General features: G+C 74.0%; 49 protein-coding genes and 1 riboswitch. Of the genes, 25 read left to right on the top strand and 24 right to left on the bottom strand.

Annotated features, from left to right (window positions below; genetic code table 11):
• Window positions 1-130: 130 nt before the first annotated feature.
• Entirely contained in the window at window positions 131-1,078 is a 948-nt protein-coding gene (locus tag ACIOJE_RS36060; RefSeq protein ID WP_280678826.1) for an ROK family protein, read from the bottom strand.
• A gap of 291 nt (window positions 1,079-1,369) precedes the next feature.
• Here ACIOJE_RS36060 and ACIOJE_RS36055 point away from each other — a divergent pair, with 291 nt between their 5' ends.
• Window positions 1,370-2,650 carry an extracellular solute-binding protein gene (locus ACIOJE_RS36055; RefSeq protein WP_400782285.1) on the top strand — a complete coding sequence of 427 codons (1,281 nt, stop codon included), beginning with the start codon at window positions 1,370-1,372 and terminating at the stop codon, window positions 2,648-2,650.
• Between the two features lie 52 nt (window positions 2,651-2,702).
• On the opposite strand, the gene ACIOJE_RS36050 is transcribed toward ACIOJE_RS36055, so the two are convergent.
• On the bottom strand, window positions 2,703-3,053 hold the full coding sequence (locus ACIOJE_RS36050) for a cupin domain-containing protein (protein WP_280678822.1): 351 nt from the start codon (window positions 3,051-3,053) through the stop codon (window positions 2,703-2,705).
• Window positions 3,054-3,120: 67 nt separating this feature from the next.
• Between ACIOJE_RS36050 and ACIOJE_RS36045 the strand changes: the two genes are divergently transcribed.
• Together ACIOJE_RS36045 and otsB are read left to right on the top strand one after the other, a co-directional pair.
• Entirely contained in the window at window positions 3,121-3,381 is a 261-nt protein-coding gene (locus tag ACIOJE_RS36045; protein ID WP_400674084.1) for a DUF3263 domain-containing protein, read from the top strand.
• A gap of 31 nt (window positions 3,382-3,412) precedes the next feature.
• The gene (gene otsB / locus ACIOJE_RS36040) at window positions 3,413-4,252 is read left to right on the top strand and encodes a trehalose-phosphatase (protein WP_348534103.1); all 840 of its coding nucleotides are present in this window, start codon (window positions 3,413-3,415) and stop codon (window positions 4,250-4,252) included.
• Between the two features lie 86 nt (window positions 4,253-4,338).
• Here otsB and ACIOJE_RS36035 read toward each other — a convergent pair whose 3' ends face one another.
• Window positions 4,339-5,805, bottom strand: a complete 1,467-nt coding sequence (locus ACIOJE_RS36035) for a trehalose-6-phosphate synthase (protein ID WP_400782281.1) — start codon at window positions 5,803-5,805, stop codon at window positions 4,339-4,341.
• 50 nt (window positions 5,806-5,855) lie between these two features.
• On the bottom strand, window positions 5,856-6,857 hold the full coding sequence (locus ACIOJE_RS36030) for a glucosyl-3-phosphoglycerate synthase (RefSeq protein ID WP_400782293.1): 1,002 nt from the start codon (window positions 6,855-6,857) through the stop codon (window positions 5,856-5,858).
• Window positions 6,858-7,029: 172 nt separating this feature from the next.
• Window positions 7,030-7,167: riboswitch (SAM riboswitch) on the top strand.
• 17 nt (window positions 7,168-7,184) lie between these two features.
• Between ACIOJE_RS36030 and thrC the strand changes: the two genes are divergently transcribed.
• The 5 genes from thrC (at window position 7,185) to ACIOJE_RS36005 (ending at window position 12,069) form a co-directional block, all read left to right on the top strand.
• Entirely contained in the window at window positions 7,185-8,465 is a 1,281-nt protein-coding gene (gene thrC, locus ACIOJE_RS36025; protein WP_280678813.1) for a threonine synthase, read from the top strand.
• 38 nt (window positions 8,466-8,503) lie between these two features.
• Window positions 8,504-8,782, top strand: a complete 279-nt coding sequence (locus tag ACIOJE_RS36020) for a MoaD/ThiS family protein (protein ID WP_280678811.1) — start codon at window positions 8,504-8,506, stop codon at window positions 8,780-8,782.
• A 614-nt stretch (window positions 8,783-9,396) separates the two neighbouring features.
• The gene (locus ACIOJE_RS36015) at window positions 9,397-9,600 is read left to right on the top strand and encodes a cold-shock protein (protein ID WP_030289665.1); all 204 of its coding nucleotides are present in this window, start codon (window positions 9,397-9,399) and stop codon (window positions 9,598-9,600) included.
• Between the two features lie 346 nt (window positions 9,601-9,946).
• On the top strand, window positions 9,947-11,569 hold the full coding sequence (gene groL / locus ACIOJE_RS36010) for a chaperonin GroEL (protein ID WP_280678804.1): 1,623 nt from the start codon (window positions 9,947-9,949) through the stop codon (window positions 11,567-11,569).
• A 143-nt stretch (window positions 11,570-11,712) separates the two neighbouring features.
• Window positions 11,713-12,069 carry a hypothetical protein gene (locus tag ACIOJE_RS36005; RefSeq protein WP_400782278.1) on the top strand — a complete coding sequence of 119 codons (357 nt, stop codon included), beginning with the start codon at window positions 11,713-11,715 and terminating at the stop codon, window positions 12,067-12,069.
• Here ACIOJE_RS36005 and ACIOJE_RS36000 read toward each other — a convergent pair.
• A complete protein-coding gene (locus ACIOJE_RS36000; RefSeq protein ID WP_400782276.1) occupies window positions 12,066-12,740 on the bottom strand; it encodes a hypothetical protein in 675 nt (224 codons plus the stop codon). The two genes, ACIOJE_RS36005 and ACIOJE_RS36000, sit on opposite strands and share 4 nt — an antisense overlap.
• A gap of 57 nt (window positions 12,741-12,797) precedes the next feature.
• Between ACIOJE_RS36000 and ACIOJE_RS35995 the strand changes: the two genes are divergently transcribed.
• From ACIOJE_RS35995 to ACIOJE_RS35985, 3 genes are read left to right on the top strand one after another with little or no spacing between them, the layout of a single operon-like run.
• Window positions 12,798-13,181: a PadR family transcriptional regulator gene (locus ACIOJE_RS35995; RefSeq protein WP_280678798.1), complete on the top strand. Its 384-nt coding sequence runs from the start codon at window positions 12,798-12,800 to the stop codon at window positions 13,179-13,181.
• Window positions 13,178-14,182: a hypothetical protein gene (locus ACIOJE_RS35990; protein ID WP_400782273.1), complete on the top strand. Its 1,005-nt coding sequence runs from the start codon at window positions 13,178-13,180 to the stop codon at window positions 14,180-14,182. Before ACIOJE_RS35995 ends, ACIOJE_RS35990 begins: the two co-directional genes overlap by 4 nt.
• Before the next feature lie 56 nt (window positions 14,183-14,238).
• Window positions 14,239-14,925, top strand: a complete 687-nt coding sequence (locus tag ACIOJE_RS35985) for a copper homeostasis protein CutC (protein WP_280678794.1) — start codon at window positions 14,239-14,241, stop codon at window positions 14,923-14,925.
• A 48-nt stretch (window positions 14,926-14,973) separates the two neighbouring features.
• Here the strand turns inward: ACIOJE_RS35985 and ACIOJE_RS35980 are convergent, their stop codons facing one another.
• Window positions 14,974-17,001, bottom strand: a complete 2,028-nt coding sequence (locus ACIOJE_RS35980) for a HelD family protein (RefSeq protein ID WP_400782291.1) — start codon at window positions 16,999-17,001, stop codon at window positions 14,974-14,976.
• A gap of 368 nt (window positions 17,002-17,369) precedes the next feature.
• Between ACIOJE_RS35980 and ACIOJE_RS35975 the strand changes: the two genes are divergently transcribed.
• A complete protein-coding gene (locus tag ACIOJE_RS35975; protein ID WP_400782271.1) occupies window positions 17,370-17,582 on the top strand; it encodes a hypothetical protein in 213 nt (70 codons plus the stop codon).
• A gap of 37 nt (window positions 17,583-17,619) precedes the next feature.
• On the opposite strand, the gene ACIOJE_RS35970 is transcribed toward ACIOJE_RS35975, so the two are convergent.
• The gene (locus ACIOJE_RS35970) at window positions 17,620-19,257 is read right to left on the bottom strand and encodes a DNA repair helicase XPB (RefSeq protein ID WP_400782269.1); all 1,638 of its coding nucleotides are present in this window, start codon (window positions 19,255-19,257) and stop codon (window positions 17,620-17,622) included.
• 158 nt (window positions 19,258-19,415) lie between these two features.
• Here ACIOJE_RS35970 and ACIOJE_RS35965 point away from each other — a divergent pair, with 158 nt between their 5' ends.
• Window positions 19,416-19,667 carry a hypothetical protein gene (locus tag ACIOJE_RS35965; protein WP_280678786.1) on the top strand — a complete coding sequence of 84 codons (252 nt, stop codon included), beginning with the start codon at window positions 19,416-19,418 and terminating at the stop codon, window positions 19,665-19,667.
• A gap of 20 nt (window positions 19,668-19,687) precedes the next feature.
• On the opposite strand, the gene ACIOJE_RS35960 is transcribed toward ACIOJE_RS35965, so the two are convergent.
• Window positions 19,688-22,189, bottom strand: a complete 2,502-nt coding sequence (locus ACIOJE_RS35960; RefSeq protein ID WP_400782266.1) for a helicase-associated domain-containing protein — start codon at window positions 22,187-22,189, stop codon at window positions 19,688-19,690.
• A 636-nt stretch (window positions 22,190-22,825) separates the two neighbouring features.
• On the opposite strand from ACIOJE_RS35960, the gene ACIOJE_RS35955 reads away from it, so the two are divergent.
• The gene (locus tag ACIOJE_RS35955) at window positions 22,826-23,461 is read left to right on the top strand and encodes a hypothetical protein (protein ID WP_400782264.1); all 636 of its coding nucleotides are present in this window, start codon (window positions 22,826-22,828) and stop codon (window positions 23,459-23,461) included.
• Between the two features lie 47 nt (window positions 23,462-23,508).
• Here the strand turns inward: ACIOJE_RS35955 and ACIOJE_RS35950 are convergent, their stop codons facing one another.
• Complete coding sequence (locus tag ACIOJE_RS35950; protein WP_400782262.1) at window positions 23,509-24,159, bottom strand: TetR/AcrR family transcriptional regulator; 651 nt, start codon at window positions 24,157-24,159, stop codon at window positions 23,509-23,511.
• Window positions 24,160-24,263: 104 nt separating this feature from the next.
• On the opposite strand from ACIOJE_RS35950, the gene ACIOJE_RS35945 reads away from it, so the two are divergent.
• Window positions 24,264-24,932, top strand: coding sequence for a hypothetical protein (locus ACIOJE_RS35945; RefSeq protein ID WP_400782259.1), 669 nt, complete (start codon window positions 24,264-24,266; stop codon window positions 24,930-24,932).
• Window positions 24,933-25,175: 243 nt separating this feature from the next.
• On the top strand, window positions 25,176-25,667 hold the full coding sequence (locus ACIOJE_RS35940) for a hypothetical protein (protein ID WP_400782257.1): 492 nt from the start codon (window positions 25,176-25,178) through the stop codon (window positions 25,665-25,667).
• Between the two features lie 88 nt (window positions 25,668-25,755).
• Here ACIOJE_RS35940 and ACIOJE_RS35935 read toward each other — a convergent pair whose 3' ends face one another.
• Window positions 25,756-26,115, bottom strand: a complete 360-nt coding sequence (locus tag ACIOJE_RS35935; protein ID WP_280678774.1) for a nuclear transport factor 2 family protein — start codon at window positions 26,113-26,115, stop codon at window positions 25,756-25,758.
• A gap of 71 nt (window positions 26,116-26,186) precedes the next feature.
• Here ACIOJE_RS35935 and ACIOJE_RS35930 point away from each other — a divergent pair, with 71 nt between their 5' ends.
• A complete protein-coding gene (locus ACIOJE_RS35930) occupies window positions 26,187-27,065 on the top strand; it encodes a LysR family transcriptional regulator (RefSeq protein ID WP_400782255.1) in 879 nt (292 codons plus the stop codon).
• Between the two features lie 4 nt (window positions 27,066-27,069).
• Here ACIOJE_RS35930 and ACIOJE_RS35925 read toward each other — a convergent pair whose 3' ends face one another.
• Window positions 27,070-27,657 (bottom strand): TIGR03086 family metal-binding protein, encoded by a 588-nt coding sequence (locus ACIOJE_RS35925; protein ID WP_280678770.1) that lies wholly within the window; start codon window positions 27,655-27,657, stop codon window positions 27,070-27,072.
• A 72-nt stretch (window positions 27,658-27,729) separates the two neighbouring features.
• Between ACIOJE_RS35925 and ACIOJE_RS35920 the strand changes: the two genes are divergently transcribed.
• On the top strand, window positions 27,730-28,590 hold the full coding sequence (locus ACIOJE_RS35920; protein ID WP_400782250.1) for a DUF6597 domain-containing transcriptional factor: 861 nt from the start codon (window positions 27,730-27,732) through the stop codon (window positions 28,588-28,590).
• On the opposite strand, the gene ACIOJE_RS35915 is transcribed toward ACIOJE_RS35920, so the two are convergent.
• From ACIOJE_RS35915 to ACIOJE_RS35900, 4 genes are all read right to left on the bottom strand, one after another.
• Complete coding sequence (locus ACIOJE_RS35915; RefSeq protein WP_280678766.1) at window positions 28,553-29,524, bottom strand: iron-siderophore ABC transporter substrate-binding protein; 972 nt, start codon at window positions 29,522-29,524, stop codon at window positions 28,553-28,555. The genes ACIOJE_RS35920 and ACIOJE_RS35915 overlap by 38 nt on opposite strands.
• A 68-nt stretch (window positions 29,525-29,592) precedes the next feature.
• Window positions 29,593-30,414 (bottom strand): ABC transporter ATP-binding protein, encoded by an 822-nt coding sequence (locus ACIOJE_RS35910; protein WP_400782246.1) that lies wholly within the window; start codon window positions 30,412-30,414, stop codon window positions 29,593-29,595.
• The gene (locus ACIOJE_RS35905) at window positions 30,414-31,481 is read right to left on the bottom strand and encodes a FecCD family ABC transporter permease (RefSeq protein ID WP_400782244.1); all 1,068 of its coding nucleotides are present in this window, start codon (window positions 31,479-31,481) and stop codon (window positions 30,414-30,416) included. Before ACIOJE_RS35905 ends, ACIOJE_RS35910 begins: the two co-directional genes overlap by 1 nt.
• Window positions 31,478-32,509, bottom strand: coding sequence for a FecCD family ABC transporter permease (locus ACIOJE_RS35900; RefSeq protein WP_400782241.1), 1,032 nt, complete (start codon window positions 32,507-32,509; stop codon window positions 31,478-31,480). Before ACIOJE_RS35900 ends, ACIOJE_RS35905 begins: the two co-directional genes overlap by 4 nt.
• A gap of 99 nt (window positions 32,510-32,608) precedes the next feature.
• Between ACIOJE_RS35900 and ACIOJE_RS35895 the strand changes: the two genes are divergently transcribed.
• Window positions 32,609-33,235: an HAD family hydrolase gene (locus ACIOJE_RS35895; protein ID WP_280678758.1), complete on the top strand. Its 627-nt coding sequence runs from the start codon at window positions 32,609-32,611 to the stop codon at window positions 33,233-33,235.
• A 9-nt stretch (window positions 33,236-33,244) separates the two neighbouring features.
• On the opposite strand, the gene ACIOJE_RS35890 is transcribed toward ACIOJE_RS35895, so the two are convergent.
• Window positions 33,245-33,481, bottom strand: a complete 237-nt coding sequence (locus ACIOJE_RS35890; protein WP_400782237.1) for a hypothetical protein — start codon at window positions 33,479-33,481, stop codon at window positions 33,245-33,247.
• Window positions 33,482-33,953: 472 nt separating this feature from the next.
• Between ACIOJE_RS35890 and ACIOJE_RS35885 the strand changes: the two genes are divergently transcribed.
• Window positions 33,954-34,337 (top strand): cold-shock protein, encoded by a 384-nt coding sequence (locus ACIOJE_RS35885; RefSeq protein WP_400782235.1) that lies wholly within the window; start codon window positions 33,954-33,956, stop codon window positions 34,335-34,337.
• A 23-nt stretch (window positions 34,338-34,360) separates the two neighbouring features.
• Here the strand turns inward: ACIOJE_RS35885 and ACIOJE_RS35880 are convergent, their stop codons facing one another.
• The 4 genes from ACIOJE_RS35880 to ACIOJE_RS35865 form a co-directional block, all read right to left on the bottom strand.
• The gene (locus ACIOJE_RS35880) at window positions 34,361-35,212 is read right to left on the bottom strand and encodes a 1,4-dihydroxy-6-naphthoate synthase (protein WP_280678752.1); all 852 of its coding nucleotides are present in this window, start codon (window positions 35,210-35,212) and stop codon (window positions 34,361-34,363) included.
• Complete coding sequence (locus ACIOJE_RS35875) at window positions 35,205-35,969, bottom strand: futalosine hydrolase (protein ID WP_400782232.1); 765 nt, start codon at window positions 35,967-35,969, stop codon at window positions 35,205-35,207. The genes ACIOJE_RS35880 and ACIOJE_RS35875 overlap by 8 nt, the downstream gene beginning before the upstream one ends.
• Before the next feature lie 10 nt (window positions 35,970-35,979).
• On the bottom strand, window positions 35,980-36,510 hold the full coding sequence (locus ACIOJE_RS35870; RefSeq protein WP_280678748.1) for a hypothetical protein: 531 nt from the start codon (window positions 36,508-36,510) through the stop codon (window positions 35,980-35,982).
• A gap of 72 nt (window positions 36,511-36,582) precedes the next feature.
• A complete protein-coding gene (locus tag ACIOJE_RS35865) occupies window positions 36,583-38,010 on the bottom strand; it encodes an MFS transporter (RefSeq protein WP_400782289.1) in 1,428 nt (475 codons plus the stop codon).
• Window positions 38,011-38,467: 457 nt separating this feature from the next.
• Between ACIOJE_RS35865 and ACIOJE_RS35860 the strand changes: the two genes are divergently transcribed.
• Complete coding sequence (locus ACIOJE_RS35860; RefSeq protein WP_280678860.1) at window positions 38,468-39,349, top strand: DUF3027 domain-containing protein; 882 nt, start codon at window positions 38,468-38,470, stop codon at window positions 39,347-39,349.
• 157 nt (window positions 39,350-39,506) lie between these two features.
• Window positions 39,507-42,803: a sacsin N-terminal ATP-binding-like domain-containing protein gene (locus ACIOJE_RS35855; protein ID WP_400782229.1), complete on the top strand. Its 3,297-nt coding sequence runs from the start codon at window positions 39,507-39,509 to the stop codon at window positions 42,801-42,803.
• 4 nt (window positions 42,804-42,807) lie between these two features.
• Here the strand turns inward: ACIOJE_RS35855 and ACIOJE_RS35850 are convergent, their stop codons facing one another.
• The 3 genes from ACIOJE_RS35850 to ACIOJE_RS35840 are packed head-to-tail and all read right to left on the bottom strand — an operon-like array spanning window position 42,808 to window position 45,991.
• Entirely contained in the window at window positions 42,808-43,065 is a 258-nt protein-coding gene (locus ACIOJE_RS35850; protein WP_400782227.1) for a hypothetical protein, read from the bottom strand.
• A gap of 57 nt (window positions 43,066-43,122) precedes the next feature.
• Window positions 43,123-45,615: an HAD-IC family P-type ATPase gene (locus ACIOJE_RS35845; RefSeq protein ID WP_400782224.1), complete on the bottom strand. Its 2,493-nt coding sequence runs from the start codon at window positions 45,613-45,615 to the stop codon at window positions 43,123-43,125.
• Between the two features lie 52 nt (window positions 45,616-45,667).
• Window positions 45,668-45,991 carry a DUF2530 domain-containing protein gene (locus ACIOJE_RS35840; protein WP_400782222.1) on the bottom strand — a complete coding sequence of 108 codons (324 nt, stop codon included), beginning with the start codon at window positions 45,989-45,991 and terminating at the stop codon, window positions 45,668-45,670.
• Between the two features lie 160 nt (window positions 45,992-46,151).
• On the opposite strand from ACIOJE_RS35840, the gene ACIOJE_RS35835 reads away from it, so the two are divergent.
• Window positions 46,152-47,612, top strand: a complete 1,461-nt coding sequence (locus ACIOJE_RS35835; protein WP_280678737.1) for an NCS2 family permease — start codon at window positions 46,152-46,154, stop codon at window positions 47,610-47,612.
• 75 nt (window positions 47,613-47,687) lie between these two features.
• Here ACIOJE_RS35835 and ACIOJE_RS35830 read toward each other — a convergent pair whose 3' ends face one another.
• Entirely contained in the window at window positions 47,688-48,137 is a 450-nt protein-coding gene (locus tag ACIOJE_RS35830) for a VOC family protein (protein WP_400782219.1), read from the bottom strand.
• A 130-nt stretch (window positions 48,138-48,267) separates the two neighbouring features.
• Here ACIOJE_RS35830 and ACIOJE_RS35825 point away from each other — a divergent pair, with 130 nt between their 5' ends.
• Together ACIOJE_RS35825 and ACIOJE_RS35820 are read left to right on the top strand one after the other, a co-directional pair.
• Entirely contained in the window at window positions 48,268-49,191 is a 924-nt protein-coding gene (locus ACIOJE_RS35825) for a DUF4231 domain-containing protein (RefSeq protein WP_280678735.1), read from the top strand.
• A 231-nt stretch (window positions 49,192-49,422) separates the two neighbouring features.
• On the top strand, window positions 49,423-51,135 hold the full coding sequence (locus ACIOJE_RS35820) for a hydrogenase maturation protein (protein ID WP_400782216.1): 1,713 nt from the start codon (window positions 49,423-49,425) through the stop codon (window positions 51,133-51,135).
• Window positions 51,136-51,346 lie beyond the last annotated feature (211 nt).

Here is a 51,346-nt window from a genome sequence, read left to right as displayed (position 1 = left end):
CCGGGTTCGCTCTCGCCGCCGAGGCCGGCGATGCGGTCGCCCTCGACGGCCAGGCGGTCGCCCTCGACGACGGCGCCGGGCAGGACCAGCCGGGCTCCGGTCAGCGCGGTACGGTCACGGTCCGCGGTGGTCACGCGGTCACCTCCATGGAGAGCAGATCCCAGGCGAGCAGGCCCGCGCCCAGGGACGCGGCGGTGTCTTTGAGCATGGCGGGTACGACCTTCGGGGGCATCTGGAAGGTCAGGCGCTCGGTGACCGCCGTGCGCAGCGGAGTGAAGAGCGTGTCGCCGGCCTCGGCCAGCCCGCCGCCGACGATCACCGTGGACGGGTCGAGCAGGCTCTGGGCGAGCACGATCCCGTCGGCCAGGGCGTCGACGGCGCCCTGCCAGACCGCGAGCGCGCGGTCGTCCCCGGCGTCCACCGCGGCGGCGCAGGATGCCGCGTCGGCGTCGGGGTCGCCGCTGGCCGCGGCCCAGGCGCGGGACACGGCGGAGGCCGAGGCGAGCGTCTCCAGGCAGCCGCGGGCGCCGCAGCCGCACTGCGGCCCGCCCGGGCGGACCACGACGTGGCCGATCTCGCCGCCGTAGCCGTGGGCGCCGGCCTCGATCCGGCCGCTGATGCCGATGGCGCCGGCGATGCCGGTGCCCAGCGCGATGAACAGAAAGCGGTCGACGCCCCGGCCGGCGCCGAGCCGGCCTTCGGCCAGGCCGCCCGAGCGCACGTCGTGGCCGAGCGCGACGGGGATGGCGGTGCCGTCGGGGCCGGCCAGGCGCTCGCCCAGCAGCTTGCGCAGCGGGAGGTCCCGCCAGCCGAGGTTGGCCGAGTAGACCGCGATGCCGTTCTTCTCGTCGATCGTGCCCGGGACGGCCACGCCGGCCGCGAGCGGAGCGACGCCGAAGCGGCTTCGGCCCTCGTCCGCCAGGTCGGCGGCGAAGTCGAGGATGGCGGCGACCACGGCGTCCGTGCCGTGCTCCCGCCCGGTCGGTCGGCGTGCTTCGAACAGCACGGAGCCGTCCTGGGCGAGCAGCGCGGCCTTCATGCCGGTGCCGCCTACATCGAGTGCGATGACGTGCTTCACGGAGGACAGTTTCCCTTGGTCGGGTAGAAGAGGTCTAGTCCAGTTGTGGGATTGGTCTGGTCCAAACGAGGTGAGCTTTGTCGCAGATGAGTGCGGTGTGCGGGGCTTTGCCCCGGATGCCGTACGTTCACTTTCTGTTGCGCATCGTGCAATGACCTCCGCACTTCGATAACTACTCGGCGGGCGCGGCGGAGTGGTGTGGACCACTGCCCGGTGGATTTGGCAGTGTTGCGCGTCCCCCTCCCGGATTTCCCCGTCCGGACGCAGTTCTCCCTGAAGGCGGTACCCGCGTTGAACAGGCGCGCCCACGTTCCCACCCGCGTCCTCGGTGCCGCGCTGGCCGGAGCACTGGTGCTCACCGCCATCAGCGCGTGCGGCGGGCAGGACGGCGGGCCGGTCACCCTCAAGCTGGTCGCCGCCGACTACGGGGAAAGCGCCGAGACCAGCTCCAAGCTGTACTGGGACGAGGTCGTGCGCGGCTTCGAGGCCGCCAACCCCGGCATCAAGGTCGACGTCGAGGTGGACAGCTGGACCGACATCGGCAAGAAGGTCGACGACATGATCGCGGCCGGCAAGTCGCCCGACCTGCTGCAGACCGGCGGCTTCGCCGACCAGGTCGCCGCGGACCGGTTGTACCCGGCCGCCGACGTGCTCTCGATGGACACCCAGGCCAAGTTCCTGGACACCTTCGCGCACGCCGGCCAGGTGATCGGCACTCAGTACGGCATCCCGTTCGTGTCCTCCTCCCGGGTGCTCTTCTACAACAAGGCGATCTTCCGCCAGGCCGGCATCACCCAGCCGCCGACCACCTGGAACGAGCTGCGCCAGGACGCCGAGAAGATCAAGGCCAAGGTGCCGGGCGTGACCCCGTACGGGCTGCCGCTCGGGCCGGAGGAGGCCCCGGCCGAGTCCATGCTGTGGACGCTGAGCGGCGGCGGCAGCCTCTCCGACGACGTCGGCAACTACACCATCGACAGCGCCCAGAACCAGGCCACCTTCGGCTGGCTGAAGAGCAACCTGGTGAGCACCGGGCTGACCTATCCGGACCCGGGCAAGATGAACCGCACCCCGGTGTTCCAGGACTTCGCGGCCGGGAAGGTCGCGATGCTGAACGGGCACCCGACGCTGCTGCGGATGGCCACCGCCGGGAAGATCGACTTCGGGACGGCGGCGATCCCGAAGAAGGACGGCGTGGGCAAGACCGGCAGCCTCGGCGTCGCGGACTGGATGATGGCGTTCAAGGCCAACGGGCACAAGAACGAGATCAAGAAGTTCCTGTCCTTCGTCTACACCCGCGATTACCAGCTGAAGTTCGACGAGCAGTACAACCTGCTGCCGGTCACCCAGGACGCGTTCACCCAGATGACCTCGGACCCGAAGCACGAGGACCTCAAGCAGTTCGCGGTCGGGCTCTCCAACGCCAGCTTCTACCCGTTCGGGGACCCGGCCTGGGGCGAGGTCAGCAACCGGATCAAGGCCGGGATCGGCGAGTCCGTCACCGGGGACCCGAAGCAGGTGCTCACCGGGCTGCAGGACGCGGCGGTCAAGGAGGCGGCCCGGGTCCGCAAGTGAACCCGGGCCGGGGGGCTGAGGCGTCCGAGGGGGCTGAGGGGTTTCGGGGCTCTCAGCGGAGGGTGATGGCGTAGGCCTTGCGGAGCGTCTCGTGGACGGTCCAGGTGGTCCGGTCGCCCTCGCGCAGCACGGCGCAGTCGCCCGGGCCGACCTCCAGGGTCGGGCCGCCCTCGATCTCGATGGTGGCCCGGCCGCTGAGCACCACGAACATCTCGTCCGCCTCGGTGTCGGTGACCACGCCCGGGGTGATCTGCCAGATGCCGCGCAGCTGGCGGCCGTCGGGGGACTCGGACAGGACCCGGCCGGAGACCTCCGGGGTGCCGGAGACGATCTGGGCCGGGTCGAGCGGGTCGGGTTCGAGGTCGGCGGTGGGGATGTGCACGGCGAAGCTGGGCGTGGTCATACCGCCGACGCTAGCCGGGGCGGCCGGGCGCCGGGGGGCGCAGAGTGTGTCGGGCTCACGCGCGAGAATGACACTCCGTAGTGACGGCGGAGGTGGCCTGGTGGGCGAGCTGAGTGAGCGGGACCTGGCGGTGCTGGCCCTGGAGGGGCGGCAGTGGCGGACGGCCGGGGCCAAGGAGCGGGCGATCCGGGAGGAGCTGGGGCTCTCCTCCACCCGGTACTACCAGCTGCTGAACGCGCTGCTGGACCGGCCGGAGGCACTGGCGCACGCCCCGGTGCTGGTGAACCGGCTCCGGCGGATCCGGGAGGCCCGGCGGGCCGCGCGGTAGCGGGCCGGGGCCACGGGGTATGGGCTCGGGCATGGGTTTCGAGGAGATGGTGACGCCGACCACCGACGCCGGCCGGGACGGCCTCCGGGCGATCCTGGCCGGGCCGGGTGACGCGGTGATCGCGCTGGACTTCGACGGGACGCTGGCGCCGATCGTCCCCGATCCGGACCGGGCCAGGGCGCATCCGGGGGCGGCGGCCGCGCTGCGGGCGCTGGCGCCACTGGTGCGGGCCGTGGTGGTGGTGACCGGGCGGCCGGCCGCGCTGGCGGCGGAGTACGGCGCCTTGGCCGGGCTGCCCGGGGTCGTGGTGCTCGGGCACTACGGCGCCGAGCGCTGGGAGGGCGGCGAGGTGACCGCGCCGCCGGTGCACCCCGGGGTGGCCGGGGCACGGGCGGCGCTGCCGGGCCTCCTGGCGGCGGCGGGGGCGCCCGAGGGGACGTGGGTGGAGGACAAGGGGCGCTCGCTGGCGGTGCACACCCGGCGTACGGCAGCACCGGAGGAGACGCTGGAGCTGCTGCGGGCGCCGGTCGGCGAGCTGGCGGCCGGGCACGGGCTGGTGGTGGAGCCCGGGCGGCTGGTGCTGGAGCTGCGGCCGCCGGGGGTGGACAAGGGCGCGGCGCTGACCGGCTTCCTGCGCGAGCGCGGGGCCCGTTCGGTGCTGTACGCGGGGGACGACCTCGGGGACGTGGCGGCCTTCGCGGCGGTGGAGAAGCTGCGCGGTGCGGGGGTGGCGGGGCTGCTGGTGTGCAGTGGCGCGGTGGGGGACGCGCCGGTGCGCGAACTCGCCGACCGGGCGGACCTGGTGGTCCCGGGCCCGGCCGGCGTGGTGGGGCTGCTGGCGGCGCTGGGGGAGGCCCTCAGCTCGGGTTGAGCCGGGGCACGGCGCGTCGGGCCGGATCACCGCGCGTCGGGCCGGATCACTGCGCGTCGAGCCGGATCACCGCGTGTCGGGCTGGTTCACAGTGCGTTGAGCTGGTCGAGGAACCACTGCTGCGGGGGCAGCGCGGTGGCCGCCGCGGCGAGGCGCTTGGTGCGGTCGGCGCGCTCCTCCGTCGGCATGGTGAGGCCCGCGTGCAGGGCGTCGGCGGTGGCGATGACGTCGTACGGGTTGACGGTGAGCGCGTCCTCGGCGAGTTCGGCGTACGCGCCGGCCTCCCGGGAGAGCACCAGGGCGCAGCCGTGGTCGGAGACCACCGGGACCTCCTTGGCGACCAGGTTCATGCCGTCCCGGATCGGGTTGACCAGGGCCACGTCGGCGAGCCGGTAGGCGGCCAGGGAGCGCGGGAAGTCGTCGTCGACGTGCAGGATCAGCGGCTGCCAGCCGGGGGTGGCGAACTCCTCGTCGATCTCCCGGGCGAGCCGGCGCACCTCGTCGGTGTAGGCGCGGTACTCGGCGAGGTCGGTGCGGGAGGGGTAGGCGAAGGCGATGTGCACCACCCGGTCGTGCCACTCGGGGCGGGTGCGCAGCAGGTGCCGGTAGGCCTGGAGGCCGCGGACGATGTTCTTGCTCAGCTCGGTGCGGTCGACCCGGACGATGGTGCGGCGTCCGCCGACGGCCTCGCGGAGGGTGGCGAGACGCTCGTCGACGTCCGGGCGGTGGGAGCGTTCGCGCAGGAAGTCGGCGTCGGCGCCGAGCGCGTGGACGCCGAGGTGGGTGGTGCGGCCGGCGTGGGTGACGGTCATCGCCTCGTGGTCGACCTCGGCGCCGAGCAGGTCGGCGCAGCAGTCGGCGAAGGCCAGGGCCCAGCGGCGGGTGAGGAAGCCGGCCCGGTCGGCGCCCAGGATGCCGGTGAGGACGGCCTCGGCGACGTCGTCGGGCAGCAGCCGGAAGTACGTGGGCGGGGCCCACGGAGTGTGCGAGAAGTGGCCGATCCGCAGGTCGGGGCGGAGGGCGCGGAGCAGGGCCGGGGTCAGCGAGAGGTGGTAGTCCTGGACCAGCACGGCGGCCCCGGGCGCGGCCTCGGCGGCCAGCGCCTCGGCGAAGGCGGTGTTGTAGGCGCGGTAGGCGGCCCACTCGGTGCGGAACCCGGCGTCGAAGACGGGGGCGGTGGGGGTGGCGTAGAGCAGGTGGTGGACGAACCAGAGGGTGGAGTTGGCGACGCCGTTGTAGGCGAGGGCGAAGGTTTCGGGGTCGATGTCCAGCATGCGGACGGCCTGGCCGCCGACGTCGTGCCCGGCGAGGTCGAGCCGGCCGTGCGGGGCCTGTCCGGCGGCCTGCCGGTCGGCGGCGCCGAGAGCGGCGCAGACCCAGACGGCGTCGGGGTCGTCGATGGCGGAGAGGCCCGAGACCAGGCCTCCGCCGCCGCGTCGGAGGGTCAGCGTGCCGTCGTCCGAGGTGCTGAACGACACCGGTCCCCGATTGGATGCCACCAGGACGGGGGCGGTGCCGGTCGCACTCGAACGTTCGGTCGTGAGATCGCCCATGGTTGGTACGTTGCCGTGGCTCCGGTGCGGCAAACCCTTTCGGCGGGCGTTCAGTGCCGGGTCGCGTACTCGGGCACGGTGTGCATCGGGGGGCGTTCGAGGGCGGTCACCGGGTGGGTGTGGGCGGTGAACTCCCGGGTCTGCGGGTCGCGGGTGAACTGGGTGAGCAGCGGGTGGACCAGGTCGGCGGAGGCCTTCAGCCGGTGGGTGCGGTCGAGGCGTTCCAGGGCGGTGCGGTAGATGGTCGCCGCCATCCGGCCGAGGGCCTGGCCGTCCTGGTGCCGGTGGTGCCGGACGCCGACGTCCACCTGGGCCAGGGCGTCCAGCCCGACCGTCTCCAACGCGTCGACCAGCAGGCCGAGTTCGACGCCGTAGCCGGTGGGGAAGGGGAGCCGTTCGAGCAGCGCGCGGCGGGCCGCGTACTCGCCGCCGAGCGGCTGGACGAAACCGGCGAGTTCCGGCCAGTGCAGGTTGAGCAGCGGGCGGGCCACCAGTTCGGTGACCCGGCCGCCGCCGGACGGGACGACCGCGTCGTCGCCCGCGCCGGAGCCGCCGACCGACACTTCGAGCGGCCGGTCGTACATGGCCTTGACCAGCTGGATGTCCGGTTCGGTGAGCAGCGGGCCGAGGATGCCGGAGACGAAGGTCGGGTCGAACTCGCGCAGGTCGGCGTCGACGAAGCAGACGATGTCGCCGCGGGTGACCAGCAGCGAGCGCCAGAGCACCTCGCCCTTGCCTGGGGCGGCGGGCAGCCGGGGCAGGATCGCGTCGCGGTGCTCCACCCGGGCGCCGGCCCCGGCGGCGACGGCGGCGGTGGCGTCGGCCGAGCCGGAGTCGACCACGACGAGTTCGTCGACCAGCGGGAGGCGCTCCATCAGCTCGCGGCGGATGGTGCGGACGATGTCGCCGACGGTGGCCTCCTCGTCCAGCGCGGGCAGCACCACGCTGACCGTCTGGCCGGTCCGGCGCTTGGCCTCCAGGAGGGCGTGCACCGGCCGGTCGGCCGCGCTCCACGAGCGGCGGCGCAGCCAGGACGCCGCCTGGGGGAGCAGCGCGGGGGTCGGTTCGGCGGGCACTGGACTCTCCTCGGCGGGGTCGGGCGGGACGCGCCATCTCGCGTGGCGGACGATCCCTTTCGGGGTTGACGCCTTCGGATACAGTCTTCGTACAGCGGTCGGACCTTTGCACGCCGGGGTCGCCGTTCAGCACCACCACAATTTCACAAGCTCATCCAGAGGGACTGAGGGAACGGCCCGTTGACGTCCCGGCAACCTTCTCGCGCGGCTGTCCGTCGACAGGCCCCCCGCGGGACAGGTGCCAATTCCGGCCTGTGGCGCGACCGTGCCACGGGGAAGATGAGGAGAGAGGCCTCCGCCATCATGGCTATCGACACCGTCGCACCCGCTTCCGTTGACCTCGGCCCCGCCGCCGCGCTGTCCTGTCGCGAGTGCGGCACCCGCTTCCCGCTCGGTCCGAGCTTCGCCTGCCTGGAGTGCTTCGGCCCGCTGGAGATCGCGTACGAGTTCGGTGGCGAGGACGCCGAGGCGCTGCGCCGGCGGATCGAGGCCGGTCCGTCCTCGATCTGGCGCTACGCGCCGCTGCTGCCCGTCCCGGCCGACGTCGCCACCAAGCCGAACCTGAACCCGGGGTGGACCCCGCTGGTCAAGGCGGACAACCTGGGCCGCGAGCTCGGCTTCACCGCCCAGCTGCACATCAAGGACGACTCGGGCAACCCGACCCACTCGTTCAAGGACCGCGTGGTGGCCTGCGCCATCGAGGCCGCGCGGGCGTTCGACTTCACGACGCTCTCCTGCTCCTCCACCGGCAACCTGGCCGGCGCGGTCGGCGCGGCGGCCGCCCGGGCCGGTTTCAAGTCCTGCGTGTTCATCCCGCACGACCTGGAGCAGGGCAAGGTCGTCATGGCCGGGGTGTACGGCGGCGAACTGGTCGGCATCGAGGGCAACTACGACGACGTGAACCGCTTCTGCTCGGAGCTGATCGGCGACCCGGCCGGCGAGGGCTGGGGCTTCGTCAACGTCAACCTGCGCCCGTACTACGGCGAGGGCTCCAAGACGCTGGCCTACGAGATCTGCGAGCAGCTCGGCTGGCGGCTGCCGGAGCAGATCGTCATCCCGATCGCCTCCGGCTCCCAGCTGACCAAGATCGACAAGGGGCTGCAGGAGCTGATCAAGCTCGGCCTGGTCGAGGACCGGCCGTACAAGGTCTTCGGCGCCCAGGCGGCGGGGTGCTCGCCGGTGTCGGCCGCCTTCAAGGCCGGCCAGGACGTGATCCGCCCGGTCAAGCCGGACACCATCGCCAAGTCGCTGGCGATCGGCAACCCGGCGGACGGCCCGTACGTGCTGGACATCGCCCGGCGCACCGGCGGCGCGGTCGAGGACGTCACCGACGCCGAGGTGGTGGACGCGATCCGGCTGCTGGCCCGGACCGAGGGCATCTTCGCCGAGACCGCGGGCGGGGTGACCGTCGGCGTGCTGAAGAAGCTGGTCGAGACCGGCCGGCTGGATCCGGCCAAGGAGACCGTCGCGATCAACACCGGCGACGGCCTGAAGACCCTGGACGCCGTGGCCGACTCCGGGATGACCGCCGTGATCCGCCCGACGCTGGCGTCCTTCCGCGACGCCGGCCTCGCGTCCGCCTGAACCCCCCACCCCGCTGGGTCGCACCCGCTAGGAGAGCCATGAGCGCCAACGTCCGTATCCCCACCATCCTGCGCACCTACACCGGCGGCTCCGCCGAGGTGGCCGCCGAGGGCGCCACCCTGGGCGAGGTCATCGCCGACCTGGAGAAGAACCACGCGGGCATCTCGGCCCGCATCCTGGACGACGCCGGCAAGCTGCGCCGCTTCGTCAACGTCTACGTGAACGACGACGACGTGCGCTTCGCCGAGGGCCTCGCGACCGGCATCGCGGACGGCGCCAGCGTCTCGATCATCCCGGCGGTGGCCGGCGGCTGCTGAGCCGAGACCCCGCCCCGGCGGCGCCCGCCCGCGTCGACCGGACCGGCCCTGGTTCGACCGGCCGTCCCGCGTACGGAATTCCGTTCTCCGTGCGCGCGGGCGGCCGGTCGCATTTCGGCGGGAATATTTCGGGGTCGAGTCGGAGTAGAGTGTGGCTCGGTTGGGAACAGGGCTTCCCCTCATCCCCACCCGTGAATCGCCGGAGTTCGTCCGGCTGCTGGGATCGGCCGTTGAGACCGGCTGTTGAGACCGACCGGGTGCGGGACCGTGAAACATGTCAGGCAGATGTCAGAATTCCCGCGGGGATTTGTTGTAATCCGTCCGCTATGTCCGGCGTGAAATGCCGAATTCCTCCCGGTTTGGCCCGTCCTGTCCTTTGATGTGGTGCCGGAATTCCCCGCAGCTGACCCTGTTGCAGAGGGCGTCGATCCGGATACATTCAGCCGCGGTCGACGTAATCACCCGCTCACGGGGCGCCGTCAGGTGCCCCTGCGGAGGATTGCGGCGTGCACGGCTGCGCCCAGGGGGGGTTCCCCGGGCCGGCCTTCAAACCAGACCCGGGCCCGCGACCTGCGGGCGCGTGAAGGGCCAGCACAGCACTAGGGGAGTTCGGAATGGCTCAGGGCACCGTCAAGTGGTTCAACGCGGAGAAGGGCTACGGCTTCATCGCGGTCGACGGTGGTGCGGACGTCTTCGTCCACTACAGCGCGATCCAGATGGACGGCTACCGCACCCTCGAGGAGGGCCAGCGGGTCGAGTTCGAGATCTCCCAGGGACAGAAGGGCCCGCAGGCGGACATGGTCCGCGCGGCGGTCTGACCTTCCTTCTCCTCCAGGAGCTCGGCACGGCCCACGGCTGGTGACCACTCGCTTCTCGGCGGGCCCGTACGACACGCGTCGTACGGGCCCGTCGGCGTTCCCCGGCGGGGAGTTGCGGGGCGCGGCGGGGGCGCGCCGGACGGCTCGCGGGATCGCGATTGGGCTTGCACTCGACCACCCGGAGTGCTAATCATTGGCGTTAGCACTCACAGCGTGAGAGTGACAGCGGACCGGGTCGGTGAGGCCCCCGGGAGCGGTAGGGGAAAGGACCCCCGCACACCAGGGCCGTCCGTCGCGGGCACCCCTTGGTCCGAGCAGTCGACCGTGTCCCGGAGGACCACTTCTGATGGCCAAGATCATCGCCTTTGATGAGGAAGCTCGCCGCGGCCTTGAGCGTGGCATGAACCAGCTCGCCGACGCAGTGAAGGTCACGCTCGGCCCCAAGGGTCGCAACGTCGTGCTGGAGAAGAAGTGGGGCGCCCCCACGATCACCAACGACGGTGTCTCCATCGCCAAGGAGATCGAGCTCGAGGACCCCTACGAGAAGATCGGCGCGGAGCTCGTCAAGGAGGTCGCCAAGAAGACCGACGACGTCGCGGGTGACGGCACCACCACCGCCACCGTGCTGGCCCAGGCCCTGGTTCGCGAGGGTCTGCGCAACGTCGCCGCCGGCGCCAACCCGATGGCCCTGAAGCGCGGCATCGAGAAGGCCGTCGCCGCCGTCTCCGACCAGCTGCTGGCCCAGGCCAAGGACGTGGAGACCAAGGAGCAGATCGCCTCCACCGCCTCCATCTCGGCCGCCGACACCCAGATCGGCGAGCTCATCGCCGAGGCCATGGACAAGGTCGGCAAGGAAGGCGTCATCACCGTCGAGGAGAGCAACACCTTCGGCCTGGAGCTTGAGCTCACCGAGGGCATGCGCTTCGACAAGGGCTACATCTCCGCCTACTTCGCCACCGACCTGGAGCGGATGGAGGCGTCCTTCGAGGACCCGTACATCCTCATCGCCAACTCCAAGATCGGCTCGGTCAAGGACCTGCTGCCGCTGCTGGAGAAGGTCATGCAGAGCGGCAAGTCGCTCGTCATCATCGCCGAGGACGTCGAGGGCGAGGCCCTGTCGACCCTGGTCGTGAACAAGATCCGCGGCACCTTCAAGTCCGTCGCCGTCAAGGCCCCGGGCTTCGGCGACCGCCGCAAGGCCATGCTCGGCGACATCGCCATCCTCACCGGTGGCACCGTGATCTCCGAGGAGGTCGGCCTCAAGCTGGAGAACGCCGGCATCGACCTGCTGGGCCGCGCCCGCAAGGTGGTCATCACCAAGGACGAGACCACCATCATCGATGGTGCCGGTGACGCCGACCAGGTCGCCGGTCGCGTGAACCAGATCCGCGCCGAGATCGAGAACAGCGACTCGGACTACGACCGCGAGAAGCTCCAGGAGCGCCTCGCCAAGCTGGCCGGCGGCGTGGCCGTCATCAAGGCCGGCGCGGCCACCGAGGTGGAGCTCAAGGAGCGCAAGCACCGCATCGAGGACGCCGTCCGCAACGCCAAGGCCGCCGTCGAGGAGGGCATCGTCGCCGGTGGTGGCGTCGCGCTGCTGCAGGCCGGTGTCGCCTTCGACAAGCTGGAGCTGGACGGCGACGAGGCCACCGGTGCCAACATCGTCAAGGTCGCGCTGGAGGCCCCGATCAAGCAGATCGCGACCAACGCCGGCCTGGAGGGTGGCGTCGTGGTGGAGAAGGTGCGCAACCTCCCCGCCGGTCACGGCCTGAACGCCGCCACCAACGAGTACGTCGACCTGGTCGCCGCGGGCATCATCGACCCGGCCAAGGTCACCCGCTCCGCGCTGCAGAACGCCGCCTCCATCGCGGCGCTGTTCCTCACCACCGAGGCCGTCATCGCCGACAAGCCGGAGAAGGCCGCTGCGGCCGCCGGCGGCGGCATGCCGGGCGGTGACATGGACTTCTGATCCCGCTGGGATCGGACGGTTCGGATCGTTCGCGAGGGCGGTCTCCCCGACGGGGAGGCCGCCCTCGCGGCGTTCGGGAGCCTTCGCGCGTTCGGGAGCCTTCGCGCGTTCGGGAGCCTTCGCGTGTTTGGGAGAATGGGTGGATGGCTGCTGACGACATCGAGACCGCTCTGCACAACGCCCGGGCACTGATCCTGGCCGACCTGACCGCCCGGGACGTGGCGGACGCCGCCGTGGTGTCGCTGGTCGAGCAGGCCGTGACGCACCGGCGCTGGTGGCTGGAACAGTGGCCGGACGGCACCGACTACGTGCTCGGGCTCGTCGCCCAGGACGTCCAGGACGCGCTGCTGGAGGCGTACGGGCGCTGGCCGCTGTGCGCCGAGTGCGCGGCCGACGGTGACCCGCACGCGCTGGGCGTGGAGCCGGAGCTGGGGCCGGAGCCGCACTGGGTGTGCGGCCAGCAGGGCGCGGTGGTGGCGCCGGTGGGGAAGCTGGGCTAGAGACTGTCGAGTTCGGCCGTCAGGTTGGCGCGGGCGGGGGCGTCGAAGCGCGCGTGGGCGGCCGGGGTGCGGTAGAGCGCGGGGAGCGCGAGCAGCTGTCGCAGGATCGCCGCGCGCCCGGCGCGGAAGTCCGGCTCCGGGACGAACGCGTACTCCGCGCGGACGGCGGCCGCGTACGCCGCGTACGCCTCGGGGGCGCCGCCGAGGACGGCGAGGTCCGCGTCGCAGAGCACCTCGCCGTCGCGATCGCCGGGCTCGGGGTGGTGGTCGACGGTGAGCAGGACCAGCCGCTCGACCTCGGCCACCCGGACGGCGGGCAGGCCCGCGGCGGTCAGCGCGCGGACGGCCAGGGCGGCGCTGCGCTCCTCGTTCTCGGAGCGGTCGGGCCGGTAGACGGCGTCGTGGAACCAGGCGGCGAGCCGGACGGTGTCCGGGTCGCCGGCGTGCCCGGCGAGGTCGTCGACGTGCCGCAGGACCGCGTGCAGGTGCCCGGGGGTGTGGTAGCGGCGCTGCGGCTCCGACCAGCGGCGCAGCAGCTCGCGGCCGTACGGCTCGGGGTCGGTCGTGGCGGCGCAGCGGTGCAGCAGCGCCGTCCACTCGGCGAGCAGTTCGGCGAGCAGTCCGGGGGGCGGTCCGGCGGTGAGGTCCTCGGTGGTGGGCATGGGGGACATTGTGGCGGGCGGGCCGGGCACTGGACCTATAGGTAGGTTGACGATATATGTAGTCGTATGACAGAACGCTCGATGCAGGAGCCGACGCTGCTGCTGCTCACCGCACTGGCGGACGCCCCCAGACACGGCTACGCCCTCATCCAGGAGATCGCCGCGATTTCCGACGGTCGCGTCAAGATGCGCACCGGCACCCTGTACGGCGCCCTCGACCGGCTGCTCCAGCAGGGGCTGATCGAGGTCGCCGCAGAGGAGGTCGTGGACGGGCGGGCGCGGCGCAGCTACGCGCTGACCGACGCCGGCCGGACCGCGCTGGCCACCGAGGCCGAGCGGCTGCGGGCCGTCGCCACCGAGGCCGAGCGCCGGCTCGCCAACGTCCGGTTGGCGATGCAGGCGAAGGCGGGGCCGAAGGGGCTGTTCACGAGGAGGGGGTTCTTCGCATGACCACGCCGACGATGGGGACGCCGGCCGCCGCGCTGCGGGCCGTGCTGCAGCTCTACCCGGAGTACTACCGCCGGGAGCGGGGCGAGGAGATGGCCGCGGTGTTCGCCGACACCACGGCGGAGGCGAACCGGTCGACCGTCGCCCGCGAGGTGTTCGACCTGGCCCTGTACGGGCTGCGGGTGCGGCTCGGGCTGACCGGCTCCTCGATGGGCGGGCGGGTGCTCGCGCTGGCCGCGCCGATGGCCGCCGGGGCGCTGGCCGGCGCGGGGCTGCTGCCGTGGGTCACCGATCCGGACCAGGCCGCCTGGCGGCTGACCTGGGACCACTCGTACAACACGTACGCCATGACCATCGCGCCGCCGGTGATCGCGCTGCTGCTCGGGGTCGCCGCCCTGCTGGGGCGCTGGACGGCGGTGCGGGTCATCACGGGGATCCAGGCCCTCTTCGCGCTGGCCACCCTGGCGAAGGCCGCCGTGGTGCCGGGCTTCTTCGACGTCTGGTGGGTGGGGTACACCGGCATGACCACCCTGCCCGCCGTGGCCGCCGCGCTGTTGCTGTTCGCGGCGCCGACGGAGTTGCTGCCCAGGGCCGGTTGGCGGGCCGCGGGGCTGGTGCTGGCCTCGGTGGTCGGCGGCGGGGCGCTGGTGGCGCTCCTGCGCTGGGACGACTCCAGCTTCCCGCTGGACGTCCAGTGGTTCGTGGTGCTGCTGATCGCGCCGGTGCTGCTGACCTTCAGCGCGCTGCGCGGGCGGGTGGCGCCGGCGGCCGTGGGGGTCGCGATGCTGTCGCTGACGACCTTCGCCGGCCTGTTCAACGTCTGGCGCACGTCCGGCGGGATCTCGATGACGCTGCTGATGTCGGTGCCGGTGGTGCTGCTCCTGGTGGCGGCCGCGAAGGCCGTGCGCCGGATCGGGACCGGCGGCGGGGTCGGTGGGGGGACCGGCGGCGGAGTCGGCGGAGACGCCGAAGGGGGCTCTGGGAGCGGGCGCAGCCTGGCGTGACCGGAAGGCGACGCAGGGGCTCGCCGGGGCGGGTCGGATGTGGCAGGCTGTCTGATATGTCTAGACCAATTTTCGAAGTCATCGCGTTGACGCCCCAGGATGCCCGGGCCGCCGAGTCGGGCGGCGCCGACCGGCTCGAACTGGTCACCGACATGGCCTCGGACGGGCTCACCCCGTCCGTCGAGGATTTCGCCCGGATCAGGGCCGCCGTCGGCATCCCGCTGCGCGTCATGCTCCGGATCCGGGACGGCTTCGTCCCCGGCGACCTGGACGACCTGGCGGCCCGCGCCGCCGCGCTGCGGGCCGAGGGCGCCGAGGAGTTCGTCCTCGGCTTCCTCGGCGCCGACGGCGCGGTCGACCTGGCCGCCACCACCGCCGTCGCCGAGGCGGTGGCCGGCTGCCGCTGGACCTTCCACCGGGCGATCGACCACAGTGCCGACCGGGCCGCCCTGCGGACCGCCGTCGGCGCGCTGCCCGGGCTGGACACCTTCCTCACCTCGGGCACGGCCGCCGGGGTCGACGCCGGGCGCGAGGTGCTGCTGGCGGAGCTGGCCCGTGCGGGCGAGCCCGGGTACGGGCAGCGGATCCTGATCGGCGGCGGCCTGCGGGCCGAACACCTGAAGGGGCTGCGGGCCGAGGGCTTCGACGCCTTCCACGTCGGCGGCGCGGTGCGGGCCGACGGCTGGCGGACGCCGGTGGACGCGGCCAAGGTGGCCGAGTGGCGGGCGCTGATCGACGCCTGAGCGTGTCCCGGGAGGGGCCGGTCCCGGTCGCGGGGCCGGCCCCGCCGTCTACCGGCGCAGCTGCTCGGGCAGCGGTTCGCCGTGCAGCACCGTCAGGCCGGAGACGGCCCGGGTGAGCGCCACGTACAGCCGCCGCAGGCCGGTCCGCTCGTCCGGTTCGCCGGCGATCACCGCGGCCGGCTCGTCCAGCACCACGTAGTCGTACTCCAGGCCCTTGGCCAGCGAGGCCGGGACGAGCGTCAGCCGGGCCTCGGCGCTGGTCTCGGTGCCGGGGGACAGGTACGGCAGGCCGGCCGCGGTCAGCGCCTCGGCGAGCACCGGGATCCGGGCGTCGGCGGCGATCAGCCCGGTCGAGCCCTCGTGCTCCAGCGCCTCGTGGCAGGCCGCGAGGACGGCGGCCACCGACTCCCCGTCCGCGATGTGGCGGATCGTCAGCGAGCCCGGGGCGTCGCGGACGGAGGTCGCCGGGGCCAGGCCCGGGGCGATCGCCGGGAGCAGCCGGGAGGCGTACGCGATGACCTCCTCCGGCACCCGGAAGCCCTTGGTCAGCTCCTCGACATGGGCGTCCGGCTTGCCCAGGTGGTGCAGCGCGTCCGGCCAACTCGCCGTCGCCCACGGGGTGGTGCCCTGGGCGAGGTCGCCGAGGACGGTCGCCGAGCCGGTGGTGCAGCGGCGGCCGACCGCGCGGTACTGCATCGGGGAGAGATCCTGCGCCTCGTCCAGCACCACGTGCCCGAGCGAGGGGGTGCGCTGCACCAGGTCCGTCACCTCGTCGACCAGGACGGCGTCGGCCTGCGTCCAGCGGGCCGTCTTCACCGAGCGCCCCGGCTTGGGCCAGAGCACCGCCTGCTGCTCCTGCGCGGTCAGCACGCCCTCCGCGCAGGCGGCCAGGAACTGCGGATCGGAGAGCAGTCGCAGCACCAGCTTGGCCGGATCGACCGCCGGCCAGCACTCCTTGACCACCGCCTTGACCGCGGCGTTGCGGGCCACCGCGTCCTGCACCCGGTCGTCCGGGGCCTCGCCGCCCTGCTCCATCTTCAGCAGCACGGCGTGCGCGATCCGCTGCGGCAGGGCGTCCCTGGCAGCGCCGTAGCGGATCTCGCGGCCCTTCAACTCCTCGATGATCTCCACGAGTTCGTACACCGGGACGCGCCAGCGGCGGGAGCCGCGGACCACCACGCAGGGCTCGGTGGGCAGCGCGATGCCCGCCCGCACCGCCCGGCGCAGCACCTCGGCCATCCGCGCGTCGCCCTTCAGCCGGGCCGCCTGCGGGTCGTCCTCGCCGCGCACCTCGACGTGCCCGACCAGCTGCTGCACGGTGGCCTGGGCGACGTCCAACTCGCCCAGGGCCGGGAGCACCTGCTCGATGTAGGAGAGGAAGGCGTTGTTCGGCCCGATCACCAGCGTGCCGGTCCGGGCCAGCCGCTCGCGGTGCGCGTACAGCAGGTACGCGACGCGGTGCAGGCCCACGGCCGTCTTCCCGGTGCCGGGGGCGCCCTGGACGCAGATGGTGCCCGTCACGTCGGAGCGGACGATCTCGTCCTGCTCGGGCTGGATGGTGGCGACGATGTCGCGCATCGGGCCGACGCGGGGCTTCTCGATCTCGGCGGCGAGCAGGGCGGAGGCGGTGTCCGTCTCGGCCGGGTCGCTGAGGTGCTCGTCCTCGTAGGCGGTGAGCTCGCCGCCGGTGTAGCCGAAGCGGCGGCGGCGCTCGACGTCCAGCGGTTCGGTGCGGCTGGCCCGGTAGAACGGCTGGGAGACCGGCGCGCGCCAGTCGATCACCATCGGGTCGCCGTCGGCGTCGTGGACGTGCCGGCGGCCGATGTAGAAGCTCTCGCCCCCGCCCGCCCGTCGCCCGCCACCGCCCTTGCCCGGCGCGCTTCGCGCGGCACCTTCCCTTTCGCTCAGCTCCTCGCTGATCGCGTGCAGGTAGTCCAGGCGGCCGAAGAACAGCGGGGTGTGCGAGAGGTCGGCGAGGGCGGCGATCCGGGCCTCGATCTGGTTCTGGAGGACGGCGGCGGACACCCAGGTGCCGGTCACGTCGCGCAGGTCCAGCGACTGGACGTCCTCGCGCATCGCCCGCAGCGCGGACCTGGAGGCGGCCAGGTGGTCGCGTTCGCGCTGGAGGGGGTCGGTGGTGGGGGTGGCGGGCACAGCGAACCTTCCCGGCTGCCCCGGAACCGGGCGCAGCGGATCGATGGAGCTCACAGTGGGTACAGCCGACCGGTTGCCGTGCGGTCGGCGCCTCCCCCGGCTGCCTGCGCGACTTCAGCAGGTACCACGGTTCGGGAGGGGGCAGACGGACGATCTTAGACCCGCGTGCCTCAGGGTTCCAGCCCCGCAGGTCTCGGGGTTCTCCGTACACCGGGAGGACGACCTCCGGCTCGGCGGGTACGGCCTTTGGGGTGATGTGTCCGGCGTGTCCGGTGCCTACCGTTGGAGACATGAGCACCGTACACGCGGCGCCGCGAGTGCCGATCCAGAAGTCCGTCCCGACCGCCCCGTCCGTCCCGACCGCCCCCGCCGGCTCCACCGCCGTCACTGCGCCCGGTGGCCGCCGCCGGGGCCCCCTGGTCACCGCCGTCCGCAACCTCGGCATCGCCCTGGACACCGCCGCGCGCGTGGTCTTCCTCGGGCGCGACGGTGTCCGGTCCTGAGCCTGCTCACCGGCCTGCCGGCCGATGGTGAGCCCGACTACAGCACGTCGTCCGCGTCGATGATGCGGTACGCGTAGCCCTGCTCCGCCAGGAAGCGCTGCCGGTGGGCGGCGAAGTCCTGGTCGACGGTGTCCCGGGCGACCACCGAGTAGAAGTGCGCCGAGTGGCCGTCCGCCTTGGGGCGCAGGACGCGGCCCAGGCGCTGGGCCTCCTCCTGGCGGGAGCCGAACGTCCCGGAGACCTGGATGGCCACGGTGGCCTCGGGCAGGTCGATCGAGAAGTTCGCGACCTTGGAGACCACCAGGACGCCGATCTCCTTGTTGCGGAACGCGTCGAACAGCTTCTCGCGCTGGGCGTTGCTGGTCTCGCCCTTGATCACGGGCGCGTCCAGTGCCTCGCCGAGCTCGTCCAGCTGGTCGATGTACTGGCCGATGATCAGCGTCTGGTCCTTCTCGTGCTTCTTCACCAGCGCCTCCACCACCCGCCGCTTGGTCGCCGTCGTGGCGCAGAAGCGGTAGCGCTCCTCGGGCTCGGCGGTGGCGTAGGACAGGCGCTCCGAGTCGGTCAGGGTGACCCGCACCTCGCAGCAGTCGGCGGGCGCGATGTAGCCCTGCGCCTCGATCTCCTTCCACGGCGCGTCGAAGCGCTTGGGCCCGATCAGGCTGAACACGTCGCCCTCGCGGCCGTCCTCGCGCACCAGCGTCGCGGTCAGGCCCAGGCGGCGGCGGGCCTGCAGGTCGGCGGTGAACTTGAACACCGGCGCCGGCAGCAGGTGCACCTCGTCGTAGACCACCAGGCCCCAGTTGCGGGCGTCGAACAGCTCCAGGTGCGCGTAGACGCCCTTCCGCTTGGTGGTCATCACCTGGTAGGTGGCGATGGTGACCGGGCGGATCTCCTTGCGCGTCCCGCTGTACTCGCCGATCTCGTCCTCGGTGAGCGAGGTGCGCTTGACCAGCTCGTGCTTCCACTGGCGGGCCGAGACGGTGTTGGTGACCAGGATCAGCGTCGTCGACTTGGCGTGCGCCATCGCGGCCGCGCCGACCAGCGTCTTGCCGGCGCCGCAGGGCAGCACCACGACGCCCGAGCCGCCGTGCCAGAAGCCCTCGACGGCCTGCGCCTGGTACGGGCGCAGCCGCCAGCCGTCCTCGTTCAGCTCGATCGGGTGCGCCTCGCCGTCCACGTACCCGGCGAAGTCCTCGGCCGGCCAGCCGAGCTTGAGCAGCACCTGCTTGATCTGGCCGCGCTCGGAGGGGTGCACCACCACCGTGTCCGGGTCGACCCGGGCGCCGACCAGCGGGACGATCTTCTTGGAGCGCAGCACCTCCTCCAGCACCGGCCGGTCGGTGGTGGTGAGCACCAGCCCGTGCGTCGGGTGCTTGAGCAACTGGAGCCGCCCGTACCGGCCCATGGTGTCGGCCACGTCCACCAGCAGCGCGTGCGGCACCGGGTAGCGCGAGTACGTCACCAGGGCGTCCACCACCTGCTCGGCGTCGTGCCCCGCCGCCCGCGCGTTCCACAGCCCGAGCGGCGTCACCCGGTACGTGTGCACGTGCTCGGGCGCGCGCTCCAACTCGGCGAACGGCGCGATGACGCGACGGCAGTCGGCGGCCTTGGGGTGATCGATCTCCAGAAGAAGAGTTTTGTCGCTCTGGACGATGAGCGGTCCGTCGTTCACGCGGGGAAGCCCTCCACTGGCTGACTTGCTGGATTGACGCAGACCCTCCAGTGTCGCGCATTCCGCGGCGAACGTGAGCGGGCTCCGGTCATTCGTACGGTGGGTGGGCGGGCCGTGGTGGTGGGTGACCGTGGTGCGGGTCGCTCGTTGAGCCGGGCATGAAGAAGTCGAAGCGCGTTCTCACCGCTCTCGCCCTGATGGGTACGGCCTTCGCGGCCACCGCCTCGTCCGCCGGTTCCGCGCACGCCCTCGCGGGGATCGGGGAGGGGCCCGGCGGGCTGCTCGCGGCGCCCGGATTCCTGATCGCCGACCAGGTCGGTGGCGGCTCGCTGCCGGTCGGGCAGGGGGAGATCGGCAGCCTGGCGGACAAGGCGGTCAAGGAGAAGATGAAGGAGTCGCAGGGGCACTGAGCCCGGTCCTGCCGCCGGGGTTACTCGTCGAGCTCCGCGACGCCGGTGATGCGGTGCAGGGCGAAGGTGCGGAGCTCGTCGGCGTGGTGGTCGAAGGCGGTGACGAAGCCGCCTTCGACCTTGACCGGGTCGATGATGCGCTGGCTGGCGATGCCCTCGGCGTTGAGGTAGCCGATCCACATGCGTTCGCCGAGCAGGACGGCGGTCTGCAGGGCCGCGAGGGTCTCGGCGGCGGCGGTGCGGGGCAGTTGGCGCGGGTCGGGGGCGGGGTCGCGGCGGCTGGCGGTGGCGGCGCGGTCGCCGGCCCGGATGGCCTTGATGGCGGCGGCGAGCAGGGTGTCGTCGGGGGTGGGCGGGCCGTCCGGGACGGGCGTGGGCGCCGTGCGGGGCGGGGTGCGGTGGCTGTCCGGGCGGGTGATCAGGACGTCGCCCTCGGCGGACTCGGCGGCCGGGGCGTAGCCCATGGTGCGCAGGGCGGCGAGCAGGACGTCCGGGGCGGCCTGGGCGGCGAGGACGGTGGGGGCGAGCAGCCGCAGTCGCAGGTCGGCGGAGCGGCGGTCGGCGAGGACCTCGTTCAGCAGGGCCGGGTCGTCGCAGCGCAGGTAGGAGGAGGCGGCGCCGACCCGCAGGATGCCGTGCCGGCGGGCGACGTCGTCGATCAGGTAGGCGAGCGGCTGCGGGACGGGCGTACGGGAGTGCTGCTCCAGGAAGGTCCGCAGGTCGGCGGCGGTGCGTCCGGCGTCGAGGGCGCGGCGGACGGACACCGGGGTGAAGCGGTAGACGGTGGCGCCGCCCTTGGACTCGATGTCGGCGCACAGGGCGAGGGCCTGGGCGAGCGGGGTGAGCAGCGGGCCGGGGGCGATCGCGGTGAGGTCCGGCTGCAGGATCACGTGGTCGAGCGGCTGCGGCAGCAGCGGGGCGAGCACCTCGGCCGGGTCGGACTCGGCGGTGAGCAGGGCGCGGGCGGGGGCGGCGAGGGCGCCGCGGCCGGTGACGCCGAGGAGTTCGGCCTCGGCGAGGGTCCAGGTGGTGAGGTCGTCGCGCAGCTCGTGGCCGTCCGGGCCGGTCGGCCCGCCGCGCAGCGGGCGCTGCCAGCACAGGGTGGGCAGGAGTTCGGCGGCGGTGGCCGGGGTGCCGGGCGGGAGTTCGGCGAGCAGTGCGAGGGTGGCGCGGCGGACGGACGGGGCCAGGGTGCGGTCGAGTTCGGGGCCGAGGGCGGCGCGCGGCTTGCCCTTGCCGTCCGGGGTGCCGGTGAGGGCGGGGACGCGGGTGGCGGCGAGCCAGGCGCGGGCGAGGGCGGACCAGCGCTCGGCGGTGTCCTGCTGGAGCCAGGTGTCGTAGGCCGGGGTCGGGGCCCAGCGTTCGTCGGCCTCGCCGTCGGGGGCCAGTAGCCCGGCGGCGTAGGCGAGTTCGAGCCAGAAGGCGGCCTGCTGCTCGGTGGTCTCCAGGGCCTGGGCGGTGCGCTTGAGGTCGCGGACGCCGAGGCCGCCGGCGCGCAGGGTGAGCGGCGGGGTGAGGCCCCAGAGGTCGAGGAGTTCCTCGACGGTCTTGACGGCGGTGTGGGCCTGGCCGGCCGCCGCGCCGTCCACAGCCTGTGGATCGCGCGGGGCGGCGGCCGGGGCGGGCTCGGGCTGGACGGGTTCGACGGTGCGGTGGGTGCGGCCGCCGCGCAGGTGCAGGGCGAGTTCGCGGGGCAGGACGACGCTGCCCGGCCCGCTGGGCAGCAGCAGGCCGCGGGCGAGCAGCCACTCGACCGGGCTCTGCGCGTCCTCGGCGGTGACCGGGCGGGTGGCGTCCGGGACGGTGCCGGTGGGCGGGCCCCAGACCAGCCGCTCCAGCAGCCGCAGCGCGGCCTCGGGGGCGGTGTCGAGCAGCGCCGTGCAGCGGGCGCGGTCGTTCAGCAGGGCGGTGAGCGCGGCGACGGCGGTGACCGGGTCCGGCGTGGCGGGCTGCCCGGCGGAGGTGAGCAGCTGCTGCAGCCGGGCCGGGGACATGCCGATGGTCGCGTCGGCGAGGGTCGGGCCGAGACCGGTGCGGCCGGGGTTCGCGGCCGTCGGGGCGAGCGCCTCGCGGACGGCGAGGACCAGCCGCAGGCCGTTGTCCGGGCCCCAGACCAGCGCCCGGTCACGCAGGGTGGCGATCGCCCGGGGGAGGGCGGCGGCGACGGCGGAGCGGTCGGCGGGCGTCAGCGGGGTCGCGCCGGGGTGCGGCTTGACCTTGGCCGGACCGGTCAGCAGGGTGCGGACGGTGGCGAGGCCGGTGCCGTCCGGGGCGGTGGCCAGGGCCTCGGCGACCTGGAGGGTGAAGCGGTCCAGGCGCTCCAGGGCGCGCAGCGCCGAGGCGCGGGAGGAGAGCCGGGCGGACAGCTGGGTGAGGTCACCGGGGACGGGGTTGAGCAGGTCGGGGCGGGAACGGAGCAGGGCGGCGAGCGCGTCGTCGGGGCGCGCGCGCAGCTCCTCGGCGAGGGTGCGGGGGCCGGCGGCGGACCTGCCCTGGCGTTGAGGGCCCTGCTGTGTGGTCATTCGACCTAGGTTAGTCGGGTGTGCGGACGGTGGGGTGTCCGTCCGGCGGCGTGCGGTGGTGTGCTCGGAGGGCCCGTCTTCGAAACCCCCGCCTGCGCGCCGACGCTCCCCCAGCCTTCGGCCGGGAGGTGCCCCCCATCCTCTGCCTTGCGATGGACGCACCTCGACGCCGCCACGCCCGCCCTCCGGGCGGACCACGGGGGTTTGACGACGGGCCCTGGACTCGCGTGGGCGGGGGCGGGGTGGGTAGCGTCACGGCCGAGGGTGGTTCGGTGGGCCGGGGTTCGGGCGCGAGGCGGGGTGTCGGTGATGACGGACGGCGAGTGGTGGCGCAAGAGCGGGCCGTGGAGCGACCGTTCGGGGGGTGGGTCGGGTTCGTCGGGCGGGTCCGCCGGGCGGTCTGGCGCGTCCGGTGACGGCGGCGGCTCCGGTGCTTCCGCTCCTTCTGGTGCCTCCGACGCGGACAGCGTGTACGACTCGGCCCCGCCGGCCGGGGGGACTCCCTCCGTACCGCTGGACCCGCCCCGGCCGACGCGCGCCCCTACGGCCGGCGCTCCGCCCGTAGCGCTGGACAAGCCGCCCGTCGGTGGCCCGATCGACGGGGCCGAGGACGATCGCCCGCTTCCGCCGCCGCAGGTGTACAGCTCGGGTGCGAACGGCTGGGACCTGGTGCTGCTCAACTTCTCCGACTCGCCGCAGGCCCCACCGAAGCAGATCCCTGAGCAGCGCGCCGGGGACGGGGCGGCGGCCGGGGCGGAGGGCGCGAAGGCCGCCGGGCCGGCGGGGGCGGCGCCCCCGGGGAAGGGCAGAAAGCAGCGCAAGGCCAAGGCGAAGGCGGCCGCCGCCGGGAAGGCCAAGGCGCAGCCGTCCGCCCCGGCCGGTGCGGGGGCAGGTGCGGGCGCGGGTGCCGGAGCCCGCAGGCCGTCCCTGCTGGTCCTGCTCTCCTGCGCCCTGCTGGTCGGCGGCGCCGCGATGAGCTTCTTCCCGGCCATGCTGATCGGCTGGGGCCTCGGCTACCTTTCCCGCCAACTCTCCGACCTGATGCGCAAGTTCGCCATCCTCGGGGTTCCGCTGATCACGATGAGCGCGGCCACCCTGCACGCCATGCAGGCCAAGCCGGGCGTCCAGGGCGGCGCCGGCGTGCAGGCCGGCGCGCAGCTGACCCAGATCAGCTGGTCGGCGGCCCCGGGCGTGCTGCGTCTGTCGGCGGTGCTGTCGGCCGTGGTCCTGCTGCTGTTGAGCCTGCGCCGCCAGCCGCCGCCGCAGGGCTGAGGCCCGGGCGGCGGCCGGCCGGCGGCAGGCAGCGGCCGGCGGACGGCCTACTGCCCCGCGCTCGGCTCACCGCCCGGGATGAGGGCGGCGAAGCCGGTGCAGAGCAGGCGGATGCTCTGCGCGTACTTCTCGTCCTGGCCGAGTCGGGGGATCAACCCGCCCATGATCAGCGGGAACTGGGCGCACAGCTCGGCGTAGAGCTCGGCGGAGACCGCCGGTGTCGGCGGCTGGTTCTGTTCCTGGAGCACGAAGCCGGTGGCGTGGCTGAGCAGGGTGTCGGCGGCGGTGCCGCAGTGGGCGGCGGGCAGGCCGGCGTCGAGGAGGGTGCGCAGCAGGCGTTCCATCAGGGAGAGCCCGCCGGGGCTGAGGACTCCGGGGCTCTCGGCGAGCAGCAGGGCTCCGCCGGGGTGCTGGCGGATGCTGTGGCGCAGGGTGGCGGCCTGGACGTCGATCCGGTCCTGCCAGGTGGCGGTGGGGGGGAGGGCGGCGAGGGCGTCGGTGCCGGCGTCGTAGGCCTGGCGGCAGACCCGGTCGGCCATCAGCGTGAGCAACTCGTCCTTGCCGCGTACGTGGTAGTAGAGGCTGCCGGCGTGGGCGTCGAGGCGGTCGGCGACCTGGCGCATGGACAGGTTGTGGTACCCGACCTGGGCGAACACGGCCATGCCCGCGTCCACGATGCGCTCCTTGGTGAGCTTCATGGCCACCACCGTACAACGTTTTCCAACACCGTTCGAAAACTGTGCTAGCTTTGCCTCGCCGGTCTTTCGAACGGTGTTGGAATACTTAGATGGGGGAAGGCAGCATGGGGGCGATCCTGTTCAACGTGACCACGGCCGCGCTGATGGTCATGATGGTCAACTGCGGGCTCGGCGTGGTCGGCCGGGACACCCTGCGCGGGCGGCCGATCCCGTGGGCGGCCGTCGCGCTGACCGCGATCGCCGTCGGCGGCGTCCTGCTCCAGCTGCTCTGGTCCGGCGCGATGGACGCGCTCGACGCCGACCCCGCCAAGTCCGGCTGGTGGCGCGAGTTCACCTCGGTGTTCATGCAGAACGGCGGCCTCGGCGGCGGCCTGTGGAACCTCGCCACCCTCGCGGCCGTCGCCGCGCTCGCCCAGTGGTACTGGGGCGGCCCGCTCACCCTCGGCTTCTTCCTCGCCGGCATCCTGCTGCCGGGCCGGATCGACAGCCTGCTCGGCTTCGGCGACGGCCCCAGCACCGACCCCCGCAACTTCGCCGGCAGCTCCGGCGCCACCTACTTCCTCGGCGCCACCCTGGCCATCGCCTTCCTCACCCGCACCCGCCTCCCCAAGGAGCTCGCCCTGGCGATCGGCGTCCCGGTGCTGGGCCTGGCCATGTGGCTCGCCCAGGACAACGGCCACGGCCTGGTGGCGGTGTACGGCTTCGCCCTCGGTGCGGTGGCCTGGGCGGCCCGCCGCCGGCTGACCCGTCCGGCGGCCGAGCAGACGGCCTGACGGCCCGACGGCCTGACACCGCTCGCCGCAGGTGCCCCGGCCCTGGACGCGGCCACGACCTGGACGACCAGGCGGTGGCGGCGCCCGGGGCCGTTTCGCATGAGACGGCGGCATCGCCCGACGCCCGAGGCCTGACGTCCAATGTCCGGCGCCTGGCGCCCGTACGTGACAAACCCTCGGCACCACATTGTCGTTGGCGCGGTGTGTACTGGTGCCCGACCCGCCCGCGACCCGGAGGTGCCGATGGCCCGCCTGTACGTCCGTCCCGGCCTCGACCCCGACGAGCCGGACGCGCCCGTGGCCGTCCTGCTGGTCGACCCGGACGGCTCCCCCGGGGAGCGCGCCATGGAGCGGCTCGGCGCGTACTGCTACGAGGGCGACGGGGTGTTCTACCTGGTGCAGACCGACGGTTGGGCCGAGCATGCACGTGAGGGCGGCCGGCTGGCGGTCGACATCGCCGTCTACCCGGCCGCGCTGAAGGCGGTGGACGTCGACCCGGCCGACTTCCCACTCCGCTCGACCGTCGACTCACGGGCCGTCCTGGTCCTGCACGCCGAGACGACGGTCGACCCGGAGCCGGACGTCCAACTCTCCGAGGGCACGGCCGTCTTCACCTGCGCGCGGCCCGGTACCACGCTCGACGACGTCCTCGCCTCGGCGGAGGACTGGCCGATCGTCCTCGCGCCGCCGCCCGAGGAGCTCCAGGAGGACGACCCGCCCGACGAGGACGCCTGACCGCACAAGCCGAAGAGGGCAGCCAAGAGGGCCGTCGCCGCCCCCGGCGGTCACGGCCCTCCTGCCCCCTGCGCATGCCTGAGCCCGCTCAGCGGCCGAACCCCGCCAGCAGCCCGCGCGGGTCGAAGGTCACCCGGATCCGAGCGATCTTCCCGTTCTCCACGTGCATCCAGTTCGCCGTCGGCGCCGGCGGCGCGATGCTGGTGCACAGGTCGAACCAGGTGATCACGTCGTCGCCCTCGGCGACCCGGACCTTCACCTCGATCCTTTCCAGCACCTGCCCGAGCCCCTTCAGCCCGGCCAGTGCCTCCTCCACCCCCGAAGCCGTACCCATGGCCCCGACGAAGTCGACGTCCTCGGCCAGCAGCCCCCGCATGGTCTCGAAGTCGCCCGCCTCCCAGGCCTTGAAGTACGTCTCGGCAATCTCACGCGCGGTGTTCGTCGTCATGCCTCCATCCTCCCGGCGACCTCGTCCATCCGTCCAACAGATGGATCCGATGCCAACTATCATCCTGAGTTATGGAGATGCACCAGCTGCGCTACTTCGCCGCCGTCGTCGACGAGGGCTCCTTCACCGCCGCCGCAACCCGGCTGCACGTCAGCCAGTCCGGCATCAGCACCCAGGTCGCCAAGCTCGAACGGGAGTTGGGCCAGCAGCTCCTCGACCGCTCCGGCCGCCGCGTCCACCTCACCCCCGCCGGCGAGGCCGTCCTGCCGCTCGCCAAGGACGCCCTCGCCACCCTCGAAGCCATCCAGCACACCGCCGCCGAGTTCGCCGACGCCGTCCGTGGCCGCGTCCGGCTCGGCATGATCATGGGCTGCTCGATCCCGCCCTTCCTCGACGTCGTCGCCGACCTCGGCCGCACCCACCCCGGCATCGAACTGAGCCTGCACGAGGGCGATTCCGACCTCCTCCAGGCGCAGATCGTCTCCGGTTCCCTCGACCTGGCCCTGATCGGCTTCACCGGCGAGCCCGGCCCCGGCCTGGACGTCACGCTCGTCGTCGACGAGCCGATCGCCGCCGTCGTCCCCGCCGGACACCCCCTCGACCGGCCGTCCCTCCGGCTCGCCGACCTCCGCTCGTCGAAGATCCTCTGCCTCTCCCCGGGCACCGGCATCCGCGCCGCCTACGACCGCTCCTGCCTCCAGCTCGGCCTCGACCCGCGCGTGGACATCGACGCCAGCTCCCCGGCCACCCTCCTCCGCCTCGCCGAACGCGGCGCGGGCGTCGCCGTCCTCAGCCCGTCCTCCGCCGCCGGGGAGGGCCTGCGGGCCGTCCCGATCAGCGACGCGCCCGCCCGCGCCCGCCTCGGCCTGGTCGCCCGCCCCGACCAGCACTCGCCCGCCGTCCGCCTGCTCCGCTCCCGCCTGCGGACGTCCCTGCTCGGCCCCCGCTGACCGCTCAGCCGCCCCAGCGCGGATCGCGCCCCGAGGCGGCCAGTGCGCGGTCCAGCGCCGGCGCGCTGTCCGGTACCGTCACCGCCTCGGCGAAGCCCCCGTACTGGCGGTACAGCTCGGCGTTCTCCTCGACGATCGCCAGCACCAGCAGGGCGAGCTCCTCGTCGACGTCGATCCGCCCGCCGACCGCCCGGGCGACGTCCCAGCCGTGCAGCACGAGCTCCGCGATCAGCATCCGGGCGATGCCCGCCGCCGGGACCGGGGAGCCGCCGAGGTCGACGTCCCCCTCCCAGGCGGCCGGGTCGGCCCAGGCCGCGACCGCCCGGTCCAGCTGCGCCGCGTAGTCGGCGGCCCAGCCGGGGCCGGCGGCGAAGTCGTGGTCGACCAGCTCCTCGGGCAGTTCGGTGCGGCGGGCCCGGTGCTCCAGGCCGTGCGAGGTGTAGAGCACCCAGTGGTTGACCAGCGCGCGGGTGTCGAACTCCGGGCAGGGCGTCGGACCGTCCAGCGGCCGGTCCGCCGGAACGGCGTCGGCGACGCGGGCGGCGGCCGTCGTGGCGCGGATCAGGAAGGGCAGCATCGGGTGATCGTTCATGCCCCGATCCTGCGCCGGGCGCCGTCACCCGGTCTTGAACAAACGCGACGGCCCGCGCCCTAGTCTGGCCGTATGGACTCTCCCGACCTCGGCCGCGGCGTGCTCCACCCCGCCCGCGCGGCGGAGGCCATCACCGTGGACCGGCTCGAACCCGCGCCCGCCGTGGCGCGCTTCGTCGAGTTCTACTGGCTGGTCCGCTGGGACCGGCGCGGCCTCCCCCCGCACGAGCAGAAGGTGCTCGCCCACCCGAACGTCCACCTGGTCTTCGAGGCCCCGCAGGCCCGCGTCCACGGGGTCGACCGCTCGCTCTTCGTCCGCCGCCTGGAGGGTGCGGGGTTCGCGCTGGGCGTGAAGTTCCGGCCGGGCGCGTTCCGCCCCTTCGCCGGGCACCCGGTGGCCGCGATCGCCGACCGGTCGGTGCCCGCCGCCGAGTACTTCGGCCCCGGGGCGGACCGGCTCAACGAGCAGCTGCACCGCTCACCCGAGGGCCCCGCCGCCCGCGTGGACGCCTTCCTGCTGCCCCGGCTGCCCGCGCCCGATCCGCTCGCGGAGGAGGTCGCCGCCATGGTGGAGCGCATCACCGGCACCCCCGACCTGTGCCGGGTCGACGCCCTGGCCCGGGAGCTGGGCCTGACCGTCCGCCGGCTCCAGCGACTGTTCGCCGAGTACGTCGGCTCCTCCCCGAAGTGGGTGCTGCGCCGTGCCCGGCTCCACGAGGCCGCCGAACGCGCCGACACCGGAGGCGCGTTGGACCTGGCCGCGCTCGCCGCCGAACTCGGCTACGCGGACCAGGCGCACCTCACCCGCGACTTCACGGCCGCCGTCGGCACCTCCCCGGCCCGCTACGCCGGCGCCGCGCGCCGGGGCACGCCCGCGGTCACGCCCCCAGGAGGGATCAAGCCCCCAGGAAGCGCTGCAGTTCGTCCAGCATGAAGTTGGCGCCCGTGTACCCGATCCCCTGGAACCACAGCTGGTCGTCCACCGGGAACGCCCGGTGCGCCCGGACCGCCCCCAGTGCCTGCCAGCCCGGGCTCGCCAGCGCCGCGTCGGTGCCGGCCCGGCCGGGGTCGCCGTAGGTGGCGTACAGCAGCAGGTCGCCGTCCGCCTTCGCGATCTGGTCCAGCGGGATCTCGACGTCGGACTGGTCGACGTTCTGCGCGTCCGGCCGCCCCACCTGGGCGTCCGACAGCACGATCCCGGGGAAGCTCTGCTTGCCGAACATCCGGATCCCGCCGCCCTCCACGAACCGCACCAGGCTGACCTTCCGGCCCGACAGCTTCGCCGCCGACAGCGCCTGCGCCACCTGGTTGGCGTGCTTCTGGTACGCGCCGAGGAAGGCCACCCCCGCGTCCACCCGGCTCAGGGCCTGGGCGTGCAGCTGGACGTTCGCCTTCCACGGCGCCCCGCTGGTCTGGGTGAGCACGGTCGGCGCGATCTCCCGCAGCTGGTCGTAGCGGTCGCCGTCGCGCGTCTGGTTGGAGAGGATCAGATCCGGCCGCAGCGCCCGGACCGAGGCCAGGTCCGGTGCGCCGGCCTGGCCGACCCGGCGGATCCCGATCACCCGGGAGGCCGGCCAGTACTCCGGGAACCGGGTGTCGAGGGCCGGGAGCGCGGCGCCGATCGGGGTGATGCCGAGGGTCAGCGCCGAGTCCAGCACGTCCGTGTCCAGGACGATCACCCGCAGCGGCGCGCCCGGCACCAGCACCGGCCCGGCGGCCGTGTTCACCGTGACCGGCGGCGCCGGGGTGGGCGAGGCGGAGGCGCCCAGGCCGTCCGCGGTCGACGGCTCCGGCCTGCGCGTCGTACAGGCCGTGAGCGCGGCCCCGCCGAGACCGGCGAGGAACGAACGGCGGGCGATCCGGTGCATCGGCGGTCCTCAGGCGATGAGGCTTCAGGGGTCCGTCGATTATGTCCGGTTTGGTGCCGGAATCGCCGTCAGGCGTCCACGACCGCCGCCCACGGAGCGCCCGGAACGACCAACGGCGTGCCCGTCACCGGATCCGGCACCACCACCGACTCCAGCCCGAACACCTCCCGCACCAGCTCCGCCGTCACGACCTCCTCCGGCGGGCCCTGCGCCACCACCCGGCCGTCCCGCATGGCCACCAGGTGGTCCGCGTACCGCGCCGCCTGGTTGAGGTCGTGCAGCACCGCCACCACCGTCCGGCCGCGCTCGACGTTCAGCCGCCGGACCAGGTCCAGCACCTCCACCTGGTGCGCGATGTCCAGGTACGTGGTCGGCTCGTCCAGCAGCAGGATGTCGGTGCCCTGCGCCAGTGCCATCGCGATCCACGCGCGCTGGCGCTGGCCGCCCGACAGCTCGTCCATGCTGCGCTCGGCCAGCTCCGCCGTGGACGTCCGCTCCAGCGCCTCCGCGACGGCCTTCTCGTCCTCCGGTGACCACTGCTGCCACCAGCTCTGGTGCGGCTGGCGGCCCCGCGAGACCAGGTCCGCCACCGAGATGCCCTCCGGGGCCGTCGGTGACTGCGGCAGCAGGCCCAGCCGCTGGGCGATCCGCTTCGTCGGGATCCGCGCCAGCTCCTCGCCGTCCAGCAGCACCGCGCCCCGGACCGGCTTCAGCAGGCGGCCCAGCGCCCGCAGCAGCGTCGACTTGCCGCAGGCGTTCGGGCCGACGATCACCGTCACCCGCCCGTCCGGGATGCCGACGTCCAGGCCCTCGACGACCGTGCGCGCCTCGTAGGCCAGGGTGAGGCCCCGGGCCTCCAGCCGGTGTGCGGACATCCGGTGTGCGGACATCAGGAACCTCCACGACGGGAACGAATCAGCAGCCACATCAAGTACGGCGCGCCGACCATGCCGGTCACCACGCCCACCGGCAGTTCGGTCGGCGCCAGCAGCCGCCGGGCGATCAGATCGGCCAGCACGACCACCAGCGCGCCCGTCAGCGCCGAGCAGAACAACGGGACCTGCGCCGAGCGGGCCAGCCGCAGCGCGATCTGCGGGGCCATCAGCGCCACGAAGTCCACCGGCCCGGCGGCGCCCGCCGCGCACGAGGCCAGCACGATGCCCAGCAGCGCCGTGCCCAGCCGGATCCGGTCCAGCCGCAGGCCCAGGCCGACGGCCGTCGCGTCGTCGAAGGAGATCGAGCGCTGCGCCCGCGCCGCCCACAGGACGACGGGCACGGCGGCCAGCAGCACCCAGGCCAGCCAGCCGGCCTGGTCGTAGCCGGCGCCGTTCAGGCTGCCCGTCATCCAGACCTTCGCGGCCTGCGCCTGGAAGCCGTCGCCCTTGGTCAGGAACACGGAGGTGAGCGAGGACAGGGCCACGCTGATCCCGATCCCGATCAGTACGAAGCGCTGCGCGTGCAGGCCGCGCCGCCACGCCAGCGCGTACACCAGCAGCCCGGCCACCAGCCCGCCCGCCACCGCCGCGTACGGCGCCTGACCGGTCGAGCCGACCACGCCGTACGCCGTCAGGCCGACGACGGTGGCGGTCGCGCCCCAGGTCACGCCCACCACGTCGGGGCTGGCCAGCGGATTGCGGGCGACGGTCTGGATCAGCGCGCCGGCCAGCCCCAGCGCCGTCCCGACCAGCAGGCCCACGACCACCCGGGGCAGCCGGAACTCGCCGACCACCAGCTCGTGCGGACTGGGCTGCCCCAGCACCACCTTCACCACCTCGACCGGAGACACGGCCGACTCGCCCAGGCACAGCGAGGCGACGACCGTCCCGGCCAGCGCGACCAGCAGGCCCAGCACCACCGCGGCCGACCGACGGTGCAGCAGCACGGACGCCCGCCCGGCCCGCAGCACGGTGTACCCGCGCAGGGAGACGGCGCCCCGCTCGACGACGAGCTCACTCATGCCGCGACCACCTTCCGGCGGCGGACCAAGGCGACCAGCACCGGGACGCCGACGAGCGCGGTCATCACGCCCGCCGGGACCTCCGAGGGCGGGAAGAGGACCCGCCCGAGGGTGTCGGCGAGCAGCAGCAGGGCCGGGCCGAGGACGGCGGAGAAAGCGAGGATCCAGCGGTGGTCCGCCCCCGCGACGGCCCGCGCCGCGTGCGGGACGGCGAGGCCGACGAAGGCGATCGGCCCGGCGGCCGCGACGGCCGAGCCGGTCAGCACCGTCGCGCCGAGCGCGCCGACGGCCCGGACCAGGCCGGTCTTGGCGCCGAGGCCCTTGGCGGTGTCCTCGCCGAGCGCGAGCGCGTCCAGGCCGCGCGCCACCGCGACCACCAGCACCGTGCCGACCGCGAGGAACGGCAGCAGCTGCCAGGCCACGTCCGAGGTCCGGCCGGAGAGCGAGCCGACGTGCCAGAAGCGGAACTGGTCCATGGTGGCCGTGTCGGTCGTCAGCACCAGGGTGTTGAGCGAGGCGATGAACGCGGACATCGCCGAGCCGGCCAGCGCCAGCTTGATCGGCGTGGCCCCGCCCCGGCCGCGCCCGGCGAGGCCGTACACGAGCACGGTGGCGATCACGGCGCCCACGAAGCCGAACCAGACGTAGCCGGTCAGGGTGGAGATGCCGAAGCCGGAGATCGCGACGACCACGCCGGCCGCCGCGCCCTGCGAGACGCCGAGGATGCCGGGGTCGGCGATCGGGTTGCGGGTGAGGCCCTGCATGACGGCGCCGGCGACGCCGAGGGCCGCGCCGACGGCCAGCCCGACGACGGTGCGCGGCACCCGCAGCTCGCGGACGACGACGGCGTTGGCGCTGTCGCCGCCGTGCAGCAGGGCGTTCAGGGTGTCGCCGAAGGGGATGGTGCGGCTGCCGACCGCCAGGCTCAGCAGCACCGCGACGGCCAGCACGGCCAGTGCGGCGGCGAGCCACGCTATTCGGTGGCGCGGTGTCCGTCTCGCGCCGGGCGGCGCGGTGGTGTCGGTCATGAGCCCTCTCCGCAGACAACTCAGGTCAACCTAAGTTCCCGCCGGAAGCCGGGGCAAATTACCCCGGTGCCCGTACCGCTCGTTGGATAACCTGGCGGTATGCCCGCGACCTCCTTCGCCCCGCTCACCGTCGGCTTCGACCTGGACATGACGCTGCTGGACACCCGGCCGGGTATCCGCGCCACCTATCTGGCGCTCTCGGCCGAGACCGGCGCCCACATCGACGTCGACCTGGTCGTCACCCGGCTCGGCCCGCCGCTGCTGGACGAGATCCGCAACTGGTTCCCGGAGGACGAGGTGGAGAGGGTCGCCACCCGCTACCGCGAGCTCTACCGCGCCCACGCCTTCGCCCCGACCGTCCCCCTCCCCGGCGCGCACGCCGCCATCGAGGCCGTCCGCAGCCACGGCGGCCGGGTCGCGGTGATCACCGGCAAGTACGAGCCGAACGCCCGCCTCCACCTGGAGCACGCCGGGCTGCACGCGGACGCGCTGGTCGGCGACCTGTGGGCGGAGACCAAGGGCGAAGCGCTGCGCGAGCACGGCGCGAGCGTCTACGTCGGCGACCACCTCGGCGACATCCGGGGCGCCCGGCACGCGGACGCCGTCGCCGTGGGCGTGGCCACCGGCCCGTACGACGCGGACGAGCTGCGCGCGGCCGGGGCCGACGTGGTGCTCGCGGACCTCACCGAGTTCCCGGCCTGGCTCGCCGTCCACCTGGCGGGCTGAGCCCAGGCCCTAGGGCTGGGCCTCCACCCGGCGGCGCTGGGCCCGGGCGTTGCGCAGCAGCCCGACCAGCGCGGCCAGGAAGCCCGCCGGCATCAGCATGCTCAGCCAGTACGCGGCCGTCGGCAGCGGCGTCAGGTGCAGGAACAGCGGGACGAAGGTCACCAGGGTGGCGAGCGCGCCCAGACCGAAGACGACCGTTCCGGCCTTGACGTACACGTCGCCGGGATCGGCGCTCTGGCTGCTCACGACTGCTCGCTCCTCGGGGCTGTCCGGCGGTCCCCCCAGTCTGGCAGAGCGGCCGCCGGGCCCCGTCACCGGAGCGGTTCGGTCACGTTGCGCAGTTTCTCGGAAGCTGAACGTTTTGATCCCTGCTGGGCGGGGGTATGCAGGGGGTGCCGAGGGGTGCGACAGGTGCGCCCCGTGTCCTCAGACCCGGGGGTGTGAGCCGATGGACCGCGCCGAGTCGCGCCCCGGTCGTGCCAGTACCGGGTCGCTCCGGACCGCGAGAACGCCGCGCCCGTACCGCCCCCAACGGGCCCTGGAACGCGGATCTTTCGCGGAACGCGGATGAGGCAGTGACGGACCGTTAGTCTGCTCCTGGCAGCGTGCTGACCATGAGCGCCCGCGGGCGCCGAGCCGAGGTCGGCCGCCTTTCCCACCACCCAGTGATCCCCGGCCAGGGCCGGGATCCCTCACACCCATTCGAGGACTGTTCGAGATGCCCACCGGCCAGGTCAAGTGGTTCAACGAGACGAAGGGCTTCGGCTTCCTGTCGCGCGACGACGGCGGCGACGTCTTCGTCCACACCAAGGCGCTGCCCGCCGGTGTCACCGTGCTGAAGCCGGGCCAGCGGGTCGAGTTCGGCGTGGTCGCCGGCCACCGCGGCGACCAGGCGATGGCCGTGCAGCTGCTGGACACACTGCCGTCGGTGGCCGCCGCCCAGCGCAAGAGCGCCGACGACATGGCGCCGATCGTCCAGGACCTGATCACCACGCTGGACGCGGTGCTGCCGGGCCTCCAGCACGGCCGCTACCCGGCCAAGGCGACCGGTCAGAAGCTGGCCGGCCTGCTGCGCGCGGTGGCCGACCAGTTCGACATCTGAGGTCAGGAAGGGTCCGGAAGGGTCTAGAAGTCGAGCGCACCCGGGTCGAGCGGGGGCACCAGCCCCTCCGCGGCGGCCCGGGTGAGCAGCGCGCGCACGGCCGCGTAGCCCTCCTCGCCGAGGTCCGCGGTGAACTCGTTCACGTACAGGCCGATGTGCTGGTCCGCGACGGCGGGGTCCATCTCCTGGGCGTGCGCCAGCACGTACTCCCGGCTGGCCGCGGGGTCCGCCCAGGCCTGCCGGACGGAGGCGCGGACGGCGTCGGTCAGCGCGCGCAGCCGTTCGGCGCCGAGCGAACGCCGGGCGACGATCGCGCCGAGCGGGATCGGCAGGCCGGTCTCGCGCTCCCAGGCCTCGCCCATGTCGGCCAGGCTGTGCAGGCCGTACTGCCGGTAGGTGAACCGGGCCTCGTGGATCACCAGGCCGGCGTCCACCCGGCCGTCCCGCACGGCGGGCATGATCTCGTGGAACGGCAGCACGACGATCTCGCCGAAGCCGCCCGGCACCGCCTTCGCCGCCCAGAGCCGGAACAGCAGGTAGGCGGTGGAGCGCTCGGACGGCACCGCGACCGTCTTCCCGGTGAGGTCCGCGGGGGCCTCCGTGCCGGGCCGGGTGAGCACCAGCGGGCCGCAGCCGCGCCCGAGCGCGCCGCCGCAGGGCAGCAGGGTGTACTCGTCCAGGACCCAGGGCAGCGCGCCGTAGCTGATCTTCAGGACGTCCAGCTCGCCGCGCTCGGCCAGGCCGTTGGTGACGTCGATGTCCGCGAAGGTCACCTCGGGGGCGTCCGCCCCGGGCACCAGGCCGTGCGCCCAGGCGTGGAAGACGAAGGTGTCGTTCGGGCAGGGCGAGTACGCGATGCTCAGCCGTTCAGCCACGGCCGGCCTCCTCGATCAGTTCGGGGACGGGCAGCGCGGCGAAGGCCCGCGCCAGGGCGGTCAGTGCCTCGCCGATCCGCCAGGCGGCCCGGTCGCGCGGGCCCACCGGGTTGGAGACGGTCCGCAGTTCCAGCACCGGCACGCCGTACCGGGCGGCGGCCTCGGCCACGCCGAAGCCCTCCATCGCCTCGGCCAGCGCGCCCGGGTGGCGGGCGGCCAGTGCGGCGGCCCGCTCGGCGCTGCCGGTGACGGTGGAGACGGTCAGCACCGGGCCGGTGACGGCCCCCACGGCCTCGGCGGCCAGGGCGACGGCGGCCGGGGGCGGGGTGTGCCGGACGGTGCCGAAGCCCAGCTCGGTGACGTCGGCGAAGCCCTCCGGGGTCTCGGCGCCGAGGTCGGCGGTGACGATCGCGTCGGCCAGCACGGTGGCGCCGACCGGGGCGTGCGGGGCGAACCCGCCGGCGATCCCGGCCGAGACGACCAGGCCGTAGCGCTCTCCCCGGGCCCCCGACGCGCCGAGCGCGGCGGAGGTGGCGGCCGCCGCGGCGGCCGGGCCGACCCCGCCCGCCAGGACGTCCACCGGGACGTGCTCGGCGCGGTGCAGCTCACCGCCGGGCAGCGGCAGCACGGCGGCCGGGCCCGGCAGGCCGCGCAGGACCGCCTGGGCCTCGGCGGGCACCGCGACGACGACGAGCAGTCGGGCCCGGTCGGGGCCCGACGGCTCGTTCCGCCCGTCGGAGACGGCGTGCGCGGTCATCGCAGGACCGTCAGTTGTCCTGGGTGTTCAGCTGGAAGTACCAGACGGCGACCGGGTTGTCCGAGTTCTTGTCGCCCTCGACCACGGTGAGCAGGGTCTTGCCGGAGGCGTTCAGCAGCTTGCTCGCCGACTGGGAGCCGGAGTAGCTCGGGCCCTTGGCGTAGGAGAACAGGCTGTAGCGCCCGCCCTGGCCCTGCGAGCCGCCGTTGGTGAAGGCCCACCAGCCCTTGTCGGCCACGTTCGGGCTGACGCCGACGCCGACCTGGTCGCTCACCACGACGTCCGAGGTCGGCAGGGTGCCGTCCTTGAGGGCCTGGGTGGCCTTGTCCTGGCACTCCTGCTGCAGGTCCTCGGTGATCGGGCTGCCGCCGTTGAAGCACAGCGGGTCCGCGACGATCGAGGAGTTGCCGACCGTGAGGGTCGCCCGGTGGGAGCTGTGCTCGGTCTGGCCGCTCGCGATGGCGACGGACGTGCCGACCGTGGCGACACCGACCACGACGACGGCGCCGAGGGCGGCGATGGCACGGGTATTGAGGCTCATGCGTCAGAATCTACCGGGCTTCGCCGATCACGCTACGCGGGGGTCGGCCACCGCGTGTTGCCCGTCGCCCGCTCACGCCACCCGGGGCGCCGCCGTGCGCCGCCGCCAACCCACCCGGAACAGCGTGCGGACCGTCCACAGCAGCATCAGGCCCACCACCGCGGCGGCCACCGACAGCCCCAGCACCCCGTTCAGCGGCAGCAGGATGCCGACCGCGCCGCCGGCCACCCAGGACAGCTGGAGCAGCGTCTCGGAGCGGGCGAACGCCGACGTCCGCACCGCCTCCGGGACGTCCCGCTGGATCAGCGCGTCCAGCGCCAGCTTGCCCAGCGAGGCCGCCACCCCGGCCACGCCCGCGACCAGGACCACCGTCACCACGCCGTACCAGAGCGCCGCGGCCGCCGTCACGCCCGTCGCCAGCAGCAGCATCGCGGTGACCGTCGCCTCCGGGCCCCGGGTGCGCAGCCAGGAGCCCAGCACCGATCCCAGCGCGTTGCCCGTCCCCGCCGCCAGCGCCACCAGGCCCAGCGCCAGCGTCGGCCGCAGGCCCCCGATCGGCTCGTCCCGCAGCAGGAACGCCAGGAACATCACCAGGAAGCCGACCAGCCAGCGCAGCGCCGACATCGCCCGCAGCGCCAGGATCACCGACGGGCCGACCGTGCGCAGCGAGGCCTTCGGCGCCCTGGTGCCCTCCCGCGCCGGCCCGCCGTACACCTCGGCGTGCAGGACGGCCCGCTGCTCGCCCTTCGCGGAGTCCACCGCGTGCGGCAGGTGGAAGGCCATCAGGGTGCCGATCACGAAGACCAGGAACGCGCCGCGCAGCGGCCAGCCCGGCCCGATCAGGTGCAGCAGGCCGCCCACCCCGGCCGCCACCCCGGTGGCCAGCAGCCCGGCCAGGGTGACCCGCGAGTTCGCCTTCACCAGCGACAGCCGGCTCGGCAGCAGCCGCGGCACCACCACGCTGCGCACCACCCCGTACGCCTTGGACGCCACCAGCACGCCCAGCGCCTCCGGGTAGAGCGCCAGGCCGCCGCCCGCGATCACCCCGGCCATCGTCCAGGCCAGCACTGCCCGGGCCAGCATCGACATCGCCATCGCCGCCCGGCGGCCGTGCGGCAGGCGGTCCAGCAGCGGGCCGATGACCGGGGCCAGGAGGGCGAACGGGGCCATCGTGATCAGCAGGTAGAGCGACACCCGGCCGCGGGCCTCGCCGGTGGGCACGGAGAAGAAGATGGTCGAGGCCAGCGCGATGGTGATCAGCATGTCGCCGAAGGAGTTCAGCGCGTGCAGCTCGATCAGCTTCGCCAGGCCGGACTCGCCCGCGCCCTCCGCGGAGGTGGCCTTGCGGATCCGGCGGCCGGTGCCGTGCACCACCCGGCCGGTCCGGGCGCCGGCGGCGGAGGCGGTGCGGACCAGGAGGTTGCGGCTCGGCTCGGGGGGCTCCTCGGCGAGGTCCTCGTCGTCCTCGTCCAGGAGGCCGGGTTCGGGGTCGGCTTTCATGAGGCTCACCGGGGAGGCGGGCGGCCCGGGATCGCCCACCGGCTGCGGTTCGCCCGCAGCGGGGACCGGAGACTGCTGTCGCGGCGCGGCATCCGCCTCGTCGGGGCTGCCGGCCTGCGAGGGGCGCAGTGCGTGCTGCGACGGGTTCTCGTCCGCCACATGCCCATCCTGCCCCAGAATCGCCACAGTGACGCGGGATTCGACCCCGCTCGGCGCGGCCCTGGAACGGCTGCTGCCGCCCCGGACTGTGCTGGGGCGCCGACCGGCGGGTAGCCTGCCCGGAGGCCGTGCGCCGAGCGCCGGGGCGCCGGGCAGGTCCGGACGAGCGGCGCGGCCGGTATCCGCGACGGCCCCCGGTCGCGCAGAATGGACAAGGGACTACCGATCCGCGACGGAACAGGCAACACGCCGTGGGCGACAGAAGAACTGGGAGAGAATCGACGCCGTGAGTGCTGCGATGCGAAGCCGTACCCCTGATCGGCTCTGTGCCGAGGCCGTCGAACTCGCCCGGAAAGCGGCCGAGGAGGCCGTCGGGCCGGAGACCGTCGGTCCACATCTCGGTGCCCAGGCGGACGCCGACCGCGTCGTCACCCACACCTTCGAGTGCCTGGACGCCGCCTACCGCGGCTGGCACTGGGCGGTCACCGTCGCCCGCGCCCCGCGCGCCAAGAACGTCACCCTCGACGAGGTCGTCCTGCTGCCCGGCCCCGACGCCGTCCTCGCCCCCGAGTGGGTGCCGTGGAGCGAGCGGCTGCGCCCCGGCGACATGGGCCCCGGTGACCTGCTGCCCACCGGCGCCGACGACGAGCGCCTGGAGCCCGGCTGGAGCGGCGACGACGAGCTCGCCCCGAACTCCGCGGTCGCCCTCGCCGCCGAGGAGGACGTGGTCGTCTCCGACCCGGGCGTCCAGCCCGCCCCGGCCCGCGCCCAGATCAACGCCGTCGCCGAGGAACTCGGCATGGGCCGCAGCCGGGTGCTCTCCAGGCTCGGCCTGCACCTGGCCGCCGACCGCTGGGAGAAGTCCCACGGCCCGCAGACCCCGATGGCGCAGGCCGCGCCCGCCGCGTGCGGCAGCTGCGGCTTCCTGATCCCGATCGGCGGCTCGCTCGGGCAGGCCTTCGGCGTGTGCGGCAACGAGTTCGGCCCGGCGGACGGGCAGATCGTCTCCTTCGCGTACGGCTGCGGGGGGCACTCCGAGGCGGCCGTCATCCCGGCCCCGCCGGCGCCGTCCGAGCTGATCCTGGACGAGCTGGTGGTCGAGCCGCTGCAGCTGCACCCCGACCGCACCTCCGGCTCGGTCGAGCCGGACGCCCCGGCCGAGGAGCTCGGCCACTCCTGATCGTTCGGGCCCGGGGCCCGCTCCACCGAACCGGTGGAGCGGGCCGCGGCGTTCGTGCAGACGGACCCCAGGACGGGGGCGCGGTCCGGAGCAGCGGCCGGGGCGGGGGAGAATGCCCACCGTACGAAGTACAGGGCGGCGGAAGGCGGCAGGTCCAGTGGAACCTCGGATCATCGGCAGCGGCACGGACGAGCACCTCGCGGACCCCTTCGGGAGCGCCGCGCTGCGCCGGCGGGTGCTCGACGCCTGGGCCGCCTCGCCGGCCCGGTTCCGGGAGGACGCCAACGCCGAGGAGGAACTCGCGCTCGGCGGCTACCGCGACCGCCTGGTCGTCGAGTTGGCGCAGAACGCGGCCGACGCGGCGGTCCGGGCCGGCCACGGGCCCGGGCGGCTGCGGCTCACCCTCGCCGACGGCGTCCTCGCCGCCGCCAACACCGGCGCCCCGTTGGACGCGGCCGCCGTCGAGTCGCTGTCCACCCTGCGCGCCTCCTCCAAGCGCGGCGAGACGCCCGCCGTCGGCCGGTTCGGCGTCGGCTTCGCCGCCGTCCTCGCCGTCACCGACGAGCCCGCCGTGCTCGGCGCCACCGGCGGGGTGCGCTGGTCACTCGGCGAGGCCCGCTCGCTGGCCGCCGCGCAGCCCGCGCTGGCCGAGGAACTGCGCCGCCGGGACGGCCACGTGCCGCTGCTGCGGCTGCCGTTCGCCGCCGAGGGCCCGGCCCCCGCCGGTTACGACACGGTGGTCGTGCTGCCGCTGCGGGACGCCGCCGCCGAGGACCTGACCCGCCGTCTGCTGGCCGGCATCGACGACGCGCTGCTGCTCACCCTGCCCGGCCTCGCCGAGGTCGTGGTGGAGACCCCGGAGGGCACCCGGACGCTCACCCGCGCCGCCGCCGAGCCCCGCCCGGACGGCGTCACCGAGGTCGCCGTCACCGACGACGCGGACGGGCAGCCGCGGCGGACCGTCTGGCAGACCGCGGGTGCCACCGGCACCCTGGACGCCGACCTGCTCGCCGACCGCCCCACCGAGGAGCGCGCCCGCCCGTACTGGACCGTCACCTGGGCCGTCCCGGTCGCCGCCGACGGCGCCCCGCAGCCGCCCGGCATCGCCCCCGTGCTGCACGCGCCCACCCCCAGCGACGAGCCGATCGGGCTGCCCGCGCTGCTCATCGCCTCCTACCCGCTGGACTCCACCCGCCGGCACGTCGCCCCCGGCCCGCTCGCCGACTTCCTCACCGAGCGCGCCGCCGACAGCTACGCCGACCTGCTGCGGGCCCGCGGCGCCGACCTCGGCTCGCTCGGGCTCGTCCCCGGGCCGCTCGGCCAGGGCGCGCTCGACAACGCCCTGCGCGCGGCCGTGCTCTCCCGGCTGCCCGGCACGCCGTTCCTGCCGCACCCGGCGCCGGTCGAGGAGGGCACGCCCGCGCTGCGGCCCCGGGACGCCACCCTGCTGGAGGGCGCCGACGGCTCGGTGGTCGAGGCGCTCGCGCCGATCTTCCCCGGGCTGCTGCCGGCCGGCCTGGAACGCCGCACCGAGCTGCGGGTGCTGAACGTGCGCCGGGTGCCGCTGGCCGAGGTCGTCGACCAGCTCGGCGGCCTCGACCGGGAACCCGCCTGGTGGCGCAACCTGTACGCGGCGCTCGGCGCCGCCGACCCGGAGGCGCTCGGCGCGTTGCCCGTCCCGCTCGCCGACGGCCGGACCGTCACCGGGCCCCGGCGCGTCCTGCTGCCCTCCGAGGACGCCGACTGGGCGGCCTTCCCCGGCTACCCCGAGTCGCTGGCCGACGCGCTCGCCGCCCTCGACCTGCGGCTCGCCCACCCCGAGGCCGCCCACCCGCTGCTCGCCAAGCTCGGCGCCGGCACCGCCACCCCGGCCGGGGTGCTCGACACCCCCGAGGTGCGGGCCGCCGTCGCCCGCTCCTACGAGGTGGCCGAGGACGACCCGGACGCCGCGCTCGAACTGGGCGATGCCGTCCTGGCGTTGGTCAAGGCCGCCGCCCCGGCCGTCGGCGAGCACCCGTGGCTGGCCCGGCTGGCCCTGCTCGACGACGAGGGCGAGCCCGCCCGCGCCGGCGAACTCCTGCTCCCCGGCAGCCCGCTGGCGGCCCTCGCCCGCGAGGAGGACGCCGGCTGGGTGGACGACGAACTGCTGGAGCGCTGGGGCCCCGACGTGCTCACCGCCGTCGGCGTGCTCGCCGACTTCGTCCTCGTCCGCGCCGAGGACGTGGTGCTCGACCCGGACGACCTGGAGCGGCTCGACCCCACCGCGCCCGCCGACCGCGCGGCCGGCGGCCTGCCCACCGGCCTGCTCGACGAGGCGCCCGACGGCCTCGCCGAATGGGCCGAGGACGCGCTCGAAACCCTGCACGCCGACGACGTTTCGGGCGTCCCGCCGGTGGCCGCCGAACTGCTGGCCGTCCGCGACCTCGACCTGGTCGACGACGACGCCTGGCCGGAGGCGCTGGCCGCGCTCGCCCGCCCGCCGTACCGGGACGCCGTGGTCAACCCCGTCCGCACCCTGCTGCCGGACGGCTCCTACGCCGACCTGCCGCCGTACACCGCCTGGTGGCTGCGCGACCACCCGGTGCTGGACGGCCGCGAGCCCGCCGGGCTGCGCGCCGCCGGGGCCGACCCGCTGCTGCGCGGCCTCTACGACGAGGCCCGGACGACCCTGGACGAGCAGTTCCTGCACGCGCTCGGGGTGCGCACCACGCTGGCCGCGCTGCTCGCCGAACCGCACGGCCCGGACGAGGTGCTGGACCGGCTCACCGACCCGGCCTCCGCGATCGGCCACCGCCAACTGCACGGCGTCCACAGCGCGTTGGCCCGGGTCCAGATCGAGCGGATCGATCCGCTCGACGTGGTGCGGGCGCTGCCTCCGCTCGACCCGGACACCGGCCGCCGGCCGGCCCACACGGTGATCGTCGACGCCACCGAGGCGGTCGTCGCCGACGCCCCCGACCTGGTCCAGCTGTTGCACCCGTACCCGCTGCTGCCGGTCGCCCCGGCGCTCGCCGCCGACCTCGCCGAGCGGCTGCACGTCTCGCTCGCCAGCGAGGTGGCCGGCGGGCGGGTGCTCTCCGAGGGCGTGCTGCACCGGGTCCCCGCGGTGGTCAGGGAGCTGCTGCCCGGCTGCCCGGTCGCCTACGAGGAGCACGAGGAGCTGCTCGTGGTCGGTCCGGACGGCGGCGAGGCCGCGGTGGACTGGCGGTGGGACGTCGAGGCGGACGCCCCGGAGGCGCCCTACGACCCGGACGCGGCCGAAGCCGCCGACGAGGACGACGAGTTCGAGCTCCCGCCGGTGCCCGGGCTGCTGCACGCCGCCACTCCGGAGGGCCTGGCGGCCGGGCTCGCTTGGTCGGTCGGGCAGTGGCACCGGCGGTTCGAGGTGCTGGCCGCGCTCAGCGAGCCGGACCGGGCCTACGAGCTGTCCGCGGCGCGGGACTTCGAGGGCTGAGCCCTCAGCGGTCCCGCCCACGGTGCTTGAGCCGCAGGTAGACGCCGACGGTGGTGGCCAGCCAGACGGCCGCCACCAGGGCCTTCAGGGCCGTCGGCGTCCGCGGCAGCGCCAGGGCGGTCATCCCGTCGGCGGTCATCAGCCAGCGGCCGCCCACCAGGGCCAGGACCGTCAGCCCGGCCGCCAGCAGGCCGGCCAGGAAGGCGGCGAACGCCTCCACCTGTCCGGTCTCGCGCTCGGCTTCCCCACCCGTGCGGGCCATGTCGGCACCCCCTCTCGGGGTCCATCATCCAGCCTGCGGGCCGGGGGTGCCAGGGCCTCACTCCATCCCGCGGCGCTTCATGAAGCGCCAGGCGACCTCCAGGGCCAGACCGCAGATCACCGCGATGCCGACGCCGACCCAGGGATCGCGGATGCCGACCAGGCGGAGCTGGAAGAAGTCCGACAGCCAGGGCACCAGCAGGACCAGGGCGAAGGCGCCGCCCATGGTGCCGATCAGCAGCAGGCGCCACCAGTTGTACGGGCGGGCGACGATGGCGAGCACCCAGATGGCGATCAGGAAGAGCGTCAGGGTGGCCACGCTGGTGTCGGCCTTGAGGTCGGTGACGTGGTCGGCGCGGGCCAGTGCGTAGGCCACGAACGTCCCCGTGCCGGCGATGACGCCGCCCGGGACGGCGAGCCGCAGGACGCGCTTCACGAAGCCGGTGCGGGCCCGCTCGTTGTTGGGGGCGAGGGCGAGGAAGAAGGCCGGCACGCCGATGGTGAGGGTGGAGAGCACGGTGGAGTGCCGGGGCAGGAACGGGTACGGCGAGTGGGTGAAGATCACCAGCAGCGCGAGCAGAACCGAGTAGACCGTTTTCACCAGGAACAACCCGGCGACCCGTTCGATGTTGCCGATCACCCGGCGGCCCTCGGCGACCACCGAGGGCAGGGTGGCGAAGGAGTCGTTCAGCAGCACGATCTGGGCGACCGCCTTGGTGGCGTCGCTGCCGGTGCCCATCGCCACGCCGATGTCGGCGTCCTTGAGCGCGAGCACGTCGTTGACGCCGTCGCCGGTCATCGCCACGGTGTGCCCGCGGGACTGCAGGGCGGCGACCAGCTGGCGCTTCTGCTGCGGGGTGACCCGGCCGAAGACGGTGGTCCGCTCGGCCGTGTCGGCGAGGGCGTCCGGTTCGGCGGGCAGGGTCCGGGCGTCCAGCGGGTGGTCGGCGCCGGGCAGGCCGAGGTGGCCGGCGACCGCGCCGACCGAGACCGCGGCGTCGCCGGAGATGACCTTGGCCTGCACCTGCTGGCCCTCGAAGTAGCGCAGGGTCTCGGCGGCGTCGTGGCGCAGCCGTTGCTGGAGCACCACCAGGGCGAGCGGGGTGAGCCCGGCCGCCGGGTCGGGGGAGTCCAGCGGGACGGGGGTGCGGCCGAGCAGCAGCACCCGCAGGCCCTTGGCGCCCAGCTCGTCGACCTCGGCGAGCGCCGGGTGCCCGGCCGGCAGCAGCACGTCGGGGGCGCCGAGCAGCCAGCTGGCCTCGCCGCCCTGCGGCTCCAGCAGCTGCACGCCGCTCCACTTGCGGGCGGAGGAGAAGGGCATCGCCTCGATCACCCGCCAGCCGTTGCCGCCGGCGCCGCCCCCGGGGCTGCTCCCGTCGCCGGTGGAGCCGTCGCCCGGGGAGCCGTCGCCGTACGCGGCGATGACGGCCTGTATGGAGGGGTTGGGGCGGGCGTCGGCGCCGGCCATCACGCCGAGCGCGTGCCTGATGGTGTCCGGGGTGACGGCGCCGGGCTCCCCGTCGGACAGGACGCGCAGGTCGACGACGTCCATGCCGCCCTCGGTGAGGGTGCCGGTCTTGTCCAGGCAGACGGTGTCGACCCGGGCCAGGCCCTCGATCGCCGGGAGCTCCTGGACCAGGCACTGCTTGCGGCCCAGCCGGATCACGCCGATCGCGAAGGCGACCGAGGTCAGCAGGACCAGCCCCTCGGGGACCATCGGCACGATGCCGGCCACCATGCGGCGCACGGCCTCGCGCCAGTCGCGGCCCTCGACGGCCAGCTGGCTGATGATCAGGCCGAGGGCGGTGGGGATCAGCAGGTAGGTGATGAAGCGCAGGATGCTGTTGATGCCGCTGCGCAGCTCCGACTTCACCAGGGTGAACCGGCTGGCCTCCTCGGCGAGCTGCGCCGCGTACGCCTCGCGGCCGACCCTGGTGGCGGTGAACGCGCCCGCGCCGGCCACCACGAAGCTGCCGGACATCACCTGGTCGCCGGGCTGCTTGAGGACGGGGTCGGGCTCGCCGGTGAGCAGAGACTCGTCGATCTCCAGGCCGTCCGCCTCGGTGACCTCGCCGTCGACGATCACCTTGTCGCCGATGCCGAGCAGCACCGTGTCGTCCAGCACGATCTCAGCGACGGCGATCGCCTCGACGCTGCCGTCCCGGCGGACCTGCGGGCGGGCCTCGCCGATCAGGGCCAGGCTGTCCAGGGTCTTCTTGGCGCGCAGCTCCTGGATGATGCCGATCGCGGTGTTGGCGACGATGACCAGGCCGAACAGGCCGTCCTGGATCGGGCCGACGATCAGGATGATCCCGAACATCACGCCGATGATCGCGTTGAAGCGGGTGAAGACGTTGGCCCGGACGATCTCCTTGGCGGAGCGGCTGGACCGTACCGGGACGTCGTTGACCTGCCCGTTCGCGACCCGCTCGGCCACCTCGGCGGCGGTCAGCCCGCCGCGTCGGCCGGGCAGCAGCCCGAGGGGGTGCGCACCTTCGGGGCGGTCGCCGTCGCCGGGCTGCTCTTCCGCGGGGTGGGCAGGCTGCGTCATGGCACCGACTCTACGGGCGCCTTATGTCCGATGCGTGCTACTAAAGGACTATTCAGTCCGACCGGGTGGCCGGGCCCTGGCCGTCGTCGCCGGGTGCCCGCTGCGCGTCGTCGGTCGTCCGGTTCGCGGCCTCGGCGGCGCGGTCGCGGGCGATGGCGTCCCGCCGGGCGCGGCAGTACCAGAGGCCGATCAGGCCGAGTAGGCCGCCGGAGAGGCAGATCCACGGCCAGGTGCCGTGGCCGTGGTCGGAGAGGGTGCCCTGGAAGGGGAGCAGGGCCAGAAAGGCGACGAACCACAGCACCGTGCCGCCGCCGACGATGGCGACGTCGTTGGCCTCCAGCGGAGGGGGCGAGGGGTGCAGCGGGGTCTTGGGCATGGGGCCTAGCGTACGGTGCGGCGGGTGGCCCGCAGGGGCCCACGGGGTTCTACGCGCGAAGATAGCGCGTGTGCGATCGGGAAACCATACTGAAAACCCCCCGCCCGGCCACCGTAGCCCTGGGCGTCCCCTCCTCAGCTCCCCCACAGAGGACGCACGCATGCCTGTGGTCCAGCCGACCACCGAGTCGCCCGAACCCGCCTCCAGCGCACCCGAGCCCCCCTCCGGTGCCCTGGACCGCTACTTCCGGATCAGCGAGCGTGGCTCCAGCCTGCCGCGCGAGATCCGCGGCGGCATCGCCACCTTCTTCACCATGGCCTACATCCTGGTGCTGAACCCGATCATCCTGGCCAGCGGCACGGACCTGACCGGGGCCCACCTGGACAGCGCCCAGCTGGTCACCGCCACCGCCCTCACCGCCGGTCTCACCACCCTGCTGATGGGCGTCATCGGCAACGTGCCGATCGGCCTGGCCGCGGGCCTCGGCGTCAACACCATCGTGGCGCTCCAGCTCGCCCCCAAGATGACCTGGCCGGACGCCATGGGCATGGTCGTGCTGGCCGGCTTCGCGATCATGCTGCTGGTCGCCACCGGCCTGCGCGAGCGGGTCATGAGCGCCGTGCCGCTCGGCCTGCGCAAGGCCATCGCGATCGGGATCGGCCTGTTCATCTGCCTCGTCGGCCTGGTCGACTCCGGCTTCGTCAGCCGCATGCCGGACGCCGCGCACACCACCGTCCCGCTGCAGCTCGGCGGCAGCGGGCACCTGCTCGGCTGGCCGGTGCTGATCTTCGTGTTCGGCCTGGTGCTCACCCTGGTCCTGGTGATCCGCAAGGTGCCCGGGGCGATCCTGATCAGCATCGCGGCCAGCACCGCGCTCGCCGTGCTGGTCGACAAGTTCGTCGACATCCCGGCGCTCAAGTGGGGCCTGACCGTCCCGGTCTGGCCGGGCAACCCGGTCGCCGCCCCGGACTTCGGCCTGGTCGGCAAGGTCAGCCTGTTCGGCGGCTTCGAGAAGGTCGGCGTGCTGACCGGCGTGCTGTTCGTCTTCACCGTGCTGATGTCCTGCTTCTTCGACGCGATGGGCACCATCCTCGGCGTCGCCGACGAGGCGCACCTGCTGGACGAGAAGGGCGACCTGCCCGGCATCAACAAGATCCTGATGGTCGACGGCATCGCCACCGCGGCCGGCGGCGCCACCTCCGCCTCCGCGAACACCTGCTTCGTCGAGTCGACCGCCGGCGTCGGCGAGGGCGCCCGTACCGGCTTCGCCTCGATCGTCACCGGCCTGCTCTTCGTGGTGGCGCTCTTCCTCACCCCGCTCGCCACCATGGTCCCGGCCCAGGCGGCCACCCCGGCCCTGGTCACCGTCGGCTTCCTGATCCTGGCCGGCTCGATCAAGGAGATCGACTGGGCGGACCACACCATCGCGATCCCGGCCTTCCTGACCATCGTGATGATGCCGTTCACCTACAGCATCACCAACGGCATCGGCTTCGGCTTCATCGCCTTCTGCATCCTGCGGCTGGCCGCCGGGCGCGGGCGCAGCGTGCCGGTCCCGCTGTACGCGGTGGCGGCGGTGTTCGCCTTCTACTACCTGATGCCGGCCCTCGGTCTGCTCTGACCCCCGGCCCGGCCACGACGGCGGCCCCGCACTCCTCCTCGGAGCGCGGGGCCGCCGTCGTTTTCCGGCCGCCGGTCAGTGGACGCAGAACTCGTTGCCCTCGGGGTCGGCCATGATCGTCCACGCGCCGCCCGGCTCCTTGACGTCGCGCAGGAGGGTGGCGCCGAGGGTCTGGAGGCGGGTGACGGTCGACTCCCGCTCGCCCGGGCCCGGGTGCACGTCGAGGTGGAGGCGGTTCTTGTCGGACTTCGGCTCGGGGACGGCCTGGAAGAGCAGGCGGCGGCCGAGGCCGGTGCCGGTGGCGGGGTCGTACGGGTCCTCGGGGTGGCGGACGGCGGCGAGGGTGCGCCAGGCGGGGCGGCCGTCGACCTCGGTGACGGCGTCCGGGGTGACGGCGCCGGCGTCGAGCAGGCGGGTGATCAGGGCGCCGTGCTCCTCCAGGGTGTAGTCGAGGGCGGCGGCCCAGAAGGCGGCCTGGCGGTTCGGGTCGGCGCAGTCGATGACGAGCTTCCAGTGCAGCGGCATGTGACCGGTTGTAGCGGTTTCCGGACGGCGGGGCAGTCATCGTCGGCTGGAATATGTCAAAAATGGGTCTGTGTAGGGCAGTTGGCGGAGGGAATACTGCCTGGACGGACACGGGGAGGAGGCTCGACCGATGGTGCAACAGGATCCGCCCGGGGGAGACGAGGCGAAGCTGCTGCCGGAGCTGTTCTGGACGGCGGACAAGGCCTCGCTGGACGGCCAGCGCGAGACGCTGCGCTGGTACCGCGGACTGATCGCGATGCTGGTGATCGCCGCCCTGATCGGCTCGTTCCCCGGGCCGGACAAGCGCGGCGCCTTCGACACCACACCGCTGTACTCGGTGGCCGCCTTCCTGATCGCCGGCTACTTCTGGTCCCGGCTGCGCCGCAGCAACCCGCAGGGCCGCTGGTACGAGGCCCGGGCGGCGGCCGAGTCGGTCAAGACGCTGGCCTGGAAGTACACCGTCCGAGCCCGGCCGTTCGACGGCGAGGCCGAGTCCGCGGACGTGGACCGCGGCTACCTGCTCCAGGTCGAGGACGTGCTGCGGGCCTTCGAGGACCCGGAGATCGTGCCGCCCGGCACCGTCCCCGAGATCACCCCGGAGATGCGGCGGATGCGGGCCGGCAGCCTGACCGCCCGCCGCACGCTCTACCTGCGCACCCGCGTCGAGGGCCAGCGCACCTGGTACCGCGCCCGGGCCGAGGCGTGCGAGACGCAGGGGGTGTCCTGGGGGCTCGGCATCGCGGCGATGATCATCATCGGCGCGGCGGCGGCCATCGCCCAGGCGACGGGCGCCCTGCAGGTGCACGTCTTCGGGGCCAGCTCGGCCGCGGCCGCCGCCATCATCGCCTGGACCCAGCTCAAGCAGCTGCGCCCGCTGGCCGCCGCCTACCAACTGGCCGCGCGCGAGCTGGAGAACGTCGGCAACCAGCTCTCCGACCTCGACCTCAAGGCGCCGGACGCCGAGGCGCGGTGGGCCCGACTGGCCGCCGAGGCGGAGGACGCCGTGTCCCGCGAGCACACCACCTGGCGGGCCCGCCGGGCGTTCCCGAGGTAGCCCGCCGCGCCAGGGCCGGTCCTGCCGGACGGGCCCTAGCGGACGAAGGCGAGCGCCGTACGTCAACTCCGGGGAGACGCTGGGGAGATCCGGCGCGTGCGGGCCACTCCGGGGACACAGGTGTGCGGGATGCGTGAGGGTCGGGCGGGAAGGCGTAAAACGTAATCATTGCGTGTCCATGCCCTGGTTTCATCGCCTGCGCGCGACCCCAGTTCCTTGCCGGAGGCCCCCTTGCGCATTCTCCTGATCGCCAGCGCGTTCAACAGCCTGACCCAGCGCGTCCACACCGAGCTGCGCGAGCGCGGCCACCAGGTCGCCGTCCAACTCGCCCTCGGTGACGAGCCGATGAGGGCGGCGGTGGCCCGTACCGACCCCGAGCTGATCATCTGCCCGATGCTCACCAAGGCCGTCCCGGAGGACATCTGGTCCACCCGAACCGTCCTGATCGTGCACCCCGGTCCCAAGGGCGACCGCGGGCCCTCCTCGCTCGACTGGGCGATCACCGAGGGGGCGGAGCGCTGGGGCGTGACCGTCCTGCAGGCCGTCGAGGAGATGGACGCCGGCGACATCTGGGCGTCCGTCGAGTTCCCCGTCGCCGACTGCGGCAAGAGCGAGCTGTACCGGGGCGAGGTCGCCGACGCCGCCGTCGAGGCCGTCCTGCTCGCCGTCCAGCGCTACGAGGGTGGCCTGTTCACCCCCGAACCGCTCGACTACGACCGGCCGGACGTCCACGGCAGGCTCCGCCCGCTCCTGCGGCAGGAGGCGCGCCGGATCGACTGGGCCGCCGACGACACCGCCACCGTGCTCCGCAAGCTCCGCGCCGCCGACTCCCAACCCGGCGTGCTCGACGAGTTGTTCGGGCGCGAGTACTTCCTGCACGGCGGCCACCCCGAGGACGAGCTGCGCGGCCCGGTGCCCGGTGCCGTGCTCGCCACCCGCGACGGCGCGATCTGCCGGGCCACCGTGGACGGCGCGGTCTGGATTCCGCAACTGCGCCCGCGCCGCACCCCGGGCGGGCCGGCCACCTACAAGCTCCCCGCCGCGACGGTGCTCGCCGACCGGCTGCACCGGGTCCGCGAAGTGCCGGTGACACCGGCCTCGGCGGCCCGCCGGGACACCTGGTCGGAGCTGCGCTACCGCGAGGACGGCGATGTCGGCTACCTCGAATTCGCCTACGCCGGCGGGGCGATGAGCACCGGGCAGTGCCGCCGGCTGCTCGCCGCCTACCGCCAGGCCGCCGACCGGCCCACCTCGGTGCTGGTGCTCGGGGCGCCCCGGGACTTCTACTCCAACGGGATCCACCTCAACGTCATCGAGGGCGCGGCCTTCCCGGCGCTGGAGTCCTGGGAGAACATCAACGCGATGGACGACCTCGTCCACGCGATCCTCACCACGACCGACAAGCTCACCGTCGCCGCGCTGGCGGGGAACGCGGCGGCCGGCGGCCTGATGCTGGCGCTCGCCGCCGACGAGGTGTGGTGCCGGGAGTCGGCGGTGCTCAACCCGCACTACCGGCTGATGGGCCTGTACGGCTCCGAGTACTGGACGTACACCCTGCCGCGCCGGGTCGGTGCCGAGCAGGCCGAGCGGCTGACCACCGAGGCGCTGCCGGTCGGCGCCGAACACGCGCGCCGGATCGGCCTGGTGGACCGCACCTTCGGCGGGGACGCGGCCGCCTTCCGCCGCCGGGTGGCCCGGGAGGCCGCCGGGCTCGGCGCCTCGCCGGAGCTCACCGGCCGACTGGTCGACAAGAAGCGCCGCCGGTCCGCCGACGAGGAGGCGCAGCCGCTGGCCGAGTACCGGGCGGAGGAACTGCGGCGGATGCACGCCAACTTCTACCGGGTGGGCGAGCCGTACCACGCGCTGCGGCGGGACTTCGTGCACAAGGTCTGCCCGGTGGCCACGCCCGAGCACCTGACCGGGCTGCTCGGGCGGCCGGAGTGAGGCGGGGACGTCCCGCGTGAGCGGGGCGTCCGGTGCGAGCGGGGGGCGTCCCGGGTGAGCTGAGGGTGTTCGGAACGAGCCGGAGGCGTGGGGGCGGGGGGGGGGGGCCCGCCCGGCGCCCCCCGCCCCCCCGGGGCGCCCCCACCCCCCCCGCCCCCGCCGGGGTGTGCGGGGCCCCCGCGCGCGGGGCCCGCCGGGGCCCCCCGGGCGC

The organism is Kitasatospora sp. NPDC087861 (genome assembly GCF_044742585.1).
GTDB lineage: Bacteria > Actinomycetota > Actinomycetes > Streptomycetales > Streptomycetaceae > Kitasatospora.
Note: the sequence above shows the minus strand (reverse complement) of the source record. Positions and strands in the feature narration are given on the sequence as shown.

Excerpts from the sequence above, each read along its gene's own strand:
- groL (WP_280678804.1), top strand. The coding sequence starts at position 9,947 with ATGGCCAAGATCATCGCCTTTGATGAGGAAGCTCGCCGCGGCCTTGAG.
- ACIOJE_RS36045 (WP_400674084.1), top strand. The coding sequence starts at position 3,121 with ATGACACTCCGTAGTGACGGCGGAGGTGGCCTGGTGGGCGAGCTGAGT.
- ACIOJE_RS36035 (WP_400782281.1), bottom strand. The coding sequence starts at position 5,805 with ATGGGCGATCTCACGACCGAACGTTCGAGTGCGACCGGCACCGCCCCC.
- ACIOJE_RS35945 (WP_400782259.1), top strand. The coding sequence starts at position 24,264 with ATGGGGGCGATCCTGTTCAACGTGACCACGGCCGCGCTGATGGTCATG.
- ACIOJE_RS35845 (WP_400782224.1), bottom strand. The coding sequence starts at position 45,615 with ATGACGCAGCCTGCCCACCCCGCGGAAGAGCAGCCCGGCGACGGCGAC.
- ACIOJE_RS35870 (WP_280678748.1), bottom strand. The coding sequence starts at position 36,510 with ATGAGCCTCAATACCCGTGCCATCGCCGCCCTCGGCGCCGTCGTCGTG.
- ACIOJE_RS35885 (WP_400782235.1), top strand. The coding sequence starts at position 33,954 with ATGCCCACCGGCCAGGTCAAGTGGTTCAACGAGACGAAGGGCTTCGGC.
- ACIOJE_RS35825 (WP_280678735.1), top strand. The coding sequence starts at position 48,268 with ATGGTGCAACAGGATCCGCCCGGGGGAGACGAGGCGAAGCTGCTGCCG.
- ACIOJE_RS35860 (WP_280678860.1), top strand. The coding sequence starts at position 38,468 with ATGCGAAGCCGTACCCCTGATCGGCTCTGTGCCGAGGCCGTCGAACTC.
- ACIOJE_RS35915 (WP_280678766.1), bottom strand. The coding sequence starts at position 29,524 with ATGCACCGGATCGCCCGCCGTTCGTTCCTCGCCGGTCTCGGCGGGGCC.
- ACIOJE_RS35840 (WP_400782222.1), bottom strand. The coding sequence starts at position 45,991 with ATGCCCAAGACCCCGCTGCACCCCTCGCCCCCTCCGCTGGAGGCCAAC.
- ACIOJE_RS36015 (WP_030289665.1), top strand. The coding sequence starts at position 9,397 with ATGGCTCAGGGCACCGTCAAGTGGTTCAACGCGGAGAAGGGCTACGGC.
- ACIOJE_RS35965 (WP_280678786.1), top strand. The coding sequence starts at position 19,416 with ATGAAGAAGTCGAAGCGCGTTCTCACCGCTCTCGCCCTGATGGGTACG.
- ACIOJE_RS35905 (WP_400782244.1), bottom strand. The coding sequence starts at position 31,481 with ATGAGTGAGCTCGTCGTCGAGCGGGGCGCCGTCTCCCTGCGCGGGTAC.
- ACIOJE_RS35960 (WP_400782266.1), bottom strand. The coding sequence starts at position 22,189 with ATGACCACACAGCAGGGCCCTCAACGCCAGGGCAGGTCCGCCGCCGGC.
- ACIOJE_RS35835 (WP_280678737.1), top strand. The coding sequence starts at position 46,152 with ATGCCTGTGGTCCAGCCGACCACCGAGTCGCCCGAACCCGCCTCCAGC.
- ACIOJE_RS35830 (WP_400782219.1), bottom strand. The coding sequence starts at position 48,137 with ATGCCGCTGCACTGGAAGCTCGTCATCGACTGCGCCGACCCGAACCGC.
- ACIOJE_RS35940 (WP_400782257.1), top strand. The coding sequence starts at position 25,176 with ATGGCCCGCCTGTACGTCCGTCCCGGCCTCGACCCCGACGAGCCGGAC.
- ACIOJE_RS35935 (WP_280678774.1), bottom strand. The coding sequence starts at position 26,115 with ATGACGACGAACACCGCGCGTGAGATTGCCGAGACGTACTTCAAGGCC.
- ACIOJE_RS35995 (WP_280678798.1), top strand. The coding sequence starts at position 12,798 with ATGACAGAACGCTCGATGCAGGAGCCGACGCTGCTGCTGCTCACCGCA.
- ACIOJE_RS35900 (WP_400782241.1), bottom strand. The coding sequence starts at position 32,509 with ATGACCGACACCACCGCGCCGCCCGGCGCGAGACGGACACCGCGCCAC.
- ACIOJE_RS35990 (WP_400782273.1), top strand. The coding sequence starts at position 13,178 with ATGACCACGCCGACGATGGGGACGCCGGCCGCCGCGCTGCGGGCCGTG.
- ACIOJE_RS35850 (WP_400782227.1), bottom strand. The coding sequence starts at position 43,065 with ATGGCCCGCACGGGTGGGGAAGCCGAGCGCGAGACCGGACAGGTGGAG.
- ACIOJE_RS35895 (WP_280678758.1), top strand. The coding sequence starts at position 32,609 with ATGCCCGCGACCTCCTTCGCCCCGCTCACCGTCGGCTTCGACCTGGAC.
- ACIOJE_RS36005 (WP_400782278.1), top strand. The coding sequence starts at position 11,713 with ATGGCTGCTGACGACATCGAGACCGCTCTGCACAACGCCCGGGCACTG.
- ACIOJE_RS36000 (WP_400782276.1), bottom strand. The coding sequence starts at position 12,740 with ATGTCCCCCATGCCCACCACCGAGGACCTCACCGCCGGACCGCCCCCC.
- ACIOJE_RS35975 (WP_400782271.1), top strand. The coding sequence starts at position 17,370 with ATGAGCACCGTACACGCGGCGCCGCGAGTGCCGATCCAGAAGTCCGTC.
- ACIOJE_RS35865 (WP_400782289.1), bottom strand. The coding sequence starts at position 38,010 with ATGAAAGCCGACCCCGAACCCGGCCTCCTGGACGAGGACGACGAGGAC.
- ACIOJE_RS35950 (WP_400782262.1), bottom strand. The coding sequence starts at position 24,159 with ATGAAGCTCACCAAGGAGCGCATCGTGGACGCGGGCATGGCCGTGTTC.
- ACIOJE_RS36020 (WP_280678811.1), top strand. The coding sequence starts at position 8,504 with ATGAGCGCCAACGTCCGTATCCCCACCATCCTGCGCACCTACACCGGC.
- thrC (WP_280678813.1), top strand. The coding sequence starts at position 7,185 with ATGGCTATCGACACCGTCGCACCCGCTTCCGTTGACCTCGGCCCCGCC.
- ACIOJE_RS35875 (WP_400782232.1), bottom strand. The coding sequence starts at position 35,969 with ATGACCGCGCACGCCGTCTCCGACGGGCGGAACGAGCCGTCGGGCCCC.
- ACIOJE_RS36050 (WP_280678822.1), bottom strand. The coding sequence starts at position 3,053 with ATGACCACGCCCAGCTTCGCCGTGCACATCCCCACCGCCGACCTCGAA.
- ACIOJE_RS35910 (WP_400782246.1), bottom strand. The coding sequence starts at position 30,414 with ATGTCCGCACACCGGATGTCCGCACACCGGCTGGAGGCCCGGGGCCTC.
- ACIOJE_RS35985 (WP_280678794.1), top strand. The coding sequence starts at position 14,239 with ATGTCTAGACCAATTTTCGAAGTCATCGCGTTGACGCCCCAGGATGCC.
- ACIOJE_RS35930 (WP_400782255.1), top strand. The coding sequence starts at position 26,187 with ATGGAGATGCACCAGCTGCGCTACTTCGCCGCCGTCGTCGACGAGGGC.
- ACIOJE_RS35980 (WP_400782291.1), bottom strand. The coding sequence starts at position 17,001 with ATGCGCGAGGACGTCCAGTCGCTGGACCTGCGCGACGTGACCGGCACC.
- otsB (WP_348534103.1), top strand. The coding sequence starts at position 3,413 with ATGGGTTTCGAGGAGATGGTGACGCCGACCACCGACGCCGGCCGGGAC.
- ACIOJE_RS35920 (WP_400782250.1), top strand. The coding sequence starts at position 27,730 with ATGGACTCTCCCGACCTCGGCCGCGGCGTGCTCCACCCCGCCCGCGCG.
- ACIOJE_RS35925 (WP_280678770.1), bottom strand. The coding sequence starts at position 27,657 with ATGAACGATCACCCGATGCTGCCCTTCCTGATCCGCGCCACGACGGCC.